The 56181-nt window shown below is 67.8% G+C and carries 56 protein-coding genes, 1 tRNA gene and 1 pseudogene (2 of these 58 running past the window's edge); 21 read left to right on the plus strand and 37 right to left on the minus strand.

Annotated features, from left to right (window positions below):
* The 3 genes in view from GO592_RS21295 to GO592_RS21305 are tightly spaced (at most 46 nt apart) and all read right to left on the minus strand, a layout consistent with a single transcriptional unit that may run on beyond the window.
* Positions 1 to 357: the 5' portion of a pyridoxine/pyridoxamine 5'-phosphate oxidase gene (locus GO592_RS21295; RefSeq protein ID WP_007300090.1), read on the minus strand. It extends 321 nt beyond the left edge of the window; only the first 357 of its 678 coding nucleotides appear in the window; the start codon lies at positions 355 to 357; its stop codon lies off the left edge, out of view.
* A 28-nt stretch (positions 358 to 385) separates the two neighbouring features.
* Positions 386 to 799, minus strand: coding sequence for a VOC family protein (locus GO592_RS21300; RefSeq protein WP_005255471.1), 414 nt, complete (start codon positions 797 to 799; stop codon positions 386 to 388).
* Positions 800 to 845: 46 nt separating this feature from the next.
* A complete protein-coding gene (locus GO592_RS21305) occupies positions 846 to 1322 on the minus strand; it encodes a nuclear transport factor 2 family protein (RefSeq protein ID WP_007300089.1) in 477 nt (158 codons plus the stop codon).
* A gap of 384 nt (positions 1323 to 1706) precedes the next feature.
* Here GO592_RS21305 and GO592_RS21310 point away from each other — a divergent pair, with 384 nt between their 5' ends.
* The gene (locus tag GO592_RS21310) at positions 1707 to 3203 is read left to right on the plus strand and encodes an acetyl-CoA acetyltransferase (protein WP_007300088.1); all 1497 of its coding nucleotides are present in this window, start codon (positions 1707 to 1709) and stop codon (positions 3201 to 3203) included.
* A 22-nt stretch (positions 3204 to 3225) separates the two neighbouring features.
* Here the strand turns inward: GO592_RS21310 and GO592_RS21315 are convergent, their stop codons facing one another.
* From GO592_RS21315 to GO592_RS21350, 8 genes are all read right to left on the minus strand, one after another.
* Positions 3226 to 5010 (minus strand): ABC-F family ATP-binding cassette domain-containing protein, encoded by a 1785-nt coding sequence (locus GO592_RS21315; RefSeq protein ID WP_007300087.1) that lies wholly within the window; start codon positions 5008 to 5010, stop codon positions 3226 to 3228.
* A complete protein-coding gene (locus tag GO592_RS21320) occupies positions 5010 to 5945 on the minus strand; it encodes a 4-(cytidine 5'-diphospho)-2-C-methyl-D-erythritol kinase (protein WP_007300086.1) in 936 nt (311 codons plus the stop codon). The genes GO592_RS21315 and GO592_RS21320 overlap by 1 nt, the downstream gene beginning before the upstream one ends.
* 72 nt (positions 5946 to 6017) lie before the next feature.
* On the minus strand, positions 6018 to 6671 hold the full coding sequence (locus tag GO592_RS21325; protein ID WP_007300085.1) for an urease accessory protein UreD: 654 nt from the start codon (positions 6669 to 6671) through the stop codon (positions 6018 to 6020).
* Positions 6672 to 6673: 2 nt separating this feature from the next.
* Positions 6674 to 7360, minus strand: coding sequence for an urease accessory protein UreG (ureG, locus tag GO592_RS21330; RefSeq protein ID WP_007300084.1), 687 nt, complete (start codon positions 7358 to 7360; stop codon positions 6674 to 6676).
* A 34-nt stretch (positions 7361 to 7394) separates the two neighbouring features.
* Positions 7395 to 8027: an urease accessory protein UreF gene (locus tag GO592_RS21335; protein ID WP_005572826.1), complete on the minus strand. Its 633-nt coding sequence runs from the start codon at positions 8025 to 8027 to the stop codon at positions 7395 to 7397.
* Positions 8027 to 9748, minus strand: coding sequence for an urease subunit alpha (locus tag GO592_RS21340; protein WP_007300083.1), 1722 nt, complete (start codon positions 9746 to 9748; stop codon positions 8027 to 8029). The genes GO592_RS21335 and GO592_RS21340 overlap by 1 nt, the downstream gene beginning before the upstream one ends.
* Positions 9745 to 10059 (minus strand): urease subunit beta, encoded by a 315-nt coding sequence (locus tag GO592_RS21345; RefSeq protein WP_007300082.1) that lies wholly within the window; start codon positions 10057 to 10059, stop codon positions 9745 to 9747. Before GO592_RS21345 ends, GO592_RS21340 begins: the two co-directional genes overlap by 4 nt.
* 8 nt (positions 10060 to 10067) lie before the next feature.
* Positions 10068 to 10370, minus strand: coding sequence for an urease subunit gamma (locus GO592_RS21350; RefSeq protein WP_005255454.1), 303 nt, complete (start codon positions 10368 to 10370; stop codon positions 10068 to 10070).
* A 138-nt stretch (positions 10371 to 10508) separates the two neighbouring features.
* On the opposite strand from GO592_RS21350, the gene dctA reads away from it, so the two are divergent.
* Positions 10509 to 11894, plus strand: a complete 1386-nt coding sequence (gene dctA, locus GO592_RS21355; RefSeq protein ID WP_007300081.1) for a C4-dicarboxylate transporter DctA — start codon at positions 10509 to 10511, stop codon at positions 11892 to 11894.
* Here dctA and GO592_RS21360 read toward each other — a convergent pair.
* Positions 11888 to 12730 (minus strand): YdcF family protein, encoded by an 843-nt coding sequence (locus tag GO592_RS21360; protein WP_005238742.1) that lies wholly within the window; start codon positions 12728 to 12730, stop codon positions 11888 to 11890. The genes dctA and GO592_RS21360 overlap by 7 nt on opposite strands.
* Before the next feature lie 227 nt (positions 12731 to 12957).
* Between GO592_RS21360 and GO592_RS21365 the strand changes: the two genes are divergently transcribed.
* Entirely contained in the window at positions 12958 to 13926 is a 969-nt protein-coding gene (locus tag GO592_RS21365; protein WP_007300079.1) for a helix-turn-helix transcriptional regulator, read from the plus strand.
* A gap of 107 nt (positions 13927 to 14033) precedes the next feature.
* The gene (locus tag GO592_RS21370) at positions 14034 to 14468 is read left to right on the plus strand and encodes a hypothetical protein (protein ID WP_007300078.1); all 435 of its coding nucleotides are present in this window, start codon (positions 14034 to 14036) and stop codon (positions 14466 to 14468) included.
* An 89-nt stretch (positions 14469 to 14557) separates the two neighbouring features.
* Here GO592_RS21370 and GO592_RS21375 read toward each other — a convergent pair whose 3' ends face one another.
* The 6 genes from GO592_RS21375 to GO592_RS21400 all read right to left on the minus strand — a co-directional run bounded on the left by GO592_RS21375 (position 14558) and on the right by GO592_RS21400 (position 20379).
* Complete coding sequence (locus GO592_RS21375) at positions 14558 to 14761, minus strand: cold-shock protein (protein WP_005255446.1); 204 nt, start codon at positions 14759 to 14761, stop codon at positions 14558 to 14560.
* A gap of 213 nt (positions 14762 to 14974) precedes the next feature.
* Positions 14975 to 15112 carry a hypothetical protein gene (locus GO592_RS21380; protein WP_157234332.1) on the minus strand — a complete coding sequence of 46 codons (138 nt, stop codon included), beginning with the start codon at positions 15110 to 15112 and terminating at the stop codon, positions 14975 to 14977.
* Between the two features lie 378 nt (positions 15113 to 15490).
* On the minus strand, positions 15491 to 17122 hold the full coding sequence (locus GO592_RS21385; RefSeq protein ID WP_172649761.1) for a transposase: 1632 nt from the start codon (positions 17120 to 17122) through the stop codon (positions 15491 to 15493).
* A 90-nt stretch (positions 17123 to 17212) separates the two neighbouring features.
* Positions 17213 to 18103: a 16S rRNA (adenine(1518)-N(6)/adenine(1519)-N(6))-dimethyltransferase RsmA gene (rsmA, locus tag GO592_RS21390; protein WP_005255442.1), complete on the minus strand. Its 891-nt coding sequence runs from the start codon at positions 18101 to 18103 to the stop codon at positions 17213 to 17215.
* Positions 18104 to 18113: 10 nt separating this feature from the next.
* Positions 18114 to 19241 (minus strand): resuscitation-promoting factor, encoded by a 1128-nt coding sequence (locus GO592_RS21395; RefSeq protein ID WP_202714948.1) that lies wholly within the window; start codon positions 19239 to 19241, stop codon positions 18114 to 18116.
* 22 nt (positions 19242 to 19263) lie between these two features.
* Complete coding sequence (locus tag GO592_RS21400) at positions 19264 to 20379, minus strand: resuscitation-promoting factor (RefSeq protein WP_172650242.1); 1116 nt, start codon at positions 20377 to 20379, stop codon at positions 19264 to 19266.
* A gap of 241 nt (positions 20380 to 20620) precedes the next feature.
* Here GO592_RS21400 and GO592_RS21405 point away from each other — a divergent pair, with 241 nt between their 5' ends.
* Both GO592_RS21405 and GO592_RS21410 read left to right on the plus strand, forming a co-directional pair.
* Positions 20621 to 22090, plus strand: a complete 1470-nt coding sequence (locus tag GO592_RS21405) for an amino acid ABC transporter substrate-binding protein/permease (RefSeq protein WP_373418917.1) — start codon at positions 20621 to 20623, stop codon at positions 22088 to 22090.
* Complete coding sequence (locus tag GO592_RS21410; RefSeq protein WP_202714949.1) at positions 22087 to 22857, plus strand: amino acid ABC transporter ATP-binding protein; 771 nt, start codon at positions 22087 to 22089, stop codon at positions 22855 to 22857. The genes GO592_RS21405 and GO592_RS21410 overlap by 4 nt, the downstream gene beginning before the upstream one ends.
* A 50-nt stretch (positions 22858 to 22907) precedes the next feature.
* On the opposite strand, the gene GO592_RS21415 is transcribed toward GO592_RS21410, so the two are convergent.
* Both GO592_RS21415 and GO592_RS21420 read right to left on the minus strand, forming a co-directional pair.
* Positions 22908 to 23348: a DoxX family protein gene (locus tag GO592_RS21415; RefSeq protein WP_005561737.1), complete on the minus strand. Its 441-nt coding sequence runs from the start codon at positions 23346 to 23348 to the stop codon at positions 22908 to 22910.
* A gap of 137 nt (positions 23349 to 23485) precedes the next feature.
* The gene (locus tag GO592_RS21420; protein ID WP_172650239.1) at positions 23486 to 24328 is read right to left on the minus strand and encodes a TatD family hydrolase; all 843 of its coding nucleotides are present in this window, start codon (positions 24326 to 24328) and stop codon (positions 23486 to 23488) included.
* A gap of 35 nt (positions 24329 to 24363) precedes the next feature.
* On the opposite strand from GO592_RS21420, the gene GO592_RS21425 reads away from it, so the two are divergent.
* The 3 genes from GO592_RS21425 (at position 24364) to GO592_RS21435 (ending at position 28154) form a co-directional block, all read left to right on the plus strand.
* On the plus strand, positions 24364 to 25257 hold the full coding sequence (locus GO592_RS21425; protein ID WP_172650238.1) for an SDR family oxidoreductase: 894 nt from the start codon (positions 24364 to 24366) through the stop codon (positions 25255 to 25257).
* A gap of 53 nt (positions 25258 to 25310) precedes the next feature.
* A complete protein-coding gene (metG, locus tag GO592_RS21430; protein WP_172650237.1) occupies positions 25311 to 26870 on the plus strand; it encodes a methionine--tRNA ligase in 1560 nt (519 codons plus the stop codon).
* Positions 26871 to 26978: 108 nt separating this feature from the next.
* Entirely contained in the window at positions 26979 to 28154 is a 1176-nt protein-coding gene (locus tag GO592_RS21435; protein WP_202714950.1) for a DUF2786 domain-containing protein, read from the plus strand.
* 14 nt (positions 28155 to 28168) lie between these two features.
* Here GO592_RS21435 and rsmI read toward each other — a convergent pair whose 3' ends face one another.
* Positions 28169 to 28999 (minus strand): 16S rRNA (cytidine(1402)-2'-O)-methyltransferase, encoded by an 831-nt coding sequence (gene rsmI / locus GO592_RS21440; protein ID WP_054248094.1) that lies wholly within the window; start codon positions 28997 to 28999, stop codon positions 28169 to 28171.
* A gap of 74 nt (positions 29000 to 29073) precedes the next feature.
* Here rsmI and GO592_RS21445 point away from each other — a divergent pair, with 74 nt between their 5' ends.
* Complete coding sequence (locus GO592_RS21445) at positions 29074 to 30582, plus strand: dolichyl-phosphate-mannose--protein mannosyltransferase (RefSeq protein WP_202715215.1); 1509 nt, start codon at positions 29074 to 29076, stop codon at positions 30580 to 30582.
* A 124-nt stretch (positions 30583 to 30706) separates the two neighbouring features.
* Here GO592_RS21445 and GO592_RS21450 read toward each other — a convergent pair whose 3' ends face one another.
* From GO592_RS21450 to GO592_RS21465, 4 genes are all read right to left on the minus strand, one after another.
* The gene (locus GO592_RS21450) at positions 30707 to 32338 is read right to left on the minus strand and encodes a BCCT family transporter (protein WP_237737243.1); all 1632 of its coding nucleotides are present in this window, start codon (positions 32336 to 32338) and stop codon (positions 30707 to 30709) included.
* A gap of 90 nt (positions 32339 to 32428) precedes the next feature.
* Entirely contained in the window at positions 32429 to 32860 is a 432-nt protein-coding gene (locus GO592_RS21455; protein ID WP_172650234.1) for a DoxX family protein, read from the minus strand.
* A gap of 50 nt (positions 32861 to 32910) precedes the next feature.
* A complete protein-coding gene (locus GO592_RS21460) occupies positions 32911 to 33285 on the minus strand; it encodes a GntR family transcriptional regulator (RefSeq protein ID WP_005238723.1) in 375 nt (124 codons plus the stop codon).
* Between the two features lie 58 nt (positions 33286 to 33343).
* Positions 33344 to 34027, minus strand: coding sequence for an SDR family oxidoreductase (locus GO592_RS21465; RefSeq protein ID WP_172650233.1), 684 nt, complete (start codon positions 34025 to 34027; stop codon positions 33344 to 33346).
* Between the two features lie 87 nt (positions 34028 to 34114).
* On the opposite strand from GO592_RS21465, the gene arsC reads away from it, so the two are divergent.
* On the plus strand, positions 34115 to 34471 hold the full coding sequence (arsC, locus tag GO592_RS21470) for an arsenate reductase (glutaredoxin) (RefSeq protein ID WP_202714951.1): 357 nt from the start codon (positions 34115 to 34117) through the stop codon (positions 34469 to 34471).
* A gap of 68 nt (positions 34472 to 34539) precedes the next feature.
* On the opposite strand, the gene GO592_RS21475 is transcribed toward arsC, so the two are convergent.
* Entirely contained in the window at positions 34540 to 35757 is a 1218-nt protein-coding gene (locus tag GO592_RS21475) for an arginine deiminase (protein WP_172650231.1), read from the minus strand.
* A 107-nt stretch (positions 35758 to 35864) separates the two neighbouring features.
* Here GO592_RS21475 and GO592_RS21480 point away from each other — a divergent pair, with 107 nt between their 5' ends.
* On the plus strand, positions 35865 to 36395 hold the full coding sequence (locus GO592_RS21480) for an FABP family protein (protein ID WP_172650230.1): 531 nt from the start codon (positions 35865 to 35867) through the stop codon (positions 36393 to 36395).
* A 42-nt stretch (positions 36396 to 36437) separates the two neighbouring features.
* The gene (gene soxR, locus GO592_RS21485; protein WP_164059234.1) at positions 36438 to 36917 is read left to right on the plus strand and encodes a redox-sensitive transcriptional activator SoxR; all 480 of its coding nucleotides are present in this window, start codon (positions 36438 to 36440) and stop codon (positions 36915 to 36917) included.
* A gap of 3 nt (positions 36918 to 36920) precedes the next feature.
* Here the strand turns inward: soxR and GO592_RS21490 are convergent, their stop codons facing one another.
* Positions 36921 to 37415, minus strand: coding sequence for a DUF2505 domain-containing protein (locus tag GO592_RS21490; RefSeq protein WP_144285724.1), 495 nt, complete (start codon positions 37413 to 37415; stop codon positions 36921 to 36923).
* 50 nt (positions 37416 to 37465) lie between these two features.
* Positions 37466 to 37909 (minus strand): annotated as a pseudogene (locus GO592_RS21495) (GNAT family N-acetyltransferase).
* Between the two features lie 124 nt (positions 37910 to 38033).
* Between GO592_RS21495 and GO592_RS21500 the strand changes: the two are divergent.
* The 6 genes from GO592_RS21500 to GO592_RS21525 all read left to right on the plus strand — a co-directional run bounded on the left by GO592_RS21500 (position 38034) and on the right by GO592_RS21525 (position 46694).
* Positions 38034 to 39488, plus strand: coding sequence for a wax ester/triacylglycerol synthase domain-containing protein (locus GO592_RS21500; protein ID WP_202714952.1), 1455 nt, complete (start codon positions 38034 to 38036; stop codon positions 39486 to 39488).
* A gap of 17 nt (positions 39489 to 39505) precedes the next feature.
* Complete coding sequence (locus GO592_RS21505; RefSeq protein ID WP_172650226.1) at positions 39506 to 41764, plus strand: glycerol-3-phosphate 1-O-acyltransferase; 2259 nt, start codon at positions 39506 to 39508, stop codon at positions 41762 to 41764.
* Between the two features lie 4 nt (positions 41765 to 41768).
* Positions 41769 to 43208 (plus strand): HAD-IB family hydrolase, encoded by a 1440-nt coding sequence (locus tag GO592_RS21510; RefSeq protein WP_054248090.1) that lies wholly within the window; start codon positions 41769 to 41771, stop codon positions 43206 to 43208.
* Between the two features lie 107 nt (positions 43209 to 43315).
* Complete coding sequence (locus GO592_RS21515; RefSeq protein ID WP_202714953.1) at positions 43316 to 43720, plus strand: YciI family protein; 405 nt, start codon at positions 43316 to 43318, stop codon at positions 43718 to 43720.
* 219 nt (positions 43721 to 43939) lie between these two features.
* Positions 43940 to 44569 carry a hypothetical protein gene (locus tag GO592_RS21520; protein WP_172650224.1) on the plus strand — a complete coding sequence of 210 codons (630 nt, stop codon included), beginning with the start codon at positions 43940 to 43942 and terminating at the stop codon, positions 44567 to 44569.
* Between the two features lie 73 nt (positions 44570 to 44642).
* The gene (locus GO592_RS21525; protein ID WP_202714954.1) at positions 44643 to 46694 is read left to right on the plus strand and encodes an ABC transporter ATP-binding protein; all 2052 of its coding nucleotides are present in this window, start codon (positions 44643 to 44645) and stop codon (positions 46692 to 46694) included.
* Positions 46695 to 46697: 3 nt separating this feature from the next.
* On the opposite strand, the gene GO592_RS21530 is transcribed toward GO592_RS21525, so the two are convergent.
* Both GO592_RS21530 and GO592_RS21535 read right to left on the minus strand, forming a co-directional pair.
* Complete coding sequence (locus GO592_RS21530; RefSeq protein ID WP_005255390.1) at positions 46698 to 47537, minus strand: SDR family oxidoreductase; 840 nt, start codon at positions 47535 to 47537, stop codon at positions 46698 to 46700.
* A gap of 139 nt (positions 47538 to 47676) precedes the next feature.
* Positions 47677 to 47820: a hypothetical protein gene (locus GO592_RS21535; RefSeq protein ID WP_005561362.1), complete on the minus strand. Its 144-nt coding sequence runs from the start codon at positions 47818 to 47820 to the stop codon at positions 47677 to 47679.
* Positions 47821 to 48463: 643 nt separating this feature from the next.
* Here GO592_RS21535 and GO592_RS21540 point away from each other — a divergent pair.
* The gene (locus tag GO592_RS21540; RefSeq protein ID WP_005238699.1) at positions 48464 to 48880 is read left to right on the plus strand and encodes a helix-turn-helix domain-containing protein; all 417 of its coding nucleotides are present in this window, start codon (positions 48464 to 48466) and stop codon (positions 48878 to 48880) included.
* 132 nt (positions 48881 to 49012) lie between these two features.
* Positions 49013 to 50431, plus strand: a complete 1419-nt coding sequence (locus tag GO592_RS21545; RefSeq protein WP_133986355.1) for a glucose-6-phosphate dehydrogenase — start codon at positions 49013 to 49015, stop codon at positions 50429 to 50431.
* Positions 50432 to 50445: 14 nt separating this feature from the next.
* On the opposite strand, the gene GO592_RS21550 is transcribed toward GO592_RS21545, so the two are convergent.
* From GO592_RS21550 to glp, 7 genes are all read right to left on the minus strand, one after another.
* Positions 50446 to 51459, minus strand: a complete 1014-nt coding sequence (locus GO592_RS21550) for a hypothetical protein (RefSeq protein WP_172650222.1) — start codon at positions 51457 to 51459, stop codon at positions 50446 to 50448.
* The gene (locus GO592_RS21555; protein WP_172650221.1) at positions 51459 to 51959 is read right to left on the minus strand and encodes an ImmA/IrrE family metallo-endopeptidase; all 501 of its coding nucleotides are present in this window, start codon (positions 51957 to 51959) and stop codon (positions 51459 to 51461) included. The genes GO592_RS21550 and GO592_RS21555 overlap by 1 nt, the downstream gene beginning before the upstream one ends.
* A gap of 2 nt (positions 51960 to 51961) precedes the next feature.
* Positions 51962 to 52864: a cell surface protein gene (locus GO592_RS21560; RefSeq protein WP_202714955.1), complete on the minus strand. Its 903-nt coding sequence runs from the start codon at positions 52862 to 52864 to the stop codon at positions 51962 to 51964.
* 593 nt (positions 52865 to 53457) lie between these two features.
* A tRNA-Ala gene (locus GO592_RS21565) sits at positions 53458 to 53533 on the minus strand.
* A 97-nt stretch (positions 53534 to 53630) separates the two neighbouring features.
* Positions 53631 to 54371, minus strand: a complete 741-nt coding sequence (sepX, locus tag GO592_RS21570; RefSeq protein WP_005255377.1) for a divisome protein SepX/GlpR — start codon at positions 54369 to 54371, stop codon at positions 53631 to 53633.
* A gap of 274 nt (positions 54372 to 54645) precedes the next feature.
* Entirely contained in the window at positions 54646 to 55281 is a 636-nt protein-coding gene (locus GO592_RS21575) for a GNAT family N-acetyltransferase (protein ID WP_005238689.1), read from the minus strand.
* A 25-nt stretch (positions 55282 to 55306) separates the two neighbouring features.
* Positions 55307 to 56181: the 3' portion of a molybdotransferase-like divisome protein Glp gene (glp, locus tag GO592_RS21580; protein ID WP_005238688.1), read on the minus strand. The gene runs 385 nt beyond the window's last position; the window shows 875 of its 1260 coding nt (coding positions 386-1260); its start codon lies beyond the right edge, outside the window; its stop codon occupies positions 55307 to 55309.

The following is a 56181-nucleotide window of genomic DNA, read 5'->3' on the forward strand; positions in this document are numbered from 1 at the left end:
CACCTGCCGGCCCTGCTCTCGCCAGTAGAACGACAGTGCCGCAACGGCATTCGTAGCAAGTTCACGTCCCTTCGGCGAGCGCGTGTCACCCGAGAACCAGAAGCCCCGCTCCGTGACGTCCTTGAGGAGAAGGAAACGCGCGTCCGGATCGCCGTCGGCATCCACGGTCGACAGCGCTGCGGCGTGCGGTTCCGGAACACCGGCCGCCGCGGCCTGCGTGATCCAGTCGAGAAACAGCGCGGTCGGCGACTCCGGAAGCGCGTCGACGGGCGGGGGTGTCTCGCCGCCGAGAGCGGGCAGGGCGCGTATCCACGCGCGGGTGTCCGGAAACGACGAACGGTCGGGTGTGGTCGGCATGTGCCGACAGTAGCCGCGGCCCGGGTCTTCAGGCCGACGCGGCCGGATCCGTCGGCCCCACCAGCATCCAACGGTGACCGAACGGATCGATGAGTGTCGCGTTGCGGTGTCCGTGGCCCTCCGAGATCCACCGTTCCACCTTGCCGCCGGCGTCGCGGGCACCCGCCAGGACGGCATCGGGGTCATCGACGGACAACATCAGGCTCACGGACGTCGAACCCGATTCCGGCGCGGTCAGACCCATCTCGGGGAACTCCTCGGCGAGATAGATCATGCCGCTCGGCAACCGCAGTTCCGCATGACCGACCCGGCCGTCGTCCATGACGATCGGCTCACCCACCACCTCGGCGCCGAACACCTTGGAATACCACTCGATGGCCTCGACACCCCGCCGCACCGTCAGATACGGCAGCGCGCCGGGAACGGGGACTTCCGGAGCCATCGTCACCTCCCAGTGTCCGCGGTGCGTCGAGTCCCAGTGTGCTCCCTCAGGCAGATGCCGGAGGTTGCAACATCGCCCACTTGTTGGACGTGAGCCGGAAACTCGGGAAATCGGAGAGCGACGCAACCGATTCCCAGGTGCGTTCGTATCCGGTGTGCGTGATCCGCCAGTTTCCGTCGGGGCACCGAAGATAACGATCGTGATAGTAGGCAGACCCGCGCAGCAGCATGCCGTCCTCGGGAATCAGCGTGGTGTCCGCGAGAAACCACACCCCTACCGCGGTGTCACCGGTGACGGTGATCTCGGGCTGGCCGCACTGATGCTCGGTGATGACGTGGGTCCCGAGAGTGTTCTCGAGGAAGGACACGAATGAGTCACGGGAATCGAACGTGAGGTATTCGCTGTACGTCGCCGTGACGTCCGGGACCATCGTGTCGGCGAACTCCACCCACGACTTCGTGTCGAGAGCACGTGAGTAACGGTGCTTGAGCTGCTCGATCTGTTTGATTGCTTCGAGATCCATGACCCCCGCCTCCTGTGCAGCGAACATGCAAGCCCTGGACTGCAGATTAGTCGGATAATCTGCAGGTTCGCCTTGGTTTCCCCCGTTTTGCCCGGATCATGCATATTCAGGCCGTGATCCGGGACACGAAAAGGTTACGAAATGACTGCATGGCCTGCGCACCCGCACACCAGTCACACTACCTTAGGCTACCCTCACCTGGCGAGGCCCGGGGCCGCCGGCCTCCGCGGGCCCGAAGATTTCGCACCCCCGAGCATCGGCATTCCAGTTCTGCTGCTACACAGAACGTTTCGAAATCCGGACGGGATTGCTGTGACCCCGAATCCACAGGTAACCCGCCCGACGCTATCGTGACGCTGACGTGGTCACGCGAGAGGGGAATTCATGGATCCGGCCCGCACACCGGTGATCGTCGGAGTCGGCGACATCCGCTCCGGCCGTGCAGGCGATCCGGCAGCCCCACGTGAACCGCTCGACCTGATCACCGCCGCCGCGCGTGCCGCCCTCGCCGACAGCGGCTCCGCGACCCTCGGCTCCCGGATCGACGCAATCCATGCGGTGAAGACCGTCAGCTGGTCGTACGACGACCTCCCCGGACTGCTGGCCGCCCGGTTGAATCTGCCGTCACCACGGTCGAGCACGTCCCCGATCGGTGGCCACTGGCCCGCGACGCTCCTCGACCGCATCGGCGACGACATCGCCTCGGGCCGGTCGTCGGCAGCGCTCCTTGTCGGCGGTGAGTCGCAGGCGACCATGACGGCGCTGCGCAAGTCGGGCACCGATCCCACGACGCTGGGCTGGGCGTCGGAACCGGGCGGTCCTCCCGCGTTCGACCCGGCGGATCTCGGGAGTCCCGCGATGCAGCGCGCCGGCCTGATCGTTCCGACCCGGGTGTACCCGTTGTTCGAGAACCGCGTGGCGCACGAGTCGGGTGTCGGACCCGACCAGTCGCTGGCGGAGTCAGCCCGGATGTATTCCGCCTTCTCCGAACTGGCGGCGAAGAACCCGGCGTCGTGGACGTGCGAGGTGTATTCCGCCGAGGAGATCGCCACGGTGGGTCCGGGCAACCGGATGGTGTGCGAGCCGTACCCGTTGATGCTCAACGCCATGCCGTTCGTCGATCAGGCCGCCGCGGTGCTGGTGTGCTCCCTGGCCGTCGCGCGCGAACACGGCGTTCCGGAGGACCGCACGGTGTACCTGTGGGGCGGCGCGGGAGCCGCCGATCCCGTGGACGTACTGAGCCGCAACGGTTTCGGCACGTCCACGGCGATGACGGACGCGGTGTACCGGGCGCTGTCGCGGGCCTCGATCGACGCCTCCGCACTCGACATCGTCGACGCGTACAGCTGCTTCCCGGTGGTGCCGAAGCTACTGACCCGCACGCTCGGCCTGCCCGCAAGCATCGTGCCGAGCGTGACGGGCGGCCACTCCTTCTTCGGCGGGCCCCTCAACAGTTACACGCTGCACTCGATTGCCGAGGTCACCCGCCGATTGCGGGAAGGCGCGGGACCGGCCCTGGTCCACGGCAACGGCGGCTACCTGACGTACCAGCACGTCGTGATGCTGGCGGGCGCCCCGCACCCGGACGGGTACGTCGGCGATCCGGAACCGGCGCAACTCGCGTCGGAGGCGCCGGAACTCGTCACCGGCTACGAAGGACGAGCCGACATCGTCACGTCCACGGTGGAGTACGGGCGGGACGGCGCCCCGGCGACCGGCTTCGTCGTCGCGCACACCCCCGACGGCCGGCGTCTGGCCGGACGTACCGGCCCCGCGGAGGCGGTCGCGCTGTCCGCGTTCACCGAGACCCCGGCACGGTCGGTGATCGGGCGGACCGTTCACGTCACGGACCGTGACGGCATCCTGTCTCTGCGGTTCTGACGGGCCGCAGCGCAGGTCCCGCCTAATCCAGCTCGGCGGCCAGCTCCATCCACTGTTCCTCGGTGGCTTCCTTCTCCGCGACGACCTGCTTGAGCTCGGTGTCGAGCTTCTGCAGCTTGTCCGGATCGGTGGCCGCCTCCGCCAGCTTCTCGTGCAGCTTCCGTTCCCGGTCGTCCAGCTTCGCCACAGCCCGCTCGAGACGCGACAATTCCTTGCGCGCGGCGCGTTCGGCGGCCCCGTCCCGCACCTGCTTGGGGGCCGACGCACCGGTTGCCGTCGACGCCACCGACGGCGCGCCGGTGTCGACCATCTTCGCCCGGCGACGCAGGTAGTCCTCGATCCCACCGGGCAGGTTGGTCAGCTTGCCGTCGCCGAACAACGCCCACGTGGAGTCACAGATCCGTTCGATCAGGTACCGGTCGTGGCTGATGACGACCATCGTGCCCGCCCAGCCGTCGAGGATGTCCTCGAGTTGCTGCAGCGTGTCGATGTCGAGGTCGTTGGTCGGCTCGTCGAGCAGCAGTACGTTCGGCTCCGACATCAGCACACGGGTCAGCTGCAGCCGGCGACGCTCGCCACCGGACAGGTCACCGACCGGTGTCCGCTGCCGGGCCGGAGTGAATCCCAGCCGTTCGGCGAGCTGCCCGGCCGATACCTCCTTGTCGCCCAACGTGATCCGCTCGGCGACGTCCTTGACGGCCTCGAGCACCCGCATGTTCGTCGGCAGATCGTCGAGTTCCTGACGGAGCCAGCCGATGTGCACCGTCTGCCCCTGGATGCGCTTGCCCGACGCCGGCGAGATCTCGCCGGCGAGCGTGCGCAGGAGCGTCGTCTTGCCGGAGCCGTTGACGCCGACCAGGCCGACCCGCTCCCCCGGCGCCAACCGCCACGTGAGGTCGTCGACGAGCACCCGGCCGTCCGGCGTCTCCAGACGCGCATCTTCGAGTTCGATGACGACCTTGCCGAGCCGGCGCTGCGCGAACGACGCCAGCGCGACGTTGTCACGGGGCGGTGGGACGTCCGCGATCAACGCCTCGGCGGCCTCGATCCGGTACTTGGGCTTGGACGTGCGGGCGGGTGCACCGCGCCGCAGCCAGGCCAGTTCCTTGCGGGCGAGGTTGCGGCGACGTTCCTCGGACGCGTCGGCCTGCCGGGAGCGCTCCGCGCGGGCGAAGATCCAGTCGTTGTAACCGCCCTCGTAGCTTTCGACCTTGCCGCCCACCACTTCCCACGTGCGGTTGGCTACGGTGTCGAGGAACCACCGGTCGTGGGTCACGACCACCAGCGCGCTGCGACGGCCGACGAGATGTTCCGCCAGCCACTGCACACCTTCGACGTCGAGGTGGTTGGTCGGCTCGTCGAGCACCAGCAGGTCGAGGTCCTGGACGAGCGCGGCGGCCAGTGCGACGCGTCGCCGCTCACCACCGGACAGCCCGTCCACCGACACCTCGAGGCCCAGGTTGTCGATGCCGATGCCGGCCAGGATCGACCGGATGCGGGCGTCGCCCGCCCACTCGTGGTCGGCCACCCCGAGCGGTCCGAGCACCACGTCGCCGACGCTCGAGCCGGGCGGCAGGACGCCACGCTGGGTCACGACCGCCATGCGCAGGCCGCCGACCCGGCTGACACGCCCGGAATCGGGCGCCTCCACGCCGGCCAGCACCTCGAGCAAGGTGGTCTTGCCACCACCGTTGAGGCCGACGACGCCGATGCGTTCGCCTTCCTGCACTCCGAGCGATACCGAATCGAGCAGCGGCTTGATGCCGAAGGACTTCGATACCTGCTCGAGATTGATCAGATTCGCCATCAGTGCGATCCCTCCGCCGCGTCGTTGATTATTCGGGCGCCCGGTACGGGTCCGCTGGCGACCCGCACCGTGCGACACACCCCCGCACCTGCGAGTTCTGCGCTGACCCGGACCGCGGCATCCGCTTCAGCACAAAGAAAGGCACAGGTCGGACCGGACCCGGAGACGATTCCGGCCAGTGCGCCCGCCGCGACCCCGGCTCGCAGCGTCCGCCGCAGGCCCGGATTCAGCGAGAGCGCGGCCGACTGCAAGTCGTTGCCCAGCAACGGGGCCAGCGTCGCGGCGTCGCCCGTCGTGAGCGCGTGCATCAGGTCTTCGGGTCCGCCGAGTCGCGGCGGATTCCCGTCGGCACGCAACCGGTCCAGCTCCCGGAACACGGTCGGTGTGCTCAAGCCGACCTTCGCGAGCGCGAGCACCCAGTGGAACGTGCTGCGGGAGAGCACCGGCAGAAGTCGCTCGCCGCGTCCCGTGCCGACCGCGGTGCCACCGTGGAGGGAGAACGGAACGTCGCTGCCGAGCTTCGCGGCGAACCCGTCGAGTTCCTCCCGCGACAGGTCGAGTTGCCACAGCGCGTTCAGCCCGACCAGCGTCGCCGCGGCGTCCGCGCTGCCGCCGGCCATGCCCCCGGCCACCGGGATGCCCTTGTCGATGGCGATCTCGACGTCCGGGCGCCGCCCCGACTCGGCCGCGAGCATCTCGGCGGCCTGCCACACGAGGTTGCTGCTGTCGGTCGGCACGACGCGGGCGTCCTCACCGCGGACCGTCACCGACAGCGTCTCCGCGGGGACCACCGACACCGTGTCGCTGAGCGAGAGCGCCTGGAACACCGTGTTCAGCTCGTGATAGCCGTCGTCACGCAAGTCCCCGACGGCCAGATGCAGATTGACCTTGGACGGGGCCCTGACTACGACGGGGCGAGGAACGACGGAAAGCACAAGGGTAGAGCTTAGGCGCTCCCGGTACGGGTGCGGAAATGCACACCATCACGCACTTTGCCGCTCACCGCGTCACAGGCGCGGGCCGAGCCGGGTGGTGAGGCTGCCGCCGCGGGCGAGGGGCAGACGGGTCCGCGCCGACCGGATGTCACCGGTGACGTCCGCGACCCGGTCGTCCGGGTACCGCAGTTCACTCGTGACGGCCGCCGGGCCGTCCAGAACGTCGTGCGAAACGGTGCCGACGCCGAGTTCCAGCTGGTGCCGGAGCAGCGGCAGGGCGCCGAGATCGGCGTTGGTGACCCCGACCCAGCGTCCCGTCGTCTCTCCCGCCCGGCCGATCTGCACCCGCTCACGCAGCAGCAACGTGGACGACTCGGCGAGGGACACCGTGGTCTCGACGCGATGCTCCGCGCCGCCCGCGATCACCGTGGGTTCGAGCGCGCAGTCGAGCGCGGCGTCGTCCTCGACCTCCACCGACCACTGCGCCGTGGACAGCACACGACCCCGGCCGGGCAGGGCCAGGGACGCCGCGACGCTGCGCAGCGTCAGCCGGGCGCCCGACAGCACCCGGACCGTGACGTCCCAGTGGTCGCCGCCGAGCGGGGTCGCGGCGGTGCCGATCACGTGGACCGTGTCGCGGCCGGTGATCCGTGCCGCCAGTCCCCCGACCGCGGAGATCCGCGGACTGCGGTCGGGGGACGCGACGATCGTCAGTTCGGTGCGCACTACTAGTGCACGTCGGCGAGGGTGGCCACCTGCTCGCGCACCCACTCCAGAGCCGGTCCGGACGACGGATCCTCCGTCAACGAGATCAGCGCCGTGGGCCTGCCCTCGCGAACCTTCTCGGCGTCGCGGCGCATCACCCCGAGATCGGCTCCGACCATGGGGGCGAGGTCCGTCTTGTTGATCACGAGGAGATCCGAGAACGTCACGCCGGGACCCCCCTTACGGGGAACCTTGTCACCGCCCGCGACGTCGACGACGAAGATCTGCACGTCGATCAGGCCCGAGGAGAACGTCGCGGTGAGGTTGTCGCCGCCCGACTCCACCAGGATCAGATCGAGCGGCGGGTTGGCCGCGATCAGGTCGTCGATGGCGTCGAGGTTGGCGGTGATGTCGTCGCGGATGGCCGTGTGGGGGCAGCCACCGGTCTGCACGGCGGCGATGCGCTCGTCCGGCAACACGGCGTGGCGGCGCAGGAAGTCCGCGTCCTCGGTGGTGTAGATGTCGTTGGTGAGCACGGCCAGCGACAACTCCTCGCGCAGTTGCCTGCACAGCGCGGCGACGAGCGCCGTCTTGCCCGATCCGACGGGCCCACCGATCCCGATCCGGACCGGCTCCCCCGCCACCCGGACCCGCCGGGGACGGTCGTGCTGATGGTCGTGAGGTTCACCATCGATGAAATGCGGTGGCATGGTTGATCTCTCCTTACTGGGGTACAGCTGAGTGTCACGACACGAACAGGGGGCGGTCCCGCAGAACGTGCCGCTCGGCGACGACATCCATGAAGGGGTCGGACACGCTGGACAGTCCGGTCACGCACTGGCCGGCGATGTCGTCGCACAGGTCGGACAGCGCGAACGTGCACGCGGCGACCTGCGCGGGGTCGAGAGCGAGCAGACGCTGCGCGGCGATCGCGGACCCGGTCATGGTGGTGTAGACGACGACGAGTGCCGCCTCCCGCGGTTCGACGGCGGTGACGGATCCGACCACCCCCGAGACCACGGGCAGGTGCGGACGTGTGCCTAGCGGCGACCAGTCGTGCTCGGGCCACGTGGTGCGGGCCAGCCGCAGCAGACCTCTCCCCTGCGCCCGCGACGACGACCGCGCCGCGGGGGACGGGGTTCGCGCATCCATCTCGGCGTCGGCGTGTTCGGCGGTGAGCCGCCCGGCGCACACCGCCGCAGTGATCGATCCCCCGACGAGCCCGGCGGTCCGGACCCGTCGCCGCAGGAACGCCTCCATCGTGCCGACGTCGCGGACGACGCCGCTCGCGACGGCCTCCTCGATGCCGCCCGAATGCACGTGACCGCCCGTGGGCAGCCTCGAATCGGCGAGGGACATCAGGTGAGCGAGGCGCATCAGAACAGGAAGTATCGCTGGGCCATCGGCAGTTCCGCCGCCGGCTGCTCTTCCCACACGTCGCCGTCGATGCGGACCGTGAACGTGTCCGGGTCCACCTCGATCCGCGGCTGCGCGTCGTTGCGGGGCATGTCGGCCTTGCCCCGCGACCGCACGTTCGCGACCGGGACGAGTCGACGGCTCAGGTCGAGTCGATCCGCCAGACCGTCCTCGAGGGCGTGTGGAGCGACGAAGTGCACGGACGTGGCGGCCGCAGCCTTGGGCGCCGCCCCGAACATCGGACGCGGGAGCACCGGTTGCGGAGTCGGTATGGACGCGTTGGCATCTCCCATCGCAGCCCACGCGATCATCCCGCCCTTGATCACCGCGTGTGGCCGGACACCGAAGAACGCCGGGTCCCAGAGCACCAGGTCGGCGAGCTTGCCGACCTCGACCGATCCGATCTCGGCCTCCAACCCGTGCGCGACGGCGGGACAGATCGTGTATTTCGCCACGTACCGCTGGACGCGCTGGTTGTCGGCGCCGTTGTCGCCGGCCAGGAAACCCCGGCGCTGTTTCATCACGTGCGCCGTCTGCCACGTGCGCAACACGACCTCGCCGATGCGTCCCATCGCCTGCGAGTCGCTACCGATCATGGAGATGGCGCCGAGGTCGTGGAGCAGATCCTCCGCCGCGATGGTGGACGGCCGGATGCGGCTCTCCGCGAACGCCAGGTCCTCCGGGATCTTCGGGCTCAGGTGGTGACACACCATGAGCATGTCGAGATGCTCGTCGAGGGTGTTGACCGTGTGCGGCCGGGTCGGGTTGGTCGAACTCGGCAGGACGTTCCCGTGCGCGGCCACCGTGATGATGTCCGGCGCGTGGCCGCCGCCCGCCCCCTCCGTGTGATAGGCGTGGATCGCGCGTCCGGCGATGGCCGCCAGAGTGTCCTCGACGAAACCGGCCTCGTTCAACGTGTCCGAGTGGAGGGCTACCTGCACTCCCGCAGCGTCCGCGACGGTGAGGCACGCATCGATGGCCGCCGGAGTCGAACCCCAGTCCTCGTGCAGCTTGAACCCGGAGACGCCGCCACGCAACTGCTCCCACATCGACTCGGAGCTGACCGTGTTGCCCTTGCCGAGCAGCGCGATGTTCATCGGCCAGCCGTCGAGTGCCTCCAGCATCCGGGCGGTGTGCCACGATCCGGGGGTGACGGTGGTGGCCTTGCTGCCCTCGGCGGGGCCGGTGCCGCCGCCGATCATCGTCGTGATGCCGCCGCCCAGTGCCTCGTCCATGATCTGCGGGCAGATGAAGTGCACGTGACAGTCGATACCGCCGGCCGTGAGGATCTTGCCGTTCCCGGCGATGATCTCGGTGGACGGACCCACCACCAGATCGGGGTGGACCCCCGACATCGTGTCGGGATTGCCTGCCTTGCCGAGTGCGACGATGCGTCCGTCCCGAATACCGAGGTCCGCCTTGATGATTCCCCAGTGGTCGACGACGACCACGCCGGTGATCACCGTGTCGGGCGCGCCCTCGGCGCGGGTCGCGCGACCCTGGCCCATGGACTCGCGCAACACTTTTCCGCCACCGAACACCGCTTCGTCGCCGGCCAGTCCCGGCCCGCCGCTGCGGTCCTCGGTGATTTCGATCAGAAGGTCGGTGTCGGCGAGCCGGATGCGGTCGCCGGTCGTGGGACCGAACAGCTCGGCGTAGCGTGCGCGGCTGAGTTCGGTCATGACGCGTCCAGCTTTCCGGGAGGAGTGAGGCTCAGCCCGTGCACTTCACGGGTCCCGCGCAGGGGTACGAGTGAAATCGTCTGCGCGATACCCGGTTCGAAGCGCACCGCGGTGCCCGCGGGGATGTCCAGCCGCAGCCCGTGGGCGGCGGGACGGTCGAACTGCAGGGCGTGGTTGGCCTGCGGAAAATGAACGTGGCTTCCGACCTGGACCGGACGGTCCCCGGTGTTGACCACCGCGAGTTCGGTGCGGGGAGAACCCTCGTTGAGCTCGATCACGCCCTCGGCGCACACGACTTCACCTGGAATCACGGTCACCCCTACGCAATCGGATCGTGGACGGTGACGAGCTTGGTGCCGTCCGGGAACGTGGCCTCCACCTGCACGTCGTGCAGCATCTCCGGGACGCCTTCCATCACGTCCGCCCGGGTGAGCACCTCACGACCGGACACCATCAGCTCCGCCACCGACCGGCCGTCGCGGGCCCCCTCGAGGATGTGATCCGTGATGAGGGCCACCGCCTCCGGGTGGTTCAACACGAGGCCGCGTTGCCGGCGCCTGCGCGCGAGTTCCGCGGCGTAGCTCAGGAGCAGACGCTCCTGCTCGTGGGGCGACAAGCGCATGTGTCCTCCTGCGGTCGGTGCGTCGCAATACTGCCACGAACTGCATTGTGGCACCGCCCACGCCCGGAACGGCCGCCGTTCTCACCGCGGAAACATCCGTGACACGAACCCGTCACAGCGCCTTCCTAGCGTTCCCCCATGGCCATCTCCACTGCCGCCCATCCCCCACCCGGCGGCGACGCGTCGACGACCCGGACGCGATCGCCCTGGTACACCAACCTGTTCGTCCAGCTCCTCGTCGGAATCGTCGGCGGCATCACCCTCGGCTGGCTGTGGCCGACCGTGGGGTCGGAGCTCAAACCGATCGGCGACACGTTCATCAAGCTCATCAAGATGCTCATCGCGCCGTTGATCTTCACGGTGGTCGTGACGGGAATCGCCAAGGTCGGCGACGTCAAGGCCGTCGGACGGATCGGCGTGAAGGCACTGATCTACTTCACCGCCGTCACCGGGTTCGCGCTGCTCGTCGGGCTGGTGATGGGCAACATCGTCAAGCCCGGCGCCGGATTCGACATCGACCCGGCCACCCTCGCCGACGGCACCGAGCAGATCGCGGAGAAAACCGGCGGTGGTGAACTCCCCGGCGCCGTCGAGTTCCTCATGGACGTCGTCCCGACCAGCGTGGTGGGCGCATTCGCCGACAACATGTTGCTGCAGGTCCTCTTGTTCGCGGTGCTCTTCGGTATCGCGCTGGCCAAGTACGGCGAGCACGGTCCCCCGCTGGTCCTCGAGTTCGTCGACCACCTCAGCCACATCATCTTCATGATCATCGGCTGGATCATGCGGCTCGCCCCGATCGGCGCATTCGGCGCGATGGCGTTCATCATCGGCCAGTACGGAATCTCCACCCTCGGGAGCTTCGCCGCGCTCATCGCGTGCTGCTACCTCGCCGGAGCCCTGTTCGTCCTCGTCCTCGCACTCATTGCGAAGTTCGCCGTGGGACTGAACATCTTCACGTTCATCCGCTACACCAAGGAGGAGTTCGGTCTCGCGCTGGGAACCGCCTCGTCCGAGGCAGTGCTTCCCCGCATCATGACCAAGCTCGTCGGCGCCGGGAACTCGCAGGCCGCGACCGGGCTCGTGGTGCCGACCGGATACTCGTTCAACCTCGACGGCGCCGCGATCTATCTGTCCATCTCGACCCTGTTCCTCGCCCAGGCCACCGGCCACGACCTGTCCGTCGCCGACCAGCTCGGCGCGCTGTTCATCCTGCTCCTCACGTCGAAAGGCATGGCGGGCGTACCCGGGTCGTCGTTCCTCGCGCTGTCGGCGACCGCGACCGCGCTCGGAATCTTCCCCGTCGCGGCGGTCGCGGTGCTGCTCGGCGCCGACCGGATCATGGACTCGATGCGTGTGTTCGTGAACCTCCTCGGCAATTGTGTCGCCACGTTCGTCGTCTCGAACTGGGAAGGCCAGCTGGACAAGCAGAAGATGCAGGACGCCGTCCACGGAAGGCTCGACCCCGGCGGCGCGGATCCCGTCGAGCAGCCGCCGGTCGTGGCCGAGTACGAGTCGCGTCAGTAACCGGCGGGGATGCCGAACACCCTGATCGCGTCGCGGTACATGCCGAGCTGCTGATCCTTGGTCAGGGGCATGACTTCGGCGATCAGCTGACCGGCGCTGGTGATCGCGCTCATCGCCCCGACCACCGGCAGTCCGGCGACGTTGAAATCGACCGTTGCCCTGCGGATGTGGTTGGCCGACGTCACGATGATCGCGCCGCCCGCACCGAGCGAGCGGGCCAGCGGAACCGAGTTGAGCGCGTTGCCCACCGTCGAGCCGGCACGATGCTCGGGGTGGATGCGTTGCGCCGGGACACCGTGCGACTGCAACCACCCCTGCATCGCGGCCGCCTCGGTGATGCCGTTCTGCGGGTTGCCGCCGGTGACGATGATCGGCGACATCGGCGAGGCCCACGACTGGACGAGCGCGGCCTGCAGACGGTTGATCAATTCCGGTCGCATCGCACCGTCGGGGAGCAGTCCGAAGCCGAGGACGATGATCGCGGTGGACGGACCCTGGATGGCCGGAAGTGGGTTCGGGGGCGTGAACGACGCAATTCTGATCGCGTTCAACATCCCGTCGACGCCGGCGCGCATCCCACCGTCCATCGCGCCGAGCCGGGCGAGCGCCGTCTCCCGGGTGATCAGGTCGCCCGCGGCGTCGGCGTAGATGGCCTGCAACGCCAGCGCATTGGTGTCGCCGGGTTCTCCGGCGACGGCGCCACCGATGTCCGCGAGGGCGCCACGGGTGTCACCTGCGGCGAATCTGCCCTGCGCGCTGTTGAAGAGGTCGGCGGCCGAGGCCGACGCCGTCGCGGTGGTGGAGACCGCCAGCGCCAGGCAGAAGGCGGCGGTCATGACGGTGGCGAGCAGCGCCCTGACTGCTGAAGAAATGGGCCGAACACGAAACTGCGTCACGCTGAGACCTTTCCGTCGGATTTTCACGAAGTACACATGCGATGGTCCGTGGAGCGTCGGCGCCAGTGTAGTGACACTCGTGGGGCTGGTGGGAAAATCGTTACTTACCGTTACCCGCCATCAATAGAGGACAGAAGATGTCCTCTATTGATGGCATCCTGAGGTGCATGCGGGAAACTTCGGCACGACTCCTCCGGCTGCTGTCCCTGCTCCAGACCCGAAGGGACTGGTCCGGGGCAGAACTCGCCGACCGGCTCGGCATCACCCCACGCACGGTCCGGCGAGACGTGGAGAAACTCCGCGACCTCGGGTACCCCGTCGACGCGACGGTCGGGGTGGGTGGTGGCTACCAGCTCGGCGCGGGCGCGGAGATGCCGCCCCTGCTGCTCGACGACGAGGAAGTCCTGGCCGTCGCACTCGGCCTGCAGTCCGGCGCGACCGGCTCCGTGGTCGGCATCGGGGAGGCGTCGATGCGAGCGCTCACCAAACTCCGGCAGGTGATGCCGTCCCGGCTGCGACACCGCCTCGAGGCGCTGCAGGTCGACGTGGTCCACCGCGAGCCCGCGAAGAGCGCCGTCGACGCGCAGGTCCTGTCGGCCGTCGCCTCGGTGTGCCACAACCACGAACGACTCCGATTCGACTACAGCACCCACGACGGCACCGAGAGCCGGCGTGAAGTGGAGCCGTACCGGCTCGTCCGGTCAGGGCTGCGCTGGTACCTCGTCGCCTGGGACCTCACCCGCGCGGACTGGCGGTCGTTCCGGGTGGACCGCCTGACACCGAAGATCCCGACGGGACCGAGGTTCGTACCCCGTGAACTGCCGCCCGGCGGCGCTGCCGAATTCGTCGCACACGGAATCAACCGGGCCGTCACCCGGATCCGCGCACGGGTGCTGCTGCACGCGTCGATCGACGAGATGGCGACCCTGGTCCACGAAGACTGGGGAACTCTCGAAGAAATGCCCGACGGACGATGCGCGGTGGCGCTCGGCGGCGACTCCGTGCCGTCGATAGCCAACTGGCTCAGCGCATTCGGCGTCGACTTCACCGTCCTCGACCCTCCTGAGCTGCGCGAAGAGTGCCGGCGGGTGGGTGAGCGTCACCGCCTCTTCGCCGACCGCTACGGTAACGCCTGACCGAGACGTCGTTCAGCCGTCACCGCGGACCGAAAATCCGTGGGAACCGAACGGTCCTGCGCGGCGTCCAACCAGGTGACGACAAGGAAAGCTCGGGGTAGTCGGGGATGCAGCACACGATTGTCGAGGAGGGGCGCGCGCGGGCGCCTGCGGGGGCGGGAACAGTCGGGAAGGTGCTCGTCGGGGGCCATCTGGCGCTCGGGGGCGCAACGGTGGTGATCATGGCGTTCTCGTTGGCGTTCGTGTGCACCCTCGACAACGGAACCCAGCCGTGGACGTGGCCGAGCAGGTATTCGACGGCCTGGTTCGTCGCCACGACCATCCTCGCCACCACTCTGTGGGCGCTCTTCGTCACGGGTGTGGTGATCTTCTCGTCGAGGCCTCGGCGGGCACTCGCCACGGCCACGTTCTTCGTCGCCGCCGCACTCGGAGCCGCTGCGGTGATCGGGCTGTTCGCTCCGTCGGAGAATTCCGCGCTGCAACTCTGGCTCGTCTGCGCCATGAATCTCGGGTATCAGGCCGCTCACCTGCGGTCGGCGTAGTCGGTCGGAAACGAGTCAAGGCCCCACTCTGACGAGTGGGGCCTTGCTCGAACGTCATGTCCCGGCGAACCGGGAAGTCATGGCCGTTCTCAGATCAGGGTGACGCCGGTGGCCTGCGGGCCCTTGTTGCCCTGGCCGATCTCGAACGAAACGCGCTGATTCTCCTCGAGCGTGCGGAAGCCGCCGCTCTGGATCTCCGAGTAATGGACGAACACGTCAGCGCTGCCATCCTCGGGGGCGATGAAGCCGAACCCCTTCTCGGAGTTGAACCACTTCACGATGCCCTCTGCCATGTAAATCTCCTCTAACACAGTAACTTCTTCAAGCAACCGGCTCGGTTACCTGGGTCATTGAACACGACCGTCTATGACAATTCCTGTGGAGGACGTCCAAACGCTCGCAACCATCGATTTGCGAGCGTGGGAAACACAAACACAAAACTTACGACCTCCAATAGTGAACCACACATCCGGTCGGTTGTCTCCCCCGGGCTGAACTTGCGCAGGTCAGGGGACGAAATCGGCGTACACACCGGGAGCGACGGGCGCCACGATCCCGTCCGGCGCCCACGGCGCACCCTGACCGGGGAGGACGGTTACGCTCCCCGTCACCGACACCACGACGGTCCCGCTGCCGGTGGGCACGACGCGCTCGCTGTAGAAGCCGGCGAACTGCGGATAGTCCTTGCTACCCGGTACGAACCCGAGGCCCCGGTATTCATATCGACCCAGCCGACCAGGAGTTCACCGTGCACACCGGTCAGCCCCGCGCAGGCATTCGAGCGGACGAGCGCCGACCCCGGTCGTCCCGGAACCGGCCACGCCTGACCCTGCACCGTCGAGAACGGCGGAATGCCGATGACCGTGGGGTGCGGCCCGGATTCCGCATCCTCATGGGATACCCCCCTGTGAGTACTTATCAACGTCCCGGGGGCTGTTGCGGAATTGAGTGAGGGCGGTTCGGGTGCGGGTGTCTCGTGCCGAGGTGGGTGCCGGTGCGGGGCGGGGGTGGCCCCCGCCGGGTCAGGGGGTGGCCGGGAGCGGGGTGCCGCCGGTCAGGTGGGTGAGGATCTTGCCGAGGTTGTGCACGGCGGCGTGGAAGGCCCATTCGCTGCGGGCGCGGTCGAGGCCGCGGCTGGTGAAGCGGCGGAATCCGAGGTTGTGTTTGGCGTGCCCGAACACGGTTTCGGCGATGGGTGAGCGTTTGCGGTAGGTGGCGATACCGGCCTCGGTGCGCAGCCGGTGGGTCATGGCCTGGATCGGATCCGCTTGCGGCGGTGGCGGTCCGGTGACCGGATCAGCGGTGGCGGCGGCCTCGAGGTGACGGGATTTGCCGGTGGCGATCAACCGGTCCGGGCCCGGCGCGGTGAGGTTCTCGCGGGAGCAGTAGCCGGCGTCGAAGAGCATCACCCCGATCAGCTCCTCCGGGCTCGTGCCGGTCTGTTCCTTCCCACGTCGGGTGGTGTCGATCAGGTGCGCGGCCGCCCCGGCCTTGTCGACCATCTCGGGGAAATAGTCGTAGTCCGCCGGGCCGGTCCCGACCCCGGTGGCCAGGATCAACCCGTCCTCGCTGGTGAAGGCCTGACAGTTGTAGCCCTGCACCCAGCCGCCGCCGCGCAGCGGCTGCAACCGCGAATCGGGATCGGTGGTGTTGCGGCGCCGCTGCCCGGCGGCGGCGGTGCGCTCACCCTGTTTGCGGAGGGCGGTGTCGAGTTCGGTGCGCCGGCGCCGGACCAGGTGGTGCTCGTCGACCGGCTTCGGTGCGAACCGGGTGCCCCCGGCCCCGGCCGCGGTGCCACCCTGGAACCGCTCGATCACCGCGTGCTGGGCGGCGACCGCCTCGGCCAGACGCCGCTCGGCGGCGGCGACCTCGGCCCCGACCGGCACCCGGCCCATCACCGTCTGGCCCGCGTCGAGCCGGGCCAGATAGTCCTGCGCCTTCCCGTCCCGCTCGCATCGTTCGGCGTCCTTCTCCGCGTCGAGCTGCGCCAACGCCTCGGCGATCCGTGCCGAGCGGGTGCTGGGATCGGCCAACTCCGCGGGCACCTGTCCCGGGCCCGGATCGTCCTCGCCGTAGAGGTCGTCCTCGGTGTCATCGGTGGCGGCGTGCGCGGCCACCGCGGCGGCGGCGATCCGCGCGGCCTCGGCCTCGGCTGCCCGGCGCAGCCCGTCCTCGGTGCGGTTGGCGTCCTTCGATGCGTTCGAGGCGATCTTCACCCCGTCCAACGCGATCGTCTCGAGTCGGCCCAGACCCAACCGGGCGGCCAGGATCAGGACCTGCGTGAACAGGGCCTCGCAGGCGGTGTGGTTGTCCTTGCGGAACCGTGAGATCGTCACGTGATCGGGGGTGTCGCCGGCGCAGATCACCCGGTAGGACACCACCTCCGAGCAGGCCCGCTCGATCTGCCGGGACGACCGCATCCCCCGCGACCACGCCCAGACCAGCAGGGTCACCAGCATGTCCGGGTCGTACCCGGCCCGCCCGGCACCCCCGGTGCGGCGAGAGCCATGAAAGGCGCTGGTGTCGAGATGAGTGTCGACGATCTCGATCACCGTCCACACCGGATGCGTGGGCGGCACCCACTCCCGCATGTCCGGCGGCAACAAAAACTGCTGATCACGATTTACCGGTCGATACCCCTTGGCCACCAACACATTATCCAAGAAACATCAGGTCGGGGCGCCGCGGCACGCGGAGGCCCCGACCCGGAAATTTGAAACAGCCCCCCCGCGGTTAACAAGTACTCACGGCTGGGTGGCGGCGAGACGCACGAAGGCCGCGGCGTCGAGGGTCTCGCCGCGGGTGGACGGTGCGATGCCGGCCTCGAGCAGTCGCCGCTCCGCCTCCGCGGGCGAACCCGCCCAACCACCGAGCGCGGCTCGTAAAGTCTTGCGGCGCTGAGCGAAAGCCGCATCGATGACGGCGAACACGCGGCGGCGGTGTTCGTCGTCGACGGGCCACGGCGGTTCGGCGTACCGGTCGATGCGCACCAGACCCGACTCGACCTTCGGGACTGGCCAGAACACCGCGCGCCCGACGGCGCCCGCGCGTCGCACGGCGCCGAAGAAATTGGCCTTCACGCTCGGCACACCGTAGATCTTGCTGCCCGGGGACGCCGCCAGCCGGTCGGCGACCTCGGCCTGCACCATCACCAGAGCGGTTCGGAGACTGGGAAGTTCGGAGAACAGATGCAGCAGCACGGGCACCGCCACGTTGTACGGCAGGTTCGCGACGAGAGCCGTGGGCTCACCGGGGATCTCGGACGGCTTGACCCGCATCGCGTCCGCGCCGACCACGGTCAGCCGGTCCGCGAGTTCCGGTGCACGGTCGGCGACCGTGACCGGCAGCCGTGCCGCGAGGTTGGGGTCGATCTCGACGGCGATCACCTTGTCGACGACATCGAGTAGGGCCAACGTCAGCGAACCGAGCCCGGGACCGACCTCGAGCACCGTGTCCTCGCGTCCCACGCCCGCGGTCGCGACGATGCGGCGCACCGTGTTGGCGTCGTGCACGAAGTTCTGCCCCAGCTGCTTGGTGGGGCGCACGCCGAACTCCTCGGCTAACGCGCGCACCTCGGCGGGGCCGAGGAGTGCGGCCTGACCGCGAGCGACGGGGGGTACTTCGGCTTCGGACACCAGGCGAACTTTAACGCACGCCGAGCCTGCCCGAGCACGACGGCCACGCTCCCCAGCCCTGCGTCTTCTGCGTCTTCGACGCGACGGCGATCTGCTCCTCACGGGTGGCGAGGTCGGCGCGCGGCGCGTACTTGAGTCCGCCCTGACGTTCCCACGTGTTCTGGTCGAACTGGACGCCGCCGAAGAATCCGTTGCCGGTGTTGATGGCCCAGTTGCCGGTGGCCTCGCACTGCGCGAGCGCATCCCACACCGAACCGTTCTCGACGGGCGGCACCTCGGTGCCCGGCTTCGCGCCGACACGGATCACCTTCGGCTGTGCCGGCGTCGTGACCGTCGCGGACACCTGGTTGCGTCCGACTTCCTTGCCGTTGACGGTGTTGACCGCGAACGTGACGTCCTGGACGCCGGGCAGTCCCGGATTCTCGACCACGGTGCGGCTCTTGTTCATCGTCGGGTCCTCGATGCGCTGCTCCTCCGGAGCCAGCGGCAACGTCTCGACCTTCGTCTCGGTGCGGTCGCGCGTGACGGCCACGTCCATACCGTCGGTCAGCGGCGTGTCCGCGGCCGGGACGACGGTGTCGGCCTGCTCCAGCGGCGCGCCGTGCGCGGCGAGGAAGTCCCCGACCGTCGGCGCGGCCATGCGCACGTCGGTGACCGGCAGCGCGCCGTCGGCGAGCTTGACGACGAGCGGATTGAGCACGTCGAGGGCCGCACCGTCGAGCGGAAGTCGCTGCGAACGGGACGCGGACACGTGCACGTCCTCGCCGAGTTCGAACTGCTTCAGTGCGTCCTCGACGGTGAGCGCGGTGGTCCACACCGTCTTGGGCTGACCGTCCACCGTCAGCGACACCTCACGCGCGCGGCGCAGCACCACGGTGTCCCCGTCGGACAGGGTCGCGTCGCGCTCCGGCGCCACGACGTCGCGGTCGCTGATCGAGTACCCGGCGTCGGACAGTGCGGCGTCGACGCTCGTGGTCATGGTGCTCAGCGAGATCTTCTCGCCGTCCACGTCGAGTGTGACGTTCTTGTGACGGACCACGGCCATCACTCCGCCTGCGATCAGTGTGGCGAGTAGCAGGGCCACCACGGCGTAGAGCAGCGGCGAGCGAGCCGAGTTGATCTTCGCGAAGGGCGACATCGTGTTCCTTTACTTCAGACCGTCAGCGGAGTCCGAGCTTGCTGGTGCAGGCGGGCCATGCGCCCCAGCCCTGCGCCGCCTGGACCTTCTCGGCGACGGAGATCTGCTGTTCGCGGGATGCGAGGTCGGCGCGGGCGGCGTACTGGCTTCCGCCGAACGCCTCCCAGGTGCTCTGGGTGAACTGCAGTCCGCCGAAGAACCCGTTGCCGGTGTTGATGGCCCAGTTGCCGGTGGCCTCGCAGTGCGCGATCGAATCCCAGGTCGAGGCGTTGGAGATGGCGAGTTCCTTCACGCCGACCTTGACCAGTGCCGGCGCGGGCTCGCGGAGCACCTGCGAGCTGAGTTCCTGACGTCCGGCCTCGACACCGTTGACCGTCTTCACGGATGCGGTGACGGTGCGCTCGCCGGGGACTCCGGGGTTCTCGACGACGGTCTTGCCCTTGTCGAGCGCGGGATCCTCGACGCGGTTCTCGGGCGGTGCGATGGGCAGCGTCTCGGTGCGCGTCTCGGTGCGGTCGCGGGTCACGTGGATCTCGGCGCCGTCGACGACGGGGGCGTCGGCGGGTGGAACGACCGTGTCGGCCTGCTCGAGCGGCGCGCCGTTGGCCGCGAGGAGCGCACCGACGGTGGGGGCTGCCAGTCGGACGTCCGTGAGCGGTGCGCCGCCGTCGGCGACCTTGACGAGCTTGGCGTTGACGACCTCGAGCGCGGTGCCCTCCAGCGGCAGGCGCTCGGAGCGGGACGCCGAGACGTGGACGTCGTCGGCGAGTTCGAACTGCTTCAGCGCGTCGTCGACGGTGAGGGCGGTGGTCCACACGGTCTTCGGCTGCCCGTCGACCGTGAGGTCGATCTCGCGGGCACGCCGCAACACCACGGTGTCGCCGTCGGAGAGCGACGCGTCGGCAGCGGGGGCGACCGCGTCACGCTCGCTGACGGTGTATCCGGCGTCGTCGAGCGCGCCGCCGACGTCGGAGGCCATCGTGCCGAGCGAGATGGTCTCGCCGTCGACGTCGAGCGTGACGGTCTTGTGCCGCGCCACTGCCAGCGCACCGCCCACGACGAGCGTCGCGAGCAGTGCCGCGACGACTACGTAGAGAAGGGGCGATTTGGCGTTGTTGATTCTGGCTAAAGGCGACACATGAAATCCCAAGGCTGGCGAAGGTTTGATCACGGTACGGTAACGAATCGGCGATGGTCTGGCAACTTTGCCGCTACGACCTGCGTGCGAGATCACGAAAAGGTTGAGATCGGGGACAGTTTTCACTTCACCGCGCCGAAACGCTTCTGGTCCGGACCACGTGCAAAACGCAGTATCTTGCGACATGCACCAAGAGGCCCGGAAGCGACCGGGCACTACTGACTGAGAAAGCTGGGGTTCCGTGCGCAGCAGATCCGATCGACTTCTGAGACTCGTCAGACGTCCGAGAGTGCCCGCGGTGATCGCCGCGCTGACGCTGCTCGTCACACTCGTCGCGCCCGGCCTCGCCGGCGCACAAGAGCCCGCTCCGGGCAACAACTACACGATCGCCACCGACATCACGTTCGCCCCGTTCGAGTTCCAGGACGAGAGCGGCAAGCTCGTCGGAATCGACATGGACCTCCTCGCCGCCATCGCCGAGGACCAGGGGTTCACCTACCAGGTCAACCCCGTCGGATTCGACGCCGCACTCCAGGCGGTCACCGGCGGTCAAGCCAACGGCATGATCGCCGGCATGTCGATCACCGACGCCCGCAAGGCGACGTTCGACTTCTCCGATCCGTACTTCGAGTCGGGCGTGCAGATGGGCGTGCTCGAGAGCAACGACTCGATCACCTCGTACGAGGACCTGCGCGGCAAGTCCGTCGCGGTCAAGAACGGCACCGAGGGCGCCACGTACGCGGAGTCCATCAAGGACCAGTACGGCTTCACCACCAAGTACTTCGCCGACTCGTCGAGCATGTTCGACGAGGTCCGCACGGGTAACTCGGCGGCCGTGTTCGAGGACTACCCCGTCCTCGCCTACGGCATCAAGCAGGGCAACGGCTTCAAGACGGTCACCGACAAGGTCCCCGGCGCCAGCTACGGGTTCGCCGTCGCGAAGGGCCAGAACGCGCAGCTCCTGCAAGAGTTCAACACCGGGCTCGCCAACCTGAAGGCCAGCGGCCAGTACGACGAGATCCTCGACACCTACCTCAACTCCGACGCATCCGACGACGACAACTCGATCCTGGGCCTGATCAAGAGCACCTACCCGCTGCTGCTCGAGGGCCTGTGGCTCACGATCGTCCTGACCGTGGTCTCGATCGCCATCGCGCTCGTCCTCGGCGCGATCTTCGGCCTGTTCCGGGTGTCGACCAACATCGTCCTGCGCGGCATCGGCACCACCTATGTCGACGTGTTCCGCGGCACCCCGCTGCTGGTGCAGGCGTTCTTCATCTACTTCGGCATCCCGGCGGCACTGGACTTCCAGATGTCGGCGTTCACGGCGGGCATCATCACGCTGAGCCTCAACGCAGGCGCGTACATGGCCGAGATCGTGCGCGGCGGCATCCTGTCCGTCGACAAGGGCCAGATGGAAGCGTCCCGGAGCCTCGGCATCAGCTACCTGAAGTCGATGCAGAAGGTCGTGATGCCGCAGGCCGTGCGGACGATGATCCCGTCGTACATCAACCAGTTCGTGATCACGCTGAAGGACACGTCGATCCTGTCCGTGATCGGGCTCGCCGAGCTCACTCAGACCGGGCGGATCATCATCGCCCGCAACTTCCAGTCCTTCAACATGTGGCTGATCATCGGTGTGATGTATTTCATCATCATCATGGCGTTGACGAAGCTGTCGAACCGGCTCGAGAAGAGGATCAACAAGTGACCGAGACACCGGTGACAGAGAACAAGGCCGAGACCGCCGACCCGAAGATCCGGGTGAAGGGCCTGAAGAAGTCGTTCGGCGACAACGAGGTCCTCAAGGGCCTCGACGTCGACATCGCGAGCGGTGAAGTGGTCTGCGTGATCGGCCCCTCGGGCTCCGGCAAGAGCACGTTCCTGCGCTGCCTCAACCGGCTCGAGGACATCACGGACGGCAAGGTCGTGGTCGACGGGTTCGACGTGAGCGACAAGAAGATCGACATCGACCGGGTGCGTCAGCACATCGGCATGGTCTTCCAGCACTTCAACCTGTTCCCGCACATGACGGCGATCGAGAACGTGATGCTCGCGCCCGTGCAGACCAAGCGCGCCTCCAAGGACGAGGCGCGGGCGACGGCGGTCCGGCTGCTCGAGCAGGTCGGGTTGGCGGAGAAGGCGGACGCGAAGCCGGCGAACCTGTCCGGTGGGCAGAAACAGCGCGTCGCGATCGCGCGGGCCCTGGCGATGAACCCGGACATCATGCTGTTCGACGAGGCCACCAGCGCGCTGGACCCCGAGATGGTGGGCGAGGTGCTGCAGGTTCTGCGCGACCTCGCGAAGGGCGGCATGACGATGGTCGTGGTCACGCACGAGATGGGCTTCGCTCGCGAGGTGTCCGACCGGGTGATCTTCATGGCGGACGGCTACGTGGTGGAGGAGGGAACTCCGGAGCAGATCTTCGGCGACCCGCAGCAGTCCCGTACTCAGGACTTCCTGAACAAGGTCCTCTGACATGTGAGTGGCGAAGCGTGCCGGGGGACGCTTCGCCACTCACATGGGGGTCAGACGGTGGCGCGTTCCTTCGCCGCCCACGGCACCTTGTCGCCGAGCAGTCCGTCGACACCGAATCGGCCCGATCCGACGACGGCGAGCAGCAGTGCGCCGACGCCCAGTGCCAGCACCAGCTCGTAGCCGCCCTCGCTCGCGAAGATTCCCTTGTCGGCGTGCACGAGGAAGAAGGCGCCGACCATGTCGAGGAAGAGCAGGATGCCGAAGATCGGGACGGCCGCTCCGATGATGAGTGCGATTCCGCCGATCAGCTCGATCCACGTCGCGAGGAATGCCGAGATGCCGGGAACCGGAACTCCCATGGCCTCGAAGCCGGCGGTCGTGGCGTCGAGTCCGTTGGTGAAGGCCTTCTGCCAGCCGTGGGCGAGGAAGATGATGCCGATGCCCACGCGGGCGACGAGGATTCCCAGGCTTCGGACTGCGGGGTTGTTCATGGATGTGCCTTTCATCGTGGTGTCCCCGCGCGACCGGGACGACCGTTAGTTGAACAGGCAACGATCTTAAGTTCTCTAAGTTGAAACTTCAACATAGGGCCTTCGGCCCTGAGCACACACACGAGTCCAGGGACTCGCTAACCACTCACGGGCCGGAGGCCGTACACGCGCTCGGCGGTCGCGGTGGACGCCTTCGCCAGGTCGTCCGGCTCCTCGCCACGGATCTCGGCGAGCGCCCGGACCGTGTACGGCAGGCAGTACGGCTCGTTCGGGGCGCCCCGGAACGGGTGCGGGGTGAGGAACGGCGCATCCGTCTCGACGATCAACTGATCCGACGGCACCAGCGGGGCCGCTTCCCGCAAGGCCTTCGCGTTCTTGAAGCTGACCGTGCCGGAGAAGCTGAGGACGTAACCGGCGTCGACGCACTCGCGCGCCATCTCGGCGTCCGAGGAGAAGCAGTGGAAGATCACCGTCTCCGGCGCACCCTCCTCGCGCAGCACCTGCAGCAGCGCCCGGTCGGCCTCCCGGTTGTGGATCATCAGCGTCTTGCCGAGCCGCTTCGCGAGGTCGATGTGCCAGCGGAAGCCCTCGGTCTGCTCGGGGACCGTGGCGCAGCCGTCGAGTTTCCCGGGCCAGTAGAAGTCGAGTCCCGTCTCCCCCACCGCGACCACCCGGGGATCGCCGGCGAGTCGCTCGATCTCCGCCCTCGTCGCGTCGTCGAGCACGTTCGCCCTCGTCGGGTGGATGGCCACGGCCGCGTAGACGCGGGGATCCCAGTGCGCCGCGTCGACAGCGAACTGCGCGGCCGCCAGGTCGTCGGCCACCGTGACCACCCGCTCCACCCCGACCGCGGCGGCCCGGTCGACGATCGCCGTGACGCTCGCGGCGTCCGAGGCACCACACGCATCGAGGTGGGTGTGCGAATCGACGAGCGGGAACAGCGGCGCAGGGGCTTCCGGGGCGGGACGGTCTTTGCTCATGCGGACATTGTCGACGCCGCCGCCGCACGTGTCACATGCGGTACTTTCTCCTGGACGGGGAGGGAGCCGTGTCCATGACTTCGAGCTCGATGAACGGCCGCGTGATCGCCGTGACCGGCGGTGCCAGAGGAATCGGGCGGGAGATCGCCCGACAGCTGGCGCTGGCCGGCGCCCGGGTCGCGATCGGCGACGTCGACGGCGCCGCCGCCCGCAGGACGGCGGACGAACTCGGCCGGACGGGCGGGACGGTGGAGGGTCTCGAACTGGACGTCACCGACACCGCGTCGTTCACGGCATTCCTCACAGCCGTCGAGGATCACTGGGGCCCGATCGACGTGCTCGTCAACAACGCGGGCGTGATGTGGGTCGGGAAGTTCGACGAGGAACCCGACTCCGCGACGGAGCGGCAGCTCGCCGTCAACCTGCACGGTGTGATTCGCGGGGTGAGACTGGCGGCGCCGGCGATGCGTGAGCGCGGCCGCGGCCAGATCGTCACGGTGGCGTCGCTGGCGTCGAAGGTCGCACCACCCGGCGAGTCGACGTACGCCGCGACGAAACACGGCGTGCTCGGCTACCTGACCGGTGTGCGCGAGGAGCTGCGCGGGTCTGGTGTGCGGATCTCGGTGATCATGCCCGGTGTCGTCGACACCGAACTCGCGGCCGGCACCGCGACGGGCGCGGCAAGACTGCTCACGCCGGCCGACGTCGCGAAGACGGTCGTCGCGGTGATCCACCGGCCCCGGTTCGAGGTCACCATCCCCCGGTACGTCGGTCCGCTGGCCCGGCTGGTCACCGTCTTTCCGCAGTTCGCCCGTGACTTCGCGATCCGCCGGATGGTTCCAGACCAGGTCAGGTCCACGAACAAGTCGGCCCGCGCGGCGTACGAGTCACGCGCCGTCACCGACGAGGACGACACCGGACCGGCCTAGAACCCGAATCTGCGCGTCACGAAACGGCGGCGCGCAGATAGAGTGGTCGCACCATGAATGCTGCTGATTCCACCGCCTCGCGGCCACCTTTCTATCTGACGACGGCGATCGCGTACCCCAACGGCGTCCCGCACATCGGCCACGCCTACGAGTACATCTCCTCCGACGCCCTCGCACGCTTCAAGCGTCTGGACGGGTTCGACGTCTACTTCATGACGGGAACCGACGAGCACGGCCTGAAGATGCAGCAGACGGCGGCCAAGGAAGGCATCGACGTCCGTGAGCTCGCCGCGCGGAACTCGGACGTGTTCGAGGCCATGGACAAGACGCTGAACATCTCCTTCGACCGGTTCATCCGCACCACGGACGCCGATCACGAAGAAGCCAGCAAGGCGATCTGGCAGAAGATGCTCGACAACGGCGACATCTATCTCGACACGTACTCGGGCTGGTACTCGGTCCGCGACGAGGCGTTCTACACCGAGGCCGAGACCACGCTGCAGGACGATGGTTCACGCCTGTCCACCGAGACGGGCACCCCGGTCGAGTGGACGGAGGAGTCCACCTACTTCTTCAAGTTGTCCGAATACCAGGACAAGCTGCTCCGGCTGTACGAGGAGAACCCTGAGTTCATCGCACCCGCGACGCGGCGCAACGAGATCGTCAGCTTCGTCAAGGGCGGGCTGAAGGACCTGTCGATCTCTCGCACGACGTTCGACTGGGGCGTTCCGGTCCCCGGCCATCCCGAGCACGTCATGTACGTGTGGGTGGACGCGCTCACCAACTACCTGACCGGCGCGGGATACCCGGACACCGACTCCGAGCAGTTCGGCAAGTTCTGGCCGGCGAACCTGCACATCATCGGCAAGGACATCACCCGGTTCCACACGGTGTACTGGCCGGCGTTCCTGATGTCGGCGGGAATCGAACTGCCGAAGCGCGTCTTCGTGCACGGATTCCTCTACAACAAGGGCGAGAAGATGTCGAAGTCGGTCGGCAACGTCGTCGACCCCGTCGCCATGGTGGAGCAGTACGGCCTCGACGCCGTGCGCTTCTTCCTGCTCCGTGAGATCTCCTACGGTCAGGACGGCAGCTACAGCCACGAGGCCATCGTCACCCGGATCAACGCCGACCTGGCGAACGAGCTCGGCAACCTCGCGCAGCGGTCGCTGTCGATGGTCGCGAAAAACTGCGACGCCCGGGTCCCGACCCCCGGTGAGCTGACCGAGGACGACACGGCGATGCTCGCGCAGGCGGATGCGCTGCTCGAGCGGGTTCGCGCCGAATACGACGTCCAGGCACTGCATCTGGCGCTGGAGGCGATCTGGTCGGTTCTGGGCGAGACCAACCGGTACTTCTCCAAGCAGGAGCCCTGGGTTCTGCGGAAGACGGATCCGGAGCGGATGGCGACGGTGCTGTACGTGACGCTCGAGGTGGTGCGGATCGTCGGCATTCTCGTGCAGCCGGTGATGCCGGACGCCGCGGAGAAGATCCTCGACCTGCTCGGCCAGAAGGCCGATGCGCGGCAGTTCAGCGACCTTCCGACGCGCATCGTGGCGGGCACCGCGTTGCCCGCGCCGTCGGGCGTGTTCCCGCGTTACGTGGAGGACTGATCCACGCGGGGTCCGTTCGTGTCGGACCCCGCATGCACACTCTCCCCCATGACGCCGAATAGAACATACATTCGATCTCCTCACGGTGGATTCGGGAACGGAGCGCGCGTGTTCGACGACGAAGTGAGCCCTCAGGCCGCAGCGGCGGTCCACACCCTGATGGGTGAATTGTCGGCCGCGTACGAGCGTGGATGGCAGCCCGCCGACGTCGTGCATCTGGCGCGGAGATCGAAGGAGCCGTCCGAGGCGGCGCTGGCGGCGGCCCTGGTGCTGCACGAGGCGGAGCGCACGCGCGCCGTGCACCGGGCGCCGCGGGACTGGGTGGAGCAACTCCGCACCATCGGCGAGCAGTATCCAGGCGCGTCGCACCTGGCGGGGCGCGTTCCGGTCGACGGTCCCGACGTTCGGGCGCTCGCGGCCGGACTGTTGTTCGAAGACCCGTACCACTCCGTCTACCAGCTCACCGACCTGTCGCTGACGTGGACGAATCTGCCCGGCTGGACGGTGCTCGCTCCCCCGCCGTCGGCGTGGCCAGTCGTGCGGGTCGCCGACCCGGCCGCGGCGGTGCCGGGCGAGACCGAGGCCGACGCGAAGGTGCTCAACAGGATCCGCGGTTTGCTCGCGAAGGCCGAGGCCACCGATTTCGCGGAGGAGGCGGAGATCTTCACCGCGAAGGCGCAGGAATTGATGACGCGCTACGCGATCAACGCCGCTCTCCTCCACACCCAGAGCGGGGTGGGCAACACGGCGGTGCACAGTCGCCGCATCCACCTGGAGAATCCGTACGTCAAGGAGAAGGTGCACCTTCTCACCGAGATCGGCGACTCCAACCGGGTGCGCACCGTGTGGTTCAGTTCCCTCGCCATCGCGACCGTGGTCGGAACCCCCCTCGATCTCCAGCAGGTCGACATGCTGTTCACGTCGCTGCTCGTGCAGGCGACGCGCGCAATGCAATTCGCGGACGCCGACAGTCGCAGTGGTTCCCGCACCACGTCGTTCCGCAAGGGTTTCCTCGCGGGCTTCGCCAGTCGCATCGGGCAGCGGTTGCGCGACGCCGACAGCCGGGCCACGGCCGAGGCCGCCGACGAGGCGTCGATTCCCGTCGACGATCTGCTCCCGATTCTGGCCACCAAGTCTGAGGCCGTCGACGCCGAGTTCGACCGTCTGTTTCCGCGTACCAAGAAGGCGCGCGGCAGGGCCGTCGACGCCAACGGCTGGTACGCAGGGCAGGCGGCCGCCGACGACGCCTCGCTGGCTCCCGGGGAGCGTGCCCTCCGGCGGTAACGCTCGCAGGCCGCCTAGTCCTTCCGGGAGGCCAGCACCGTTTCGTAGAGTTCCCGCTTCGACACACCGGTGGTGGCGACGAGCGCGCACGCGTCCTTGAGCCGGGTGCCGTCCGCGACGAGTCGCTCCACCTCGTCGACGAGGTCGGCGGGGTCGGACGCAACGAGCGTGGCACCCTCCACCACCACCGTGATCTCGCCGCGGACACCCTCGGCGGCCCACTCGGCGAGTTCGGCGAGGGTGCCGCGGCGGACCTCCTCGTACGTCTTGGTCAGTTCCCGGCAGACGGCGGCGCGGCGGGTTCCACCGAGCACCTCGACCGCGTCGGCCAGGCAGTCGGCGAGCCGGTGCGGCGCCTCGAAGAACACGCAGGCGCGTTGCTCGGCGACCAGCGCCTGCAACCACGTCTTGCGCTGGCCCTGCTTCCGGGGTGGGAAGCCGTCGAAGCAGAACCGTTCGACGGGCAGCCCGGACAGCGCGAGCGCCGTCGTCACCGCCGACGGTCCGGGCAGGCACGTCACCGCCAGATCCTCGGCCACGCACGCCGACACCAGCCGGTACCCGGGGTCGCTGACCGAGGGCATGCCGGCGTCTGTGACGAGGAGAACGGTCTTGCCGGACGCGACATCGGCGACGAGCGCGGGCAGCCGGGCCGTCTCGACCTGGTCGTAGAAGCTGACGACCTTGCCGGTGATCGTCACGTCGAGAGCGGAGGCGAGGGCTTTGGTGCGGCGGGTGTCCTCGGCGGCGACGACGTCGGCCGTCTCCAGCGCCGTACGCAGCCTCGGCGAGGCGTCACCCACGTCCCCCATCGGTGTTGCGGCGAGCACTAGGCGACCAGTCATGACCCACAGCCTACGATTGCGGCGTGACGATGCTGACGGACGAGCGACCGACGCCCTCCGCACGACAGCCGTCCATGGTCGGACCGGCGCCGCTCGTGCCGCCCCCCGACTTCGGTCCAGTCGACCGTGCCCGCGGCTGGGTGGTCACCCTGTTCGTCACGGTGATCGCGGCGATCACCCGGTTCACGATGCTCGGTTACCCGACGGACGCGGGCACTCCCGTGTTCGACGAGAAGCACTACGCGCCGCAGGGCTGGCAGGTGCTCACCGGCGGCTGGCTCGAGGACAATCCCGGTTACGGGCTTGTGGTGCATCCGCCGATCGGCAAACAGCTGATCGCGATGGGCGAGGCGATCTTCGGCTACAACGGCTGGGGTTGGCGTTTCGCCTCCGCGGTGGCCGGCACGATCATGGTCCTCCTGGTGATCCGCATCGTCCGCCGGCTCACCCGATCCACTCTGATCGGCGGCCTCGCCGGGATCCTGCTGGTCGCGGACGGCGTCACGTTCGTGTCCTCCCGGCTCGGCATGCTCGACATCTTCCTGGCACTGTTCGCCGTCGCCGCTCTGGGCTGCCTGATCGTGGACCGCGACCAGGTCCGCGAGCGGATGGCCCGCGTATACGACGAGGGCCGGATCGGCGACAGCGACTGGGGCCCACGCCTCGGTGTGCGCTGGTGGCGATTCGGCGCCGGGATCATGCTGGGTCTCGCGTGCGGCACCAAATGGTCGGGCGTCTACTTCATCGTGTTCTTCGGGCTGCTCAGCGTCGCATTCGACGTGTCGGCCCGACGGGCCTACGGGGTGCGACGTCCGTGGTTCGGTGCCGGCGTCCGCGACGTGGGCCCGGCGCTGTACGCGCTCGTCGTCGTGCCGCTGTTCGTGTATCTCGCCAGCTACTGGGCGTGGTTCGCCAGCGAGACCGGCGTGGACCGGCATGCCGTGGGCAACGAGATCGGGACGGGCGGCCCCTGGTCGTTCGTGCCGGGCGCGCTCCGCTCGCTGTGGTACTACAGCGGCAACGTCCTCGAGTTCCACGAAGGCCTCACCAATTCGGCGGGCAATCATCACCCGTGGGAGTCGAAGCCGTGGACGTGGCCGATGGGTCTGCGCCCGATGCTGTACTACTTCGCCGAGGGCGATCACGTCACCGGCTGCGGAGCGTCGAGTTGCGTCAAGGCCGTCATGCTCATCGGGACGCCCGCCATGTGGTGGCTGGCACTGCCGATGCTCGCGTGGGCGCTGTGGCAGACCGTGGTGCGGAAGGACTGGCGTTACGCCACCGTCCTCACCGCCTACGGCGCCGCGTTCCTGCCGTGGCTGACCACCCTGGACCGCCAGATGTACTACTTCTATGCGGTGGCGCTGGCGCCGTTCATGGTGATGGGTCTCGCGCTGGTCCTGGGCGACATCCTGGGAAGCGCGAAGGCGTCGTTCGAACGCCGGACCACCGGCCTGCTCGCCGTCTGCCTCTATGTGGGGCTCGTGGTCGCCAACTTCATCTGGTTGTGGCCGATCCTCACGGCCGTCCCGATCACCCCGGACACGTGGCAGCACCAACTGTGGCTTCCCAGCTGGCGCTGACCCCGGAATTATCCCAGCTGGCGCTGACCCCGGAATTATCCCAGCTGGCGCTGACCCCGGAATGAGTCGAGCCGCCCGGGTCCCGTGGGACACCGAGCGGCTCGCAGACTGTTTCTCTAGTGCTCTAGCGGGACGAGATCCGGTCGCGACGACGTTTCGCCGCCACCCTCCGCATCTCTCTCCGCATCTCCCGGCCGTCGACGATCATCTGGTCGCGGGACAGATCCTTGTAGAGCGAGAAGCACAACCCGATCATCACGATGACGAACGGCGCCGCGGCGATGATCGTCATCGTCTGCAGTCCGTCGAGCGCGGTGTCGCCGCCGGTCCACAGGATGAGCGCGGCCACGCCTCCGGTGAGCACACCCCAGAACACGACCACCCAGCGCTGCGGTTCCAGCGAACCGCGCTGCGACAGGGTGCCCATCACCATCGATGCGGCGTCGGCGCCGGAGACGAAGAAGATCCCCACGAGGACCATCACCAGGACGGTCGTGATGCCGGTGAGCGGCAGGTGATTGAGCATGCCGAACAGCTGCCCCTCCTGGGTGTCCTGCCCGGCGAGGTCGATTCCGTCACGCTGCTCGCTGATTCCGGCGCCGCCGAAGATCGCGAACCACACGAGGCTCACGGCGCTCGGCACCACGATCACGCCGACCACGAACTGGCGGATGGTGCGGCCGCGGCTGATGCGCGCCAGGAACATGCCGACGAACGGGGTCCAGGAGATCCACCACGCCCAGTAGAAGATGGTCCACGAGGACAACCATTCGCCGGTCGCCGGATCGGACGACGCTCCGGTGCGGGCCGACATCTGCGCGAGCTGCGCGGCGTAGGCGCCGATCGTCGTGGGCAGCAGGTTGAGGATCAGGACCGTCGGTCCCACGACGAACACGAACAGTGCCAGGATGACGGCGAGCACCATGTTGGTGTTGGAGAGCCACTGGATTCCCTTGGCGACACCCGACACGGCGGACGCCACGAACGCGAGGGTCAGCAGGGCGACGATGGCGACCAGCAGGAACGTGCTGACCTCCGACATCCACCCGACGACCTGGAAGCCGGAACCGATCTGCAGTGCGCCGAGGCCCAGCGAAGCGGCGGTGCCGAACAGCGTCGCGAAGATGGCGAGGACGTCGATGAACTTGCCGATCGGCCCCTCCGCACGGCGGCCGAGCAGTGGGATGAATGCGGAGCTGAACAGCTGCTTGCGACCCTTGCGGTACGAGCCGTACGCGATCGACAGTCCGACAACCGCGTACATCGCCCAGGGGTGCAGGCTCCAGTGGAACATGGTGGTGGCCATCGCAGTTCCGATGCCACCGTTCGAACCCGGAGGGGGTGTCACGTAGTGCGCGAGCGGTTCGGCGACACCGAAGAACATCAGTCCGATGCCCATGCCGGCGCTGAACATCATCGCGATCCAGCTGACCGTCCGGAACTCGGGCTGCTCGCCGTCCTTGCCGAGCGGAATCTGACCGAACTTGCTGAACGCGAGCCACAGTGAGAAGAGGACGAACCCGCTCGCCGACAGGACGAACAACCAGCCCATGTCGGTGACCAGCCAGTCGAGTGCCTTACCTGTCGTGGTGTCGAGATTGTCGGGGGCCACGAGCCCCCAGACGACGATTGCCGAGACCGCGGCGGCAGCGGCGGAGAACACGACGTGGTCGGTGCGAACACCGACCCGTGTGAGCCCTCCGCCGGCGCTCGCGCCAGCGGTCTCGGAACCTTGATCAGGCAGATCAGTATTCATTGCCATGAACAACTACGTTGGTCATTTTCGATGGTAAAAGCAAGCTAGCCCACCGCTTCACACCGAATCGAGACCCAGCCTACGGTATCGTTACGCTGCGATTTTTCCCCACCCCGAGCCTCTTCCGAGAAGCCCGTCGATGCTGAGGCGTCCGGCACCGATCACGGCGAGAAGTAGCGACCCGACGCCGAGTGCGACGACGAGTTCGTACCCTCCGTTCGCGACGAAGACGCCCTTGTCCGCGTGCACCAGAATCAGCGCTCCGAGCATGTCGAGAAACAGCAGGATTCCGGCGACCGGTGTGGCCACTCCCACGATGAGAGCAAATCCACCCGCGAGTTCGATAGTGGCCGCCGTAACAGCCGAAATGTCGGGCAGTGGGACGCCCATGTCCGCGAACGACGCCTGTGTGGCCTTCACTCCGTAGTCGAAGAACTTCTGCCAGCCGTGCGCGACGAAGACGACGCCGAGTCCGATCCGGGCAATCAGTAGTGCGAGGTCGCGGAAGAGTGCGGAAGCCATACCGAGCGTCTACCTTTCTGGGGTCACACCTTCTGGAGACGGCACCGACCTCATTCGGCGCCGCGGAGAGCGGACTGCACGAAGCCGAGGATCTCCTCGTCGGACACCCCCAACTTCCGCAGTTCCTGCACATACCCGGTTGCGGCCTTCTCGGCCCCGGCGCGAATGGGGTCACCGCCGCTCGCGATGAACGTGCCCTGCTTGCCCCGGGTTTCGATGACACCCTGCTCGCCGAGTTCCCGGTACGCCTTGGCGACCGTGTTCGGTGCGAGACCCACCTCGACGGCGAGCGCGCGGACCGTGGGGATCTTCGTTCCCGCGATCAGCTGCCCACTGCGCACCTGCTCGATGATCTGTAATCGCAACTGGTCGAACGGGGCGGTCGACGAATCCGGATCGATGTCGATGTCCACGGCCGGCGCCACCTCCGTTGTTCCACACGTTGTATCAGACCGTAGTTGCGCGGTTGCGGCGCCGCAATGCTCACACCGCGGCGACGGCCTCCTCGATCGGCGTCGGACCGGACGTCAGCATGAGCGTCTTCTTCGCAGTCTCCGGGTGATCCAGAAGCGCCGCGATCACTGCGGCGACGTCGGCGCGCGGGACGGTGCCGCGCTCGAGGGGCGGCGCAGTGAGCGTGACGTGACCCGTCGGGTCGTCGTCGAGCAGACCGCCCGGGCGGAGAATCGTCCAATCGAGGTGGGTCCGGGCGCGCAGGTCTTCCTCGGCGGCCGTCTTCGCGACGAGGTAGGCCGCGAACACGTCGTCGGTGCCCTCGGGGATCGGCTCCCCCGCCCCGAACGAACTGATCTGGACGAATCGCCGCGTTCCCGCCTTCTCGGCGGCGTCCGCGAGGAGAACCGCGGCCCCGCGATCGACGGTGTCCTTGCGGGCGATACCGCTGCCCGGGCCTGCGCCTGCGGCGAAGACCGCGGCGTCCGCACCGACGAGCGTCTTCGCCACCTCGTCCGCGCTCGCCGTCTCCAGATCGATCACCACCGGTTCGGCGCCGAGCGCCGCCACCTCGTGCTCGTGATCGGGATTGCGGATCAGCGCGACCGCTCGGTCACCGCGCGCGGTGAGAATCTTGATGAGGTGACGGGCGATTTTCCCGTGTCCACCCGCAATGACGATGCGCTGCGGAGTCGCGTCCCTGTGCTCGGCCATGATCGATCTCCCTCTTTCGTCGACTATTCACGAGTTACTACCTCAGGTTCAGCGCTCCCTGAGGGCGCGTTTGTTCCCCGGTGCAGAATGTCGGGTATGGCGAACACCGCGACCATCTACCACAACCAGCGATGCAACACGTCCCGCACCGTCCTCGGACTGATCCGGGACGCGGGCATCGAGCCGACCGTCGTGAAGTACCTCGAGACCCCGCCCTCGCGGGACGGGCTGCGCAAACTTCTCGACGACGCCGGGCTGAAGCCGAGCGAGGCGATCCGTAAGAAGGAGGCCGTCTTCAAGGAGCTCGCGCTCACCGAGGCGTCCGAGGACGAACTGCTGGAAGCGATGGTGGACAACCCCATCCTCATCGAGCGACCGATTGTCGTGACGGACAAGGGCACCGTCCTCGCCCGCCCGGCCGAGAAGGTCCGCCAGGTCCTCTAGGCACTGCGCGCCCGTGCGCCTTTCTGGTTGCTCCGACTACCAGAAAGGCGCACGGGCGGCGGAGCCGCCTACAGCGGGTCGCGGGCCACCGGACAGGACATGCAGCGGGGTCCGCCGCGGCCCGACCCGAGTTCGGAACCGGCGATCCGCAGTACCTCGATTCCCGACGCCTCGAGCCGGGCGTTGGTCTCGACGTTCCGTTCGTACGCGACGACGACGCCGGGTGCGAGTGCGAGTGTGTTGTTTCCGTCGTCCCATTGCTCGCGTTCGGCGGTGACGTTGTCGAGTCCGGTGTCGATGACGCGCAGTTTGCCGATGCCCATGGCCTCGGCGGCCGCGGTCAGGAACGGGTCCGCTCCGCGGATCGACACGCCCTTGTCCTCGCGGTGAATGGTGAACGCCGACAGCGTGTCCTGAATGATCGGGTACATCACGACGGCGTCGTGGTCGACCATCGTGCAGACGGTGTCGAGGTGCATCGACGCCCTGGCCTGCGCGATGGGCACCACCAGCACGGTGTGTGCCAGTTCGTCCTCGAAGACGCTGCGCGCCAACGCCTCGGCGCCTGCCGGCGTGGTGCGCTCCCCCACTCCGACGGCGACGACTCCCGGTGCGAGGAGCAGGACGTCGCCGCCTTCGACGGGGGCCGTGTGGGATTCGTAGGCGCGCCGGGCGCCACGGAAACGCGGGTGATGGGCGTAGATGATGTCGGTGAGGGACGTCTCGCGGACGCGGGCGGGCAGGGCGAGGGACGTGATCGCCACGCGGGGTCCGATCCAGAACGACGAGTCCCGGGTGAACAGCAGGTTGGGCAGCGGGTCAATGACGAAGTCGCCGCCGTGGTGCATGCGCCGGACCAGCGACGCCGTGTTGGCGGCGACGGGCAGTTCGTCGAAGGTCATCCCCGCGGTGAGGATGGTGGAGAGTTCGGGGGCCGGGACACCGCGAAGGTGCGCGGCCAGTTCCTGCGCCAGGGTGTGCCCGAGTTTGCGCGGGTCGACGGCTGCGCCGATGCCCTGTATGCGGGCGGCGCCGCTGGCGCCGAGTGTCTCGGCGAGCAGGTCGGACAGCAGCAGGACTTCGACGCCGCGGCAGCGCAGGAGGTCCGCGAACGCGTCGTGCTCTTCCTGCGCGCGGTCCACCCAGGGCAGTCCGTCGAAGAGCAGTTGGTCGTTGTTGCGGGGCGTGAGCCGCTTCAGTTCGTCCCCGGGCCGGTGCAGGAGGACGGCACGCAGCTGCCCGACTTCGGAGTTGGCCCCCAGCGGTGCAGAACCGGACGCGTTCATGTCTAGACGGTAATGCCGGGGGGCCCGGCAGGCACGCTCAAACACTTCGCGGCCGACCGTGTCCCTCGGCGCCGCAGGCGAGTACCGTGAAACGGCGGAGGTATCTCATGGACGAGAACTCGACTCTCTCGCCGGCGCACTCGGATGCGGCGGCGAGTTCGTCTGCGAACACGCCCCCACTTCCGTCCGTTCCCTCCGCCCTGGCACAGTTCGCCGGTCTGTGGCGCGGCGAGGGCGAGGGCGCATACCCGACGATCGACAACTTCGCGTACACCGAGGAGATCGAATTCGCCCCCACCGGTAAACCGTTCCTGGCGTACCGGTCTCGGACACGGGAGGCGGGCAGCGGGCGGCCGTTGCACTCGGAGTCCGGGTTCCTGCGGCTCGTCGCCGAGGACGAGGCGGAACTGCTCGTGGCCCAGCCGACCGGATTCACCGAGATCCACCGTGGTCAGATCCGGGAGGGGACCATCGAGTTGTCGATGGTGGCGCTGAGCGCGTCGCCGGACGCGAAACCAGTGCACAGCATCCGGCGACAGTTGTCGGTGCGCGGCGGCGACCTCACGTACGACCTGTGGATGGCGCACGACCTGACTCCGCTCACGCACCACCTGCACGGACATCTCCGCCGCGACTGACCTCGAGTATTGTTCAGGTAACCGCGTGAAAGGTTGCCTGTCGTGGAGATGCCCGAGTGGAGAGCCAAGGAACTGACGCCGGGACAGCTGTCGGAGCGCAGTGGCGTGGCGGTGTCGGCGTTGCACTTCTACGAGCGCGAAGGGCTGATCACCAGCAGGCGGACGTCTGGCAATCAGCGTCGCTATCGCAGGGACACGCTGCGGCGGGTCGCGTTCATCCGCATCGCCCAGCGGGTCGGGATTCCGCTGGCCGAGATCCGGGACGCCCTCGGGACCCTTCCCGAGGGCCGCACGCCGAACCGGAAGGACTGGGAGAAGCTCTCGACGAGGTGGCACGCGGATCTGGATCAGCGGATCGAGCAGTTGATCCGGCTCCGCGACAACCTGACCGGCTGCATCGGCTGCGGGTGCCTGTCGCTCGGGAGTTGCGCGATCGTCAACACCCACGACCGGCTGGGCACGGCGGGACCGGGTGCCCGCACACTGGACGTCGAACTCGACGGCCCGGCGTCCGGGGCCTGAGCGTCAGCTGTCGCCGAGCCACTTCTCGATCGCGTCGCGGTCCTGCCCGACCATGTCGCCGACCAGCTTCCTGACGAGGGACTCGATCTGTCCGCCGACGAGCGGAATCTTGACCTGCACCGATCCGGCTACATCCAGGACGGTGACGTCGACCGACGCGCGGAGCACCGACGTGCACTCGATCTTCACCGGGATCCCGGTGGAGCTTCCACTGATCCGGCCGTCGGCGCGGTCACCGTCGAGTGCACCCCATTCGTCGGCACGCTCGACCTTCAGTTCACCCGAGACGACTTTGCGGACGAGCCCGGGGAGGGACGACGCGCCGATGGTGTCGCGCATCGTCGCCGTCAGAGTGCCGGGGCCGCGGCTGTCGTCGAGAGTGAGTTTCTCCGGCGCCTCTTCGAACCGATGCTGCCAGAACGCCCGATCCGTCACCGTCGCGTGCACCCGGTCGAGGGGGTACGCGATCTGTTCGGAGTATTCGAAGCTTTTCGCCATGTCGGCAGCCTACGACAACTCCGTGAATGATGAAGGAGTCCGGAGACTCGTCAACCACGCACGGGCGCGGAGCGCCTCATCGGAAGGTGGTCGATGCCCGCCTCGAGGTAGTTCTCACCGGTTCTGCGAAAACCGTAACGGCCGTATCAGTTTTCGAGGTAGGCCTGGGCGGAGATCTCGATGGGTGCCGGGAACGCCTCGAACACGGCTTCGAGCAGTTGTCCCGCGAGCCCCTGCCCCCGGGCAGGGGCGGCGGTGGCGACCCGTCCGAGATGCAGTGTCGGTTCGTCGGCCAGCACCCGCAGTGTCGCGAGAACCTCGCCGTCCTCCTCCGCCCAGAACTGGGTGGTGGTCGGTTCGAGGTCGCGTCCGTCGAGTTCGGGTTCCGACACGATGCCCTGTTCGAAGACGAACACGTCGGTCCGCAGCACCATGATCCGGTAGAGCGTGGCCGGGTCGATCCTGTCGAGCGTCGCGTGGTGGAGAGTCGGCACGTCCTCACCTTAGACAGAAAGTCCGGTGCGTAATCCGCCGGAACCAGGGACGCGGTCTGCGGGGCGGGTCCACACTGGAAAAGCAGCAGCTGAGGGCAACTCGAGCAACCGAATGAGGGTGGGCATGGCCGACGGCGAACCTCTGATACCGCCGAGTGCCGTCGACGTGGATTTCTCCGACGTCGCCTGGGGAGCGGACCGCACGATGTCCGACTTCGAGACCGGGATGTGGCGGATGGAGGAGGTGCAGCCGAAGCTGCGCTCACCGATCGTCGCGGTCGACGTGCTCGACAAACCGCCGGACTGGGACCGGCTGGTGCGCGCCCACGAATGGGCGTCGCACATGGTGCCGCGCATCCGGATGCGGGTGGTGGAGCCGACGTTGCGGCTGGGCAACCCGATGTGGTCGGTCGACCCCGAGTTCGATCTCGACTATCACCTGTCGCGGGTGCGCCTGCCGGAGCCGGCAACGTTCGACCACGCGCTGCGGATGTGCAGGCACATGGCGACCGAGCCGTTCGACCGCGCCCGGCCGCCGTGGAGCGCGATGCTCATCGAGGGACTCGACGACGGCCGCGCCGTCTACGTGGTGAAGACGCACCACAGCATCACGGACGGTCTCGGCGGCATCCAGTTGATGACGCTGCTGCACAGCAGGCGCCCCGAACCGTCGCCGGACAAACCGGATCGCCCTGCGCCGTTACCGGAGCAGATGTCGGGCGGTGGTGCCCTGTTCGAGCAGGCACTCGACAACGTGCGCAGCGCCTCCGGTCGTCTCGGCGGCCTGATCCGGGGCGCGGTGCGGACGGCGATGACCGTCGTCGGCGATCCGGTGGGCAGTGTCACGGAGGTTGCCGGTTACGCGAACTCCATCCGCAGGGTGGTGACACCTCCCCCGACCACGGGTTCGGACCTGCTCCGCGACCGCGGACTGGGACGCTGGTTCGGGGTACTCGAGGTGAGTGTCGACGAACTGCGTTCCGCCGCTCACGTCGCCGGCGGGTCGTTGAACGACGCGTACGTGGCGGCCCTGTTGGGCGGGTTCCGCCGCTACCACGAATCGTTCGGCCACGACCTCGAGACGATTCCGGTGGGCATGCCGGTGAGCATGCGTTCGGCGTCGGATCCCACGGGTGGCAACCGGTTCGCCGCGGCCCGATTCGCCGGACCGGTCGGTGAGCGCGACCCCGTCGCGCGGATCGAGAAGGTGCGCGCGATCATCCTGGGGCTGCGCCAGGAACCCGCACTCGGACTGCTGGATTCGGCCGCCCCGCTCCTGGTCCGGCTTCCGACGGTGGTGCTGGCGAACTGGTACCTCTCGCAGTCGACGGGACTCGATCTACAGGCCAGCAACGTCGCCGGTGTCCCCGTGCCCGTGTACCTCGCGGGTGCCCGGATCGAGCGGATGTTCCCGTTCGGCCCGGCCCCCGGCTGCGCGGTCATGGCCACCCTCGTCTCCCACGTCGGCACGTGTTGCATCGGCATCAATCTCGACACCGCCGCCGTCACCGAGCCGGCGCGGCTCATGTCGTGCCTGCAGGAGAGTCTCGACGAGATCGTCGAACTGGGCCGCGGGTGAAGGGAGAGGCTGGCGTGATGGACGAGCAGAGGACACGGCCGCGGGTCTACCTCATCGAGACGATGAGCGACATGGAGGACGACGTTCTCCGCACGTGGCTGGAGCGACAGGCGGACGACTCCGGTCAGCCGCCACCGACGGTCCGCGTCACCGACCAGGCCCTCGCCGATCTCGTGCGCCGGAAGGACGATCCGCTGCTCACGCCGCTCCGGGTGGTCTGGCTGCCGAAGGAGACCCATCCGGACGGCGCGCAACGACTCCGGGAGACGTTGTCGCTGCGTGATCCGCTGCACCCTGGCCAGAACATGCAGCGCCGGGTGATGCGCGACGACCCGGCCCGGTGCCAAGTTCTGGAAGGCGATCCGGCTCCGCTCAGCGACCTCGAACGGCGGCTCGCCGAGAACGGCGGTGGGTCGCTTCCGGATTTCATCCGCCGCCAGGCCGCGCTGACCCTCGAGCGGGCCGAGCGCACCCTGCTGGGCACGCAGTACAAGGTGTCGAGGTTCGTCGTGGACGAGATCACCGACGCCAGCCGGTACCACGTCGGCACCCGGGAGCTGTCCGCGAAGTTGAACCTTCCCGTCGCCGAGGTGGACCGCCGGGCCCGTGGGGCACTGGACGAGATGGTCGCCGCGCAGAGCAGGCGCGCCATCGCGCTGTGGGACCAGTTGGGCCGGTACTTCTCCCGCGCCTACCGGCTCGACGTCGACACCACCCGGCTCGACGAGCTGCGGGAGCTGAACAAGGAACATTCCCTGGTGTTCCTGCCCAGCCACCGCTCGTACCTCGACCCGCTGGTGTTGCGCCCGGCGCTGCTCGCGAACGACCTTCCGCTCAACCATGTGATGGGCGGTCTGAACATCAATTTCTGGCCGATCGGACCGATCGGCAAGCGCAGCGGCACCGTGTTCATTCGCCGGAAGTTCGACGGCGACGAGATCTACAAGTGGACGCTGCGAGAGTACATGCGTTACCTGCTCACCAAGCGGTTCAACCTCGAGTGGTACATCGAGGGCGGGCGCAGCCGCACCGGGAAGTTGCGGCCGCCGCGGTTCGGTCTGCTCAACTACCTCGCGAAGGCCTTCCGCGACAGCGGGATGTCGGACGTGTACCTGGTGCCTGTGTCATTGACCTACGACCAGCTGTACGAGGTCGGGGCGATGGCGGCGGAGGCGCACGGCCAGGCGAAGAGCAAGGAGAGCCTGCGCTGGCTCTTCGGATACGTTCGGGCGCAGGGTCAACGGCACGGTGTCGCGCACGTCAACGTCGGCAGGCCGATGTCGCTGGCGGACTACCTCGGCCAGGAGGACGACCTGCGGCTGGCGGTGCAGAAGACGGCGTTCGAGGTCTGTCACCGCATCAACGAGGTCACACCCGTCACCGCGTCGTCGCTCGTGATGCTCGCGTTTCTCGGCATCGAGGACCGCGCGCTCACCGTCGCCGAGGTCGGCGGGATCCTCGGGCCGCTCGTCGACTACATCACCGCGCGCTCGTTGCCGACCGCGGGCGATGTGGACCTGACCGATCCGCAGGTGATCCGCAAGGCGGTGCGGACCCACCTCGATTCCGGGGTGCTGCGGAGTTTCGATCAGGGCAGCGAGCGGGTGTTCTACCTCGGCCGAGATCAGCATCTCGTGGCAGCGTTTTACCGCAACAACACGATTCACTTCCTGGTGATGCGGGCGATCGCGGAGATGGTGCTGCGAGCGGCCGCCGATCAGCAGCTCACCGATCCGCTGAACGACGGATGGGATGCGGCACTGCGCATTCGCGATCTCCTCAAGTTCGAATTCTTCTTCAGCGAGAAGGACAGCTTCCGGAAGGAACTGCGGGCCGAACTGGATCTCATCGACCCGGCGTGGGAGTCGAATCTGGGTGACCCGCAGCATGCGGCGAACCTGTTGTCCGGGATGCGTATTCATCTGGCACATCGGGTTCTGCAGCCGTTCCTGGAGGCGTACGCCGTGGTCGCGGGCCAGTTGCTCCGGACTCCGGTGGACCGGAAGTTCGACGAGAAGGCCTTCATGACGTCGTGCCTCGCGCTCGCGGAGCAGCGCCGCCTCCGGCAGCAGATCGGGAGCAGCGAGTCGATTTCGGCCGAGCTCTTCACGACCGCGCTCAAGCTGGCACGAAACCGGGGCCTGGTCGAACCGAATGCCGAGAACATGGCGGCCCGGCGGGTCGAGTTCGAGGCCGAACTCCAGACCCTGATCGATCGGGTGCTGCGCATCCGGGCCATCGCGCACGAGAATCTCGACCAGATGGGTGGTAGGTGAGTAGATGAGCGATCTCCGCAGTCTCCACGACGACATCGCGGCCGCCGTTCCCGGCCCGGGCACCCTCGCCGCGTTCGATCTGGACGGCACCTTGATCAGCGGGTACTCCGCGAGCGTCGTCTATCGGGATCGCCTGCGTCGCTTCGACATCAGCGTGGCCGAGCTTCTGCGCACCACGGGCGCCGCGGTGGAGACCCGCTTCCGGGGTGCCGATGTCGGCAACCTGATGCGCATCGGTGTGCAGAGCCTGGCCGGGCGCATGGAGGACGAGATGCAGGAGTGGGGGCAGCGGCTGTTCCGCCAGGAGATCGCGAGGATGATCTTCTCGGAGGTCCGCGGACTGCTCGCCGCGCACCGGCACGCCGGTCACCGGGTGGTGATGGCCACCTCCGCCACCCCCTATCAGGCACTGTCGGTGGCCGCGGACCTCGACATCGACGCCGAGGACGTGCTGTGTACCCGGCCCGCGGTTCTGGACGGAATGCTCACCGGGAAGCTCGAATCGCCGCCGCTGTGGGGTCCCGCCAAGGCCGAGGCACTGCGCGAGTACGCCGACCAGCACGGAGCGGATCTGGGTGACAGCTTCGCGTACTCCAACGGCGCAGAAGATGTTCCGATGCTGAAGTCGGTGGGACATCCCGTGGCACTGAATCCCGACCGCAAGCTGGCGGCGACCGCGCGGCAGAACGGGTGGCCGTCGGTGAATCTGCGACCTCCGGAGAGCGGCGCCGACCCGATGTCCATCGCCCGCACCACCACCGCGATCGGCGCTCTGATGGGGGCGGCCGCGTTCGGTGTCTCCGCCGGCCTGCTCACCCAGAACCGGCAGACGGGCGCCAACCTGGTCGGCAGCTTCGGCCCGGATCTCGCGCTCGCTATCTGTGGGATCAACGTGCGCATCAAGGGCAAGGAGAACGCGTGGTCGGCCAGGCCCGCGGTCTTCATGTTCAATCACCAGAGTTCGCTCGACATGCTGGTGATCGGCAGCGTCATCCGGCGCGATGTCACCGGCGTCGCGAAGAAGGAGGCCGCGCGGGATCCCCGGTTCATTCCCGTGGGGGCTCTGCTCGACGTCGCGTACATCGACAGGGCGGACAGCACGAAGGCGAGGGCGGCCCTCCGCCCGGCGGTGGAGAAACTGCAGTCCGGCATCTCCATCGCGATCGCCCCCGAGGGCACCCGCTCGCCGACTCCGCGCCTCGGCAGGTTCAAGAAGGGCGGATTCCACCTGGCGATGCAGGCGGGCGTGCCGATCGTGCCGATCGTCATCCACAACGCGGGCGAACGGATGTGGCGGAACTCGCTGGTCGCGCACCCCGGCACGGTCGACGTCGACGTCCTCGCACCCGTGCCGACCGTCGGCTGGGACCTGGCGGATCTCGACCGGCACGTCGACGAGGTGCGCACCCTGTTCGAGGACTGCCTGCACGCCGGGCACCGCTGAGACAGATTTCCTCGAAAGGTTCCCGAAGGATGTCGAGAACCTCGGATGTGCTTCGTCCTGTTCCCGAAAGCGCCAGAATGGGCGCCACACCGGGTGAGGAGACAGAGATGCCGAAGTTCATGTTGCTGCAGCACTACGAGGGCGGCGCGGGGTGCGACGTGCCGGTGACCGAGTGGAAGCCGGAGGACGTGCGGGCGCACATCCGGTTCCAGCAGGATCTCAACGCGGAGCTCGTCGCCAGGGGTGAACTCGTCGACGCTCAGGGGCTCGCCGGACCGGACCTCGCGAAACGTGTCACGTTCGACGGCAAGGGCGCTCCGGTGGTGACCGACGGACCGTTCCCCGAATCGAAGGAACTGCTCGCCGGGTACCGCATGGTCGACGTCGAATCCGAGGAGCGGGCGCTGGAGATCGCCGCGCAGACGTCGGCGGCACCGGGTCCGGACGGGGTGCCGATCCAGCATCCGATCGAGGTCCGTCAGGTGATGGGCGCACCCGACACCGATCTGTGAGAACCGACGCCGAAATCGAGGTCCTGCTGCGCGAACTCGCGCCGCAGGCGGGAAGAGGTGGCTGCCCGGCAGGAACCGCCGTCGACGGACGTGCCCGACAGCGACGACACCCTCCTCCTCGGCGGGGTGTCACAATCTGAGTAGTCGACTACGCGCGACGAGACGCCGGCCGTACGGGAAAGTCGGGGGAAACCGGTGGTGGGCCGAAGGAGCAGGACGATGAACGAGCGTGAGGGCGTGAAACCCGTCGATCGAATGGACGGGCGGCGCAACGAGTTTCGGCTCAGCATGCTCGTGGCCTCGATGGCCGTCGTCGGCACCCTGATCGGCTCCGTGTGCGGAGGCGTGTTCACCTTGCTGAACACGTCGAATCAGGTGGAGGCGACGGTGAACCAATCCTCGAACGAGTTCCTGCGAACGCAGCGGCAGCAGATCTACTCGGAACTTCTGACAGCCGCCAACGAGGTGCGTATCACCTCGGGTTCCGTCTCAGTGGCCTTCGACCATTTCGACGGAGCCGATCTCATGACCATGATCGCCGAAGTCCTCCGTCCGCTACCGCAACAGAACATCGTCCTCGGCTCGAAATTCACGGCGGTGGAGTTGATCGGATCCGAACCGGTCGTGGAATCGGCACGGCGAATGGTGGTCGAGTATTTCGCCGGATCCGAGACGATCGGCTGGCTGAGCACCGACTTCGCGACGGATGACGTCGTGTCGGCGGACACCCTGTCCACCCGCCAACAACAGTTCGCCGACCACTTCCAGGCCGGGATGAGCGCCCAGGAAGACTTCCTCGCCGCGGTGCGAGACGAACTCGGCATCCCCGAGCACGGGCACCTACCGTAACCACCGGACCGGAGCAGGAGGGGCCGCGTCGAATCGGCTCGCCAGGACCGCGGCGGATGGGCACGATGGGGAGATGCCCGCGACCGGTCCCACATCCACACAGCAGGCTTCGGAGGCACCCGCCGAGCCTTCACTGCTCCCCCGCATCTGGGCGCTCCTGCATCCCTACCGCGGGTGGCTGGTGCTCGTCGCGGCCGCCATCATCGTGTCCTCACTGCTCGGCATCGTGAATCCATTCCTCACGAAGGCGGTGTTCGACCGCGCACTGTTTCCCACCGACGGCAGCGGTGTCCATCTGACACTGCTGCTGTGGCTCGTCGTCGCCATGATCGCGGTGACGCTCACGGGTTCGCTGATCGGCGTAGGCCAGAGCTACCTCACCACCAAGGTCGGCAACCTGTCGATGGCGGATCTGCGGGAGCGTCTGTTCGCCCACCTCGAGAAGATGGAACTGGCGTTCTTCACGTCGACCAAGACCGGCTCGATCCAATCGCGTCTGGCCAACGACGTCGGCGGGGTGCGGTCCGTCCTCACGTCCACGGCGTCGAGCATCCTGTCGAACGTCGTCACCGTGATCGCGTCCCTCATCGCAATGCTGCTGCTGTCGTGGCAGCTGACGCTTCTCGCGGTCGCACTGCTCCCCGGCTTCGTCTACCTGCAGCGGCGGGTCGGCGCCCGGCGACGGGTTCTGGCGCGCAAGACGCAGGAGTCGTTGTCGGACATGACCGCAATCACCGAGGAGGCGCTGAGCGTCTCGGGTGTTCTGCTGACGAAGGTGTTCAACCAGGCCGACACCGAACTCGACCGGTATCGGACCGAGAACGCGCGGCAGACCGAACTGCAGGTGCGGCAGGCCATGACGGGTCAGGGCTTCTTCGCCGTCGTCAGCTCGTTCATGGCGATCACTCCCGCACTCGTCTACCTGCTGGCGGGGTATCTCGTCAGCGGCGGTTCCGCGGCGCTCTCGGCGGGCACACTCGTCGCGTTCTCGACCCTGCAGGCCAGGTTGCTGCAACCGTTGGTCTCACTGATGCGGGTGACCCTCGACGTCCAGACGTCGATGGCGTTGTTCCGCCGCATCTTCGAGTACCTCGACCTGCAACCCTCGATCGTGAACCGCCCGGACGCCGTCGAGTTGCCTGTGGACTCCCCCGGGCGGGTGGAGTTGGACGACGTGTACTTCGCGTATCCCGCCCCCGTCCGGCTGGCCACCGCAGATCCCGACCCGGTGGCGCTGCGCAGTCTGGGTCGCGGCGGCGGGGGCGGGGGCGGCATGCGCGGCGTCGCGACCGTCGCGCCGCGGTTCCCGGCCGCGGCGGCGCCCGAAACCGAACCGGCGGAACGTCGCAGCCGGCGCTGGGCGGTCGCGGGCACGTCCCTGGAGATCGAGCCGGGTCAGCTCGCCGCCTTCGTCGGTCCGTCCGGCGCAGGCAAGACCACGCTCTGCTACCTCGTGCCGCGCCTGTACGAGGTCGACAGTGGCGCCGTCCGGGTCGACGGCTACGACGTGCGCGACCTGACCATGAGCTCGCTCTCCGAGGCGGTCGGAATGGTCACCCAGGACCCGTATCTGTTCCACGCCTCGATCGCCGACAACCTTCGATATGCCAAACCGGACGCGACCGATGCCGAATTGGAGGCCGCCGCCGCGGCCGCCAACATTCACGACCGCATCCTCGGATTCGACGACGGATACGACACCCTGGTGGGCGAAAGAGGATTTCGCCTGTCCGGTGGCGAGAAGCAGCGATTGGCCATCGCGCGGGTGCTGCTGAAGAACCCCCGCGTACTGATCCTCGACGAGGCGACGTCCGCGCTCGACACGGTCTCCGAGCGCCTCGTCCAGCGCGCTCTCGGTGAGGTGATGCGCGGACGCACCACCCTTGCGATCGCCCACCGGCTGTCGACCATTCAGCACGCCGACGTGATCTTCGTGATCGACGAGGGAACGCTCATCGAGCGCGGCACGCACACCGAACTCCTTGCACGACAAGGGTTGTACGCGCGACTGCACGCCGAGCAGTTCGGTGGCGGACAGGTCGAGTGCCGGTGCACCGACGGCGTCCGATTCACCGACGGGACGGTACTGGCCCCGACCGCCCCGGTCCCAGGCGGAGAGTTCTAGCTCCTACAGGAACTTGCTGAACTGGTCGTTCGCCCGCTGCATCACGAAGTCGTACGGCGGCGAGAACTTGCGCGCCCACCAGTAGCCGAACCGGATGTCCGGCGACGTGTACACCAGGTACCGGTCCTTCTTGATGCCGGCGATGATGCAGGACGCGACCTTCTCGGGCGTGACGGCCCGCTTTTCGAAGCGATGGATCGCCTTCTGGATGCGCGGGTCGTCGCGATCGACCCCGGCGATCTCGACCGTGCCCACCAGCGGCGTCTTGACCGCGCCGGGAACAACGAGGCTCACACCGATGCCGTGCCGTTTGAGATCGAACCGCAGAACCTCGGACACTCCGCGGAGCCCGAATTTGCTTGCGCTGTAGGCGGCATGCCACGGCAGCGCCAGCAAGCCGGCGGCAGAAGAGACGTTGACCAGGTGACCGCCGCGTCCCGCCCGCACCATCGGGGGCAGGAAGCTCTCGATGATGTGGATCGGACCCATCAGGTTGACGTCCACCATGGACTTCCAGTGGCGGTGTTCGAGATTCTCGACGGTCCCCCACGCGGAGATACCGGCGACGTTCATGACGACGTCGAGGCTGCCGAACTGATCGTGGACATCGGCGGCGAATGCGGCGACGGCGTCGTAGTCGGACACGTCGAGGGCACGCGAGAAACTGACGGTGCCCCCGCGGCTGCCGACTTGTTCGACCGTCTGCGCCAGGCCGACCTCGTTGATGTCGGTGAGGAAGAGTTCGGCGCCCTCCGCCGCGGCCGCCAGGGCGGTCGCCTGCCCGATCCCGCTACCTGCACCCGTGATCAGGCACTTCTTGCCGTCCAGCGTCTTGATCGCCATAGCCGTGCGCGCCCCCGTCGTCACCGATCCGTGTCGGCTGGAAGTCTACGCACGCAATCTGATTGCGCGCACGCAACCGCAGCGGTGCCTTTCCCGAGGAAAACGCGAACCGGCCCTCTCCGGGCCGGTTCGTGACGGTTCACAACCGCTGGGTCATTTCTTCCTGATAGGTACGAATCGTCCTCTCGATTCCGTTGGCGTCGTCGTCGTTTCCTCGGTGCCGGGCGTCGTCGGCGCGCTCGCGCAGAACTCGAATCGCCTTCCGAAGCTCGGCGTCACTCATTCTGTGTTCCATATCACAATCATCCCCGACGGCTTCAGATTTGGCCAGACTCGGGGGCGCACCGGAGCGGCAAAACCCCGGCTGAGCTGGACACTCGTCCAACCAGGCGGCGCGAACCCGCGAAGAGCACGCGGCGGCCGTGACGCGGATCGGGGGCGCGCGGCCCGGCGCCCGCGCGGATGCCACAACTTCACAGTAGTGTTCACGAGGCCCCGCGGGCCGCGAGCGACCTCTCCACGTTGCGATGCGCAACGCAACACAGTGGCCCTGAACTGGGGATATTAACCGGGCAGCCTCACAGCGCACACCCCTGCGACGTTGCCAGCTAACTCTCAGTGATTGAAAGAGCAACCACACAATTGGCCCGGCAACCACAACCGGCCCGGCGGGCTCCAGTCACCCCACCTCCGCGCCTCTCTTGAACTTTCAACGGTAGTGCGTGCGTGACGAGCACAGAGGGCTCCCGGGATGTCGGCGATCCGCGAGCGACGAACAGGCGATCGTTGAAACATATATGAGATAAGCACGGAGTCGGCGGACGACGTTTTGCCTCTATGTCCGTGAGTTATCAATCGGTTATCATCGTGGTACGGTGTCGTTCACACGACTGACGCCCGCACGAGAGAGGACCCGGCGGCTCACAATGGCAGATTTTGCTGCGCGGTTGAACAAGCTCTTCGACACGGTCCACCCTCCGGGACGTAAACCGCATACCAACGCCGAGGTCGCGGCGGCACTCATCGCAGACGGACACCAGATCTCGAAGCCCTACATCTCCCAGCTCCGGTCGGGACAACGAACCAACCCCTCCGACGAGACGGTCGCGGCGTTCGCCCGCTTCTTCAAGGTGAAGCCCGACTACTTCTTCAACGACATCTACGCCGCGAAGATCGATCACGATCTCGAGCTTCTCTCTCAACTCCAGGGATACGGACTTCGCAAGCTCTCCAGCCGCGCGTTCGACCTCTCCGAAGAGTCGCAGAACCTGCTCACCACGATGGCCGAGAAACTCCGCGCCAGCGAGGGGTTGCCGGAGGTCCCACCGGACGCGTCCCGCTGATCACCGGAGTCGTTGGGCAGCAACGAGTTCGCCGCAGGTCGCTCCCGACGTCCGGGTAGAAGTCACCTAACGCACCCGACGACACCGCCGGAATGCCCTGCCCGGTGTGCCCACGTGGCGCATGATGGAGCAATGGTTGACAGACCGCAGCTCGGTCCCACGATCTTCGTGCTCTTCGGTGCCACCGGGGACCTGTCCAAACGCATGGTCCTCCCCGCGTTCTTCCAGCTCGCTCGGTCAGGGCTCCTGAACTCCGAGTGGATGCTGATCGGCACCGGCCGGGGCAACGTCTCCGACGATCAGTTCCGCGACCACGTGCGCGACGTCGTGAACCAATTCGGAGTGCCGCACGACGACACAGACTGGGAGACGTTCGCCCGGCGGCTGAGATTCGCGGGCGGCGGTTTCACCCCGGACAACCCGGGAACGCTCCCCGCAGCCGTTCGGCAGGCGCGGGACGACCTCGACGCGGCAGACGCGCAGTTGGTTCACTACCTGGCCCTGCCACCCAGCACGTTCGCCGAGACCACCCGCGCGCTCGGCGCTCACGACCTGGCCCGTGGCGCACGCGTCGTGTACGAGAAACCGTTCGGGACGTCGCACGAGGCGTTCACCGAACTCGACGAAGCCGTGCACCACGTCCTCGACGAGAAGCAGATCTATCGAATCGATCATTTCCTCGGCAAGGAGAGCACCCAGAATCTGCACATTCTGCGCTTCGCGAACGGGCTGATCGAGGGCGTCTGGAACCGGGAACACGTCGAGCAGGTACAGATCGACGTGCCCGAGACACTCGACATCGACGACCGCGCCCGGTTCTACGATGCCACCGGTGCCGTCCTGGACATGCTGGTGACGCACCTGTTCCAGGTCGCCGCCGAGATCGCGATGGAGCCGCCGGAGACGTTGGGCGCCGACGATCTCCAATCCGCCCGGGAAACCGTGATCGGGGCGTTCCGTCCGCTCGACACGGCCGACGTGGTGCTCGGCCAGTACGAGGGGTACCGCGACGTCGACGGTGTCGCAGACGATTCGACGACGGAGACGTTCGTCGCCGCACGGTTGTGGGTCGACACGGACCGCTGGCGTGGGGTGCCGTTCCTCCTCCGGACCGGAAAGATGCTGGGCGTCAGCCGACAACGGGTCAGCCTCGTCTTCCGCAGTCCTCGAGGACCGCTCTCGGACATTCCGCCGGACGGCGCCGTCCTGACGTTCGATCTGTCCGGGGACGGCGAGATCGACATCTCCATGGTCGTCAAGGAACCCGGACCCGACGACACACTGTCGGTGGGCCACCTGGGCCTGCCGCTCGACACGGTACCGCTCGCCCACGCCCTCGCACCGTATTCGCGGCTCATCCTCGACGTCCTGCACGGCGACCGGTCACTGTTCACCCGCCCCGACGGCTTGGCGCACGTCTGGACCGTCGCCGACGCGCTGCTGCGTGACCCTCCCCCGGCCAAGCCGTACCCCGCGGGATCCATGGGACCGCCGGAGGCCGAAGATCTCGCCTCGCCCTGCGGGTGGCTCGTCACCGGTTCACCGGACTGACCGGCGGCTGAAGGCTATTCCGCAGACGATCCGACGGTGTCCGCCTTCACGGGAACCGGGGCCGACTTCCGGAAGTCGGCGTACGCGTCCGCGAGATCGAGCACCCATCGGCGCGGCGACATGCCCTGGGGCGGCGCGATCCACTCGGTGTCGAGGACGTCGGAGGCGACCGGGTCGTCGATCCAGCGGGCGAGAATCCGGGCGCGTTCGGCGGTCGATTCCGGCAGGTCCTGTTCGTCCGTGTCGAGCATGCCCGCGCCCGCCTGCAGGTACAGCGCATCCATGACGTGTGCGACAGCGTCGGAGGCGCGGAGGACGGTCGTGCTCCCCTTGCCGTCGCCCTCGACCACTTCGGGGAACCGTGAAACGAGCACCGAATGCAGTGTGTTCATGCGGCGCAGGTCCTGTCGTGCGCGGAACCAGGTTTCGACGAGCACCCAGACGGTGCCGACCGAGACGATCACGGCCGCGACGGTGTACGCCGGCGAGGAGCCGACGGCCCACGTCTCGCCCGACACCTCACGCACCAGTCCGACGACCGCCGCAGCCAGGACGATCGCCGATCCGACCACGATCAGTGAGATTCCGCGGCCGAGCGGTGTCCACGCGACGTGCCGGACTCCGGTCACGACCACCGCGGTCAGCGCGATCACGATGAACACCAGCGCAGGAACGGGATATCCACCGGCAAGCCCGATTCCGAGCACGACGGCCACGGTGTAGACGACCACGGCGACGGCACGCAGAGCAGGCCGCGGGAGTATCGGCCACACGGAGATCGCGCCGACCGCGCTCGCGGCGGCGAACAACGTCCACGCGAGTTCGAGGATGATCTCCGACAGCCCGACATCCGGGGCCACGGTGTCGAGGCGCCCGGCGACGTCCGGAACGGCCAACGTGGACGCCAGGGCCGCGCTGGACACCGCAACCACCATCGCCACGCGCAGCGGCGTCGGCTGACGCGCGGCGACCCGGCCGATCCGGGCACCCGCGGCAGTCCAGACCATGAGCGCAACCAGCCAGCCCATCAGCCGATCGCCTCGTCGTAGCGGAGCACGGACACGGGAGTTCCGCGCCCCTGCATCGTGTTCAACCGGATGAGCAGCATCGACGCGAACGTCTCGGCCTCCCACTCGGCCACCTCGTCGGACGGCTGCTCGTCTCCCCGCCGTCGCGACCGCTGGCTGAGCATGTAGGCGATCAGATCGTCCCCGGCTTCGAGCGTCGCGGCAACGATCTCGGCTCCTTCGTGCCGAAACACGATGTGACCCAGCTCATGCGCAAGCGTGCGGTCGAGGTCCGGCAGGCCCGGCGCCAGCACGATCACGTCCCGGTCCGGGTACGCGCGCCTCTGACCGCACACACCGGGCGCCATCGGCTTCGTGAAATCGAGTTCGATGGGACGCTGCCGTTCGCGGGCCACCGCGTCCACCACGTGCCGGAGTGTCACCGCTTCGGCCCGGGCCGCCGCGTCACACACCGCGTCCACGGCCGCCGCGACCCGACGATGAGATCTGTTCGCCCCCACGACTACATCCCTCCACTCGAAGCGGACGGGAAGAATTCCGCCCGCGCGGCCGCGATGCGCGCCTGCTGTGCGCGAGCACCCTTGAAGGTCAGCGCACCCGCCCCGCCTGCGCAGCACAACAGCACGCCGACCCCACCGAGAACGGTGATCGCAGGCAACGGCTCACTGTGGACCACCGGAACCATTCCCGGAGGCGCGGCGGCCAGGAAGTCCGGGGCCGGTGCCCCCGCAGCGGGCGACCCTCCGTCGCTGCTCGGGGTCTCGCCGGCAAGGCGATCCTGGGGTGCGGAATCCGCGGGACCACCCGCACCCGGGGCCGCCGCGGCGGCTCCAGAACCGGACCCGGAACCTCCGGCCGGCGCTCCCCCGGACGCCGGAGGTGCGGCAGGACCCTCGGATCCCGGGGCGGCAGCATTGGGACCCGCGTCGTTTCCCGAACCGTCGTCCCCGGACGTGTCCGGGCGCCCGATATCCGGTTCGGCCACGGGCGGCAACTTGATCGGACTGGGCGGAACGACCACGACCCGTGACGTCGAAGGAGTGGACGTCTCCGTGGGTTCGGCGGTGGCGGACGGTTCCGTGGTCTCGGACGGCTCGGCCGTCTCGCTGGGCTCGGCCGTATCACTTGGGTTCGCGGTCTCGCTGGGCTCCCGTGTCTCGCTGGGCTCCCGTGTCTCGCTGGGTTCCCGTGTCTCGCTGAACTCTCCGCCACCGCAGCCGCGGCGACTCTCGCACGGCGGATGAGGATGCCGGGGCTTGCCGTCGCCGGAAGACTCCGAGGAACCGTCGTCGCATCGACTATTGGCGCAGTCATGGTACTGGGGGTCGGCGGAGGCGTCGGACGGGAACACCGAGACGGTGACCCAGCCGAGCCCGGACAAGATGGCCAGCGCCAGTCCAACCATGGTCAGCCTTCGAACAACACGACGCGCGCTCACTGTGCACCCCCCCTCGTATTCACGACACCACGTCTACGGCGACGTCGCCGCTGTCATGGTATCGAGCGAACCGAGCGGAGGTGCTGGTGGTGCCGGTGTCGGGGAACCGGCACCACCAGCGGTGCCCGAGCCAGGTGGGACTCGAGCAGCTTCCGAGAACCCTTGCGGGTTCGGCGGTATCGCCTGGAGGTGCTGATCGGTCAGCGGAAGGTCGGCGTCTCCGACGCGGCCCTCGCGATTTCGAGTGGTCGGCCGGAGTTCACAGGACGTTTACCAGCAACATCGTCGCGGTGATGGTCGCGACCACCGTCGCCGGCTCCAAGAACTTCGAGATCTTGCCCATTGCCTGCATGTATTTCCACCCCGTGCGATCGACCCCTTGATGACCTACGGACAGTACACAGCATTCAGTTACCTTTTGGCAAATTATAGAGTCGGGCATTCCCGCGGCGGCCTCGCTCGACACACACCGACGATGGCGCTCACCTGGGCCGGAAGACAGAAAATGCGCCGGAATGCAGAAAAGGCACTCCCTCCGGGTGGAGTGAGTGCCTTTTCCGTGGTGGAGCTGAGGGGAATCGAACCCCTGACCTCTTCGATGCGAACGAAGCGCGCTACCAACTGCGCCACAGCCCCGCGCGGATCCTGCGATCCGCTCGGCAAACTCTAGCAGGCCACCCGCGGCGGGAGCGAATCGCCTACACCGACGTGGCTTTCGGCCCGATTCGCCCGGCTACTCACCGGCAGCTCGGCGCATCGTGGCCTGCTGCATCGGGGCGTCGTCGAAGTGTTCGAGATGATCGAATTCGGGGTCCTCGTCGTCCACTTCGAGGACCACGGCGCCCGGACGCCGCAACCGGGCCGGAATGAGGCGGAGCTCCTCGTCGCTGCGGGACTCGACACCCAACCGCGAACGGTTGAGACGCGCGGTCCGCCGACGACGGATCTCCTGCTCGATCTGAACCTGCCGGCGCAGATACGCCAAGTAGCCGAAAAGACCGACCACACCGGCCGCGAACACCCACCACATCAGCGGCGAGATGATCAGCCCGAGCGCCGCCGACATGATTGTCGCGAACACCAGCCCGAGAACCGACCGCTGCCGGAACGCGTACCGGGCCTCGCGCGCGATCGCGTCGGCCTCGGGATCGAAGCCGCCACGCCCCCGGCGCGCCGGTACGTACTCACCCACCGGTGCCCGCTCGCCGTCGAACTCGTCTTCCTCTGCGTGAGTGTCCACAAGGTCCTCCGCGTCGTAGCCGTAGTGGTCCGGTTCCGGTTGCCAGTACGGGTCGCTGCGGTGTCCAGCCGCGGGTCCACGCTGCACGGGACGTTCGTCACCGCGGTGCAGCACACGCGTCGCGAGTGCTGCGTCACTGGTTTGCCGAATCCGGGGGCGGTTGTTCACCAGCATCGGAACCAGGACGAAGAGCCACACGACGACGAGCCCGATCCAGAGAAACGAGTTCGGCATACGGCGACCTCCTCCCAATCGTCTACCAGCATGGATACCGCTGTTGACCCACCCAGGCTAACCGCATGAACACGCACATCTTCGCAGACGCGCCGATCTCACCATACTCAGGTGTCACATGCGTAACGCGAAAATGTGGTGCTCGACATGCCCCGAGAAGGCAGAGGGAACGATCCGGCAAAGACTCGCCGAAAGCGGAGCCCCGGTCAGGAAGCTTTGATACCGTGAGATAACTGCCGCGTAGCTGGACGTTTGTCCATGTCCGCTACGGCGGTCACGCCCAGGTGGCTTTGCCACTCCGCACGAGCGAATCCGCCACCGTGCCGGGCACGTCCTCGACGGTCATGCCGACCAGAATGTGGTCGCGCCACTGCCCGTCGACGTCCAGGTAGCGCTTGAGGAGACCCTCCTCGCGGAAGCCGACGTTGCGGAGCACCGCCTGGCTCGCCAGGTTCTCCGGACGCACGGTGGCCTCCACGCGATGCAACCCCACGGGCCCGAAGGCATGATCGAGCCCCAGCGCGAGTGCGCCCGTGGCCACCCCGAGCCCGTTGACGTCGCTGGCCACCCAGTAACCGATCCAGGCGGAGCGCAGTGCACCCCGCACCACGTTGCCGATCGTGATCTGGCCGCAGAAATTGCCGTCGAGTTCGATGGCCATCGGCAGCATGCGACCCTTCCGGGCCTCCGAACGCAAACTGCTGCACAGTCCGGGCCATCCCGAAATATGGTGGCGCGCTTCCCAGGGCGCCTCCCCGGTCGGTTCCCACGGTTCGAGGTGCGCGCGGTCGCGGGTGCGCAGACGGCTCCACGCCGACGCGTCACGCAACCTGATGGCGCGCACGGTGACGACGCCACCCTTCACCCGCAAGGGCCCGAGATGCGGCGGCCAACCCGGATGCTGTGTCATCCCGTCTCACACTGTCGCGGTGCCATCAGCCCCGCTGCGCCAGAAAAGCCACGTCCACCTGATCACCGGTCCGGACCTCGGTGATCTCGGGGTCGATGAGGACAAGGCAATTGGCCTCGGCCAGCGTGGCGAGCAGGTGTGAGGACGCGCCCGGCGCCCCGCCGAGAGCTTGGACGAGGTACTCCCCCGTGGCCTCGTCGCGCATGAGCTGACCTCGGAGAAAACCCTTGCGGTGCTCGATGGACGTGATGGGTGCGACGGTGCGGGCGGTGACGACGCGTCGCATCGGCTGCCTACGCCCCAGCGCGATGCGGATCAACGGGCGCACCATCACCTCGAACACCACGAGGGCGCTCACCGGATTGGACGGGAGCAGGAACGTCGGGACCTCGTCCCGGCCCAGCTGGCCGAAACCCTGGACCGATCCCGGATGCATTGCGACGCGGTCGACCTCGAGGTTGCCGAGATCGGCGAGTGCGTCCCGCACGTCCTCGGAGGCGCCGCCGCCGACCGCACCCGCGATGACGACGATCTCGGACCGGATCAGCTGACCTTCCACCACCTCGCGCAGCCGACGGGCATCGGCGTTCGCGATACCGACCCGGTTGACGTCGGCGCCGGCGTCGCGGGCGGCGGCGGCCAGCGCGTAGGAGTTGACGTCGTAGACCTGGCCGGGACCGGGGGTCCGGTCGACGTCGACGAGTTCGCCACCGACCGAGATGACGGACAGCCGCGGCCGCGGATGCACGAGCACCTTGTCTCGACCCACCGCCGCCAGCAACCCGACCTGCGCGGCCCCGATGATGGTGCCTGCCCGGACCGCGACGTCTCCGGGCTGCACGTCGTCGCCGGCCCGGCGCACGTAGTCGCCGGAGCGGACGGGTTTGTAGATCTTGACGC

It is taken from the genome of Rhodococcus sp. 21391 (assembly GCF_016772255.1).
GTDB classification, from domain to species: Bacteria; Actinomycetota; Actinomycetes; order Mycobacteriales; family Mycobacteriaceae; genus Rhodococcus_F; species Rhodococcus_F opacus.

Bases quoted from the DNA above. Each gene is read 5' to 3' on its own strand.
- GO592_RS21300 (WP_005255471.1), bottom strand. From the start codon at position 799: ATGGCTCCGGAAGTCCCCGTTCCCGGCGCGCTGCCGTATCTGACGGTG.
- GO592_RS21305 (WP_007300089.1), bottom strand. From the start codon at position 1,322: ATGGATCTCGAAGCAATCAAACAGATCGAGCAGCTCAAGCACCGTTAC.
- GO592_RS21310 (WP_007300088.1), top strand. From the start codon at position 1,707: ATGGATCCGGCCCGCACACCGGTGATCGTCGGAGTCGGCGACATCCGC.
- GO592_RS21315 (WP_007300087.1), bottom strand. From the start codon at position 5,010: ATGGCGAATCTGATCAATCTCGAGCAGGTATCGAAGTCCTTCGGCATC.
- ureG (WP_007300084.1), bottom strand. From the start codon at position 7,360: ATGCCACCGCATTTCATCGATGGTGAACCTCACGACCATCAGCACGAC.
- GO592_RS21335 (WP_005572826.1), bottom strand. From the start codon at position 8,027: ATGCGCCTCGCTCACCTGATGTCCCTCGCCGATTCGAGGCTGCCCACG.
- GO592_RS21340 (WP_007300083.1), bottom strand. From the start codon at position 9,748: ATGACCGAACTCAGCCGCGCACGCTACGCCGAGCTGTTCGGTCCCACG.
- GO592_RS21350 (WP_005255454.1), bottom strand. From the start codon at position 10,370: ATGCGCTTGTCGCCCCACGAGCAGGAGCGTCTGCTCCTGAGCTACGCC.
- dctA (WP_007300081.1), top strand. From the start codon at position 10,509: ATGGCCATCTCCACTGCCGCCCATCCCCCACCCGGCGGCGACGCGTCG.
- GO592_RS21360 (WP_005238742.1), bottom strand. From the start codon at position 12,730: ATGACCGCCGCCTTCTGCCTGGCGCTGGCGGTCTCCACCACCGCGACG.
- GO592_RS21365 (WP_007300079.1), top strand. From the start codon at position 12,958: ATGCGGGAAACTTCGGCACGACTCCTCCGGCTGCTGTCCCTGCTCCAG.
- GO592_RS21370 (WP_007300078.1), top strand. From the start codon at position 14,034: ATGCAGCACACGATTGTCGAGGAGGGGCGCGCGCGGGCGCCTGCGGGG.
- GO592_RS21375 (WP_005255446.1), bottom strand. From the start codon at position 14,761: ATGGCAGAGGGCATCGTGAAGTGGTTCAACTCCGAGAAGGGGTTCGGC.
- GO592_RS21395 (WP_202714948.1), bottom strand. From the start codon at position 19,241: ATGTCGCCCTTCGCGAAGATCAACTCGGCTCGCTCGCCGCTGCTCTAC.
- GO592_RS21415 (WP_005561737.1), bottom strand. From the start codon at position 23,348: ATGAACAACCCCGCAGTCCGAAGCCTGGGAATCCTCGTCGCCCGCGTG.
- GO592_RS21420 (WP_172650239.1), bottom strand. From the start codon at position 24,328: ATGAGCAAAGACCGTCCCGCCCCGGAAGCCCCTGCGCCGCTGTTCCCG.
- GO592_RS21425 (WP_172650238.1), top strand. From the start codon at position 24,364: ATGCGGTACTTTCTCCTGGACGGGGAGGGAGCCGTGTCCATGACTTCG.
- metG (WP_172650237.1), top strand. From the start codon at position 25,311: ATGAATGCTGCTGATTCCACCGCCTCGCGGCCACCTTTCTATCTGACG.
- rsmI (WP_054248094.1), bottom strand. From the start codon at position 28,999: ATGACTGGTCGCCTAGTGCTCGCCGCAACACCGATGGGGGACGTGGGT.
- GO592_RS21445 (WP_202715215.1), top strand. From the start codon at position 29,074: ATGGTCGGACCGGCGCCGCTCGTGCCGCCCCCCGACTTCGGTCCAGTC.
- GO592_RS21450 (WP_237737243.1), bottom strand. From the start codon at position 32,338: ATGAATACTGATCTGCCTGATCAAGGTTCCGAGACCGCTGGCGCGAGC.
- GO592_RS21455 (WP_172650234.1), bottom strand. From the start codon at position 32,860: ATGGCTTCCGCACTCTTCCGCGACCTCGCACTACTGATTGCCCGGATC.
- GO592_RS21465 (WP_172650233.1), bottom strand. From the start codon at position 34,027: ATGGCCGAGCACAGGGACGCGACTCCGCAGCGCATCGTCATTGCGGGT.
- arsC (WP_202714951.1), top strand. From the start codon at position 34,115: ATGTCGGGTATGGCGAACACCGCGACCATCTACCACAACCAGCGATGC.
- GO592_RS21475 (WP_172650231.1), bottom strand. From the start codon at position 35,757: ATGAACGCGTCCGGTTCTGCACCGCTGGGGGCCAACTCCGAAGTCGGG.
- GO592_RS21480 (WP_172650230.1), top strand. From the start codon at position 35,865: ATGGACGAGAACTCGACTCTCTCGCCGGCGCACTCGGATGCGGCGGCG.
- GO592_RS21490 (WP_144285724.1), bottom strand. From the start codon at position 37,415: ATGGCGAAAAGCTTCGAATACTCCGAACAGATCGCGTACCCCCTCGAC.
- GO592_RS21500 (WP_202714952.1), top strand. From the start codon at position 38,034: ATGGCCGACGGCGAACCTCTGATACCGCCGAGTGCCGTCGACGTGGAT.
- GO592_RS21505 (WP_172650226.1), top strand. From the start codon at position 39,506: ATGGACGAGCAGAGGACACGGCCGCGGGTCTACCTCATCGAGACGATG.
- GO592_RS21510 (WP_054248090.1), top strand. From the start codon at position 41,769: ATGAGCGATCTCCGCAGTCTCCACGACGACATCGCGGCCGCCGTTCCC.
- GO592_RS21515 (WP_202714953.1), top strand. From the start codon at position 43,316: ATGCCGAAGTTCATGTTGCTGCAGCACTACGAGGGCGGCGCGGGGTGC.
- GO592_RS21520 (WP_172650224.1), top strand. From the start codon at position 43,940: ATGAACGAGCGTGAGGGCGTGAAACCCGTCGATCGAATGGACGGGCGG.
- GO592_RS21525 (WP_202714954.1), top strand. From the start codon at position 44,643: ATGCCCGCGACCGGTCCCACATCCACACAGCAGGCTTCGGAGGCACCC.
- GO592_RS21530 (WP_005255390.1), bottom strand. From the start codon at position 47,537: ATGGCGATCAAGACGCTGGACGGCAAGAAGTGCCTGATCACGGGTGCA.
- GO592_RS21535 (WP_005561362.1), bottom strand. From the start codon at position 47,820: ATGAGTGACGCCGAGCTTCGGAAGGCGATTCGAGTTCTGCGCGAGCGC.
- GO592_RS21540 (WP_005238699.1), top strand. From the start codon at position 48,464: ATGGCAGATTTTGCTGCGCGGTTGAACAAGCTCTTCGACACGGTCCAC.
- GO592_RS21545 (WP_133986355.1), top strand. From the start codon at position 49,013: ATGGTTGACAGACCGCAGCTCGGTCCCACGATCTTCGTGCTCTTCGGT.
- GO592_RS21550 (WP_172650222.1), bottom strand. From the start codon at position 51,459: ATGGGCTGGCTGGTTGCGCTCATGGTCTGGACTGCCGCGGGTGCCCGG.
- GO592_RS21560 (WP_202714955.1), bottom strand. From the start codon at position 52,864: ATGGTTGGACTGGCGCTGGCCATCTTGTCCGGGCTCGGCTGGGTCACC.
- sepX (WP_005255377.1), bottom strand. From the start codon at position 54,371: ATGCCGAACTCGTTTCTCTGGATCGGGCTCGTCGTCGTGTGGCTCTTC.
- GO592_RS21575 (WP_005238689.1), bottom strand. From the start codon at position 55,281: ATGACACAGCATCCGGGTTGGCCGCCGCATCTCGGGCCCTTGCGGGTG.